Origin of the sequence: Mesorhizobium sp. C120A (assembly GCF_030323105.1) — a bacterium.
Taxonomy (GTDB): Bacteria; Pseudomonadota; Alphaproteobacteria; order Rhizobiales; family Rhizobiaceae; genus Mesorhizobium.
In genome coordinates, this window is sequence record NZ_CP100476.1 from 5,715,056 (window position 1) to 5,771,720 (window position 56,665).

Annotated in this window: 56 protein-coding genes and 3 pseudogenes (2 of these 59 cut by a window edge); 22 read left to right on the forward strand and 37 right to left on the reverse strand. The window is 61.3% G+C overall.

Annotated elements, in window-relative coordinates; translation table 11 throughout:
* Positions 1-139, forward strand: partial view of a class I SAM-dependent methyltransferase gene (locus NL532_RS27980; protein ID WP_023753944.1) — the end only. 494 nt of this gene lie to the left of the window's left edge; only the last 139 of its 633 coding nucleotides appear in the window; the start codon falls outside the window, past its left edge; it ends in the stop codon at positions 137-139.
* Between the two features lie 269 nt (positions 140-408).
* Here NL532_RS27980 and NL532_RS27985 read toward each other — a convergent pair whose 3' ends face one another.
* Both NL532_RS27985 and NL532_RS27990 read right to left on the reverse strand, forming a co-directional pair.
* A complete protein-coding gene (locus tag NL532_RS27985) occupies positions 409-1,002 on the reverse strand; it encodes a DJ-1/PfpI family protein (RefSeq protein ID WP_023686902.1) in 594 nt (197 codons plus the stop codon).
* A gap of 159 nt (positions 1,003-1,161) precedes the next feature.
* On the reverse strand, positions 1,162-1,860 hold the full coding sequence (locus NL532_RS27990; RefSeq protein WP_023753943.1) for a GntR family transcriptional regulator: 699 nt from the start codon (positions 1,858-1,860) through the stop codon (positions 1,162-1,164).
* Between the two features lie 174 nt (positions 1,861-2,034).
* Between NL532_RS27990 and NL532_RS27995 the strand changes: the two genes are divergently transcribed.
* Genes NL532_RS27995 through NL532_RS28005 form a run of 3 tightly spaced genes read left to right on the forward strand, consistent with a single transcriptional unit; the run spans position 2,035 to position 5,592 of the window.
* Positions 2,035-3,261, forward strand: coding sequence for an iron-containing alcohol dehydrogenase (locus tag NL532_RS27995; RefSeq protein ID WP_023745680.1), 1,227 nt, complete (start codon positions 2,035-2,037; stop codon positions 3,259-3,261).
* A gap of 58 nt (positions 3,262-3,319) precedes the next feature.
* Complete coding sequence (locus NL532_RS28000; RefSeq protein ID WP_245270158.1) at positions 3,320-4,768, forward strand: NAD-dependent succinate-semialdehyde dehydrogenase; 1,449 nt, start codon at positions 3,320-3,322, stop codon at positions 4,766-4,768.
* Positions 4,769-4,809: 41 nt separating this feature from the next.
* Entirely contained in the window at positions 4,810-5,592 is a 783-nt protein-coding gene (locus NL532_RS28005) for an alpha/beta hydrolase (RefSeq protein WP_348524257.1), read from the forward strand.
* Positions 5,593-5,925: 333 nt separating this feature from the next.
* Here NL532_RS28005 and NL532_RS28010 read toward each other — a convergent pair whose 3' ends face one another.
* Positions 5,926-6,822, reverse strand: coding sequence for an NAD(P)/FAD-dependent oxidoreductase (locus NL532_RS28010; RefSeq protein WP_023686896.1), 897 nt, complete (start codon positions 6,820-6,822; stop codon positions 5,926-5,928).
* A 129-nt stretch (positions 6,823-6,951) separates the two neighbouring features.
* Here NL532_RS28010 and NL532_RS28015 point away from each other — a divergent pair, with 129 nt between their 5' ends.
* The 3 genes from NL532_RS28015 (at position 6,952) to NL532_RS28025 (ending at position 9,854) form a co-directional block, all read left to right on the forward strand.
* A complete protein-coding gene (locus tag NL532_RS28015) occupies positions 6,952-7,581 on the forward strand; it encodes a TetR/AcrR family transcriptional regulator (protein WP_023827952.1) in 630 nt (209 codons plus the stop codon).
* Between the two features lie 538 nt (positions 7,582-8,119).
* Positions 8,120-9,295 carry a zinc-dependent alcohol dehydrogenase gene (locus NL532_RS28020; RefSeq protein ID WP_023682758.1) on the forward strand — a complete coding sequence of 392 codons (1,176 nt, stop codon included), beginning with the start codon at positions 8,120-8,122 and terminating at the stop codon, positions 9,293-9,295.
* A gap of 10 nt (positions 9,296-9,305) precedes the next feature.
* Positions 9,306-9,854 carry a hypothetical protein gene (locus NL532_RS28025; RefSeq protein WP_023827951.1) on the forward strand — a complete coding sequence of 183 codons (549 nt, stop codon included), beginning with the start codon at positions 9,306-9,308 and terminating at the stop codon, positions 9,852-9,854.
* Between the two features lie 255 nt (positions 9,855-10,109).
* Here NL532_RS28025 and NL532_RS28030 read toward each other — a convergent pair whose 3' ends face one another.
* Positions 10,110-10,334 (reverse strand): hypothetical protein, encoded by a 225-nt coding sequence (locus tag NL532_RS28030; protein WP_155922421.1) that lies wholly within the window; start codon positions 10,332-10,334, stop codon positions 10,110-10,112.
* Between the two features lie 1,139 nt (positions 10,335-11,473).
* Between NL532_RS28030 and NL532_RS28035 the strand changes: the two genes are divergently transcribed.
* The gene (locus NL532_RS28035) at positions 11,474-11,731 is read left to right on the forward strand and encodes a hypothetical protein (protein WP_245260390.1); all 258 of its coding nucleotides are present in this window, start codon (positions 11,474-11,476) and stop codon (positions 11,729-11,731) included.
* A 282-nt stretch (positions 11,732-12,013) separates the two neighbouring features.
* Here NL532_RS28035 and NL532_RS28040 read toward each other — a convergent pair whose 3' ends face one another.
* A complete protein-coding gene (locus NL532_RS28040) occupies positions 12,014-12,481 on the reverse strand; it encodes a hypothetical protein (protein WP_023667769.1) in 468 nt (155 codons plus the stop codon).
* Between the two features lie 412 nt (positions 12,482-12,893).
* Here NL532_RS28040 and NL532_RS28045 point away from each other — a divergent pair, with 412 nt between their 5' ends.
* Entirely contained in the window at positions 12,894-13,493 is a 600-nt protein-coding gene (locus NL532_RS28045; RefSeq protein ID WP_031202542.1) for a calcium-binding protein, read from the forward strand.
* A gap of 198 nt (positions 13,494-13,691) precedes the next feature.
* Here NL532_RS28045 and NL532_RS28050 read toward each other — a convergent pair whose 3' ends face one another.
* Positions 13,692-13,856: a hypothetical protein gene (locus NL532_RS28050; RefSeq protein ID WP_023667766.1), complete on the reverse strand. Its 165-nt coding sequence runs from the start codon at positions 13,854-13,856 to the stop codon at positions 13,692-13,694.
* Between the two features lie 1,009 nt (positions 13,857-14,865).
* Between NL532_RS28050 and NL532_RS28055 the strand changes: the two genes are divergently transcribed.
* Positions 14,866-15,525 carry a L,D-transpeptidase gene (locus NL532_RS28055; RefSeq protein WP_023682764.1) on the forward strand — a complete coding sequence of 220 codons (660 nt, stop codon included), beginning with the start codon at positions 14,866-14,868 and terminating at the stop codon, positions 15,523-15,525.
* A 10-nt stretch (positions 15,526-15,535) separates the two neighbouring features.
* On the forward strand, positions 15,536-16,048 hold the full coding sequence (locus NL532_RS28060; protein ID WP_023667764.1) for an OmpA family protein: 513 nt from the start codon (positions 15,536-15,538) through the stop codon (positions 16,046-16,048).
* A gap of 306 nt (positions 16,049-16,354) precedes the next feature.
* On the opposite strand, the gene NL532_RS28065 is transcribed toward NL532_RS28060, so the two are convergent.
* The 10 genes from NL532_RS28065 to NL532_RS28110 all read right to left on the reverse strand — a co-directional run bounded on the left by NL532_RS28065 (position 16,355) and on the right by NL532_RS28110 (position 24,156).
* Positions 16,355-17,224: an SDR family oxidoreductase gene (locus tag NL532_RS28065; protein WP_023707232.1), complete on the reverse strand. Its 870-nt coding sequence runs from the start codon at positions 17,222-17,224 to the stop codon at positions 16,355-16,357.
* A gap of 1 nt (position 17,225) precedes the next feature.
* On the reverse strand, positions 17,226-17,390 hold the full coding sequence (locus tag NL532_RS28070) for a hypothetical protein (RefSeq protein WP_023710084.1): 165 nt from the start codon (positions 17,388-17,390) through the stop codon (positions 17,226-17,228).
* Between the two features lie 23 nt (positions 17,391-17,413).
* Positions 17,414-19,180, reverse strand: a complete 1,767-nt coding sequence (locus NL532_RS28075) for a thiamine pyrophosphate-dependent enzyme (protein WP_023710085.1) — start codon at positions 19,178-19,180, stop codon at positions 17,414-17,416.
* Between the two features lie 10 nt (positions 19,181-19,190).
* Positions 19,191-19,334: a hypothetical protein gene (locus NL532_RS28080; RefSeq protein WP_023686882.1), complete on the reverse strand. Its 144-nt coding sequence runs from the start codon at positions 19,332-19,334 to the stop codon at positions 19,191-19,193.
* Between the two features lie 132 nt (positions 19,335-19,466).
* Entirely contained in the window at positions 19,467-19,655 is a 189-nt protein-coding gene (locus NL532_RS28085; protein WP_023707234.1) for a hypothetical protein, read from the reverse strand.
* 173 nt (positions 19,656-19,828) lie between these two features.
* Entirely contained in the window at positions 19,829-20,074 is a 246-nt protein-coding gene (locus NL532_RS28090) for a hypothetical protein (protein ID WP_023667758.1), read from the reverse strand.
* A 13-nt stretch (positions 20,075-20,087) separates the two neighbouring features.
* A complete protein-coding gene (locus NL532_RS28095; RefSeq protein ID WP_023827948.1) occupies positions 20,088-20,303 on the reverse strand; it encodes a hypothetical protein in 216 nt (71 codons plus the stop codon).
* A gap of 187 nt (positions 20,304-20,490) precedes the next feature.
* Entirely contained in the window at positions 20,491-21,618 is a 1,128-nt protein-coding gene (locus tag NL532_RS28100; protein WP_023695155.1) for an NAD(P)/FAD-dependent oxidoreductase, read from the reverse strand.
* Positions 21,619-21,668: 50 nt separating this feature from the next.
* Positions 21,669-23,219: an amino acid ABC transporter permease/ATP-binding protein gene (locus NL532_RS28105; protein WP_023827947.1), complete on the reverse strand. Its 1,551-nt coding sequence runs from the start codon at positions 23,217-23,219 to the stop codon at positions 21,669-21,671.
* A 94-nt stretch (positions 23,220-23,313) separates the two neighbouring features.
* A complete protein-coding gene (locus NL532_RS28110; protein WP_023692311.1) occupies positions 23,314-24,156 on the reverse strand; it encodes an ABC transporter substrate-binding protein in 843 nt (280 codons plus the stop codon).
* A 213-nt stretch (positions 24,157-24,369) separates the two neighbouring features.
* Between NL532_RS28110 and NL532_RS28115 the strand changes: the two genes are divergently transcribed.
* Positions 24,370-25,464, forward strand: coding sequence for a LacI family DNA-binding transcriptional regulator (locus tag NL532_RS28115; RefSeq protein WP_023827946.1), 1,095 nt, complete (start codon positions 24,370-24,372; stop codon positions 25,462-25,464).
* 176 nt (positions 25,465-25,640) lie between these two features.
* Here the strand turns inward: NL532_RS28115 and NL532_RS28120 are convergent, their stop codons facing one another.
* From NL532_RS28120 to NL532_RS28160, 9 genes are all read right to left on the reverse strand, one after another.
* Positions 25,641-26,795 (reverse strand): NAD(P)/FAD-dependent oxidoreductase, encoded by a 1,155-nt coding sequence (locus NL532_RS28120; RefSeq protein ID WP_280799620.1) that lies wholly within the window; start codon positions 26,793-26,795, stop codon positions 25,641-25,643.
* Positions 26,702-27,058, reverse strand: coding sequence for an FAD-dependent oxidoreductase (locus tag NL532_RS28125; RefSeq protein WP_353654643.1), 357 nt, complete (start codon positions 27,056-27,058; stop codon positions 26,702-26,704). The genes NL532_RS28120 and NL532_RS28125 overlap by 94 nt, the downstream gene beginning before the upstream one ends.
* Positions 27,055-27,918, reverse strand: a complete 864-nt coding sequence (locus NL532_RS28130) for a PfkB family carbohydrate kinase (RefSeq protein WP_023827945.1) — start codon at positions 27,916-27,918, stop codon at positions 27,055-27,057. Before NL532_RS28130 ends, NL532_RS28125 begins: the two co-directional genes overlap by 4 nt.
* The gene (locus tag NL532_RS28135; RefSeq protein ID WP_023827944.1) at positions 27,915-28,769 is read right to left on the reverse strand and encodes a sugar phosphate isomerase/epimerase family protein; all 855 of its coding nucleotides are present in this window, start codon (positions 28,767-28,769) and stop codon (positions 27,915-27,917) included. The genes NL532_RS28130 and NL532_RS28135 overlap by 4 nt, the downstream gene beginning before the upstream one ends.
* A 21-nt stretch (positions 28,770-28,790) precedes the next feature.
* Positions 28,791-29,651 (reverse strand): carbohydrate ABC transporter permease, encoded by an 861-nt coding sequence (locus NL532_RS28140; RefSeq protein ID WP_023818619.1) that lies wholly within the window; start codon positions 29,649-29,651, stop codon positions 28,791-28,793.
* Positions 29,648-30,610: a carbohydrate ABC transporter permease gene (locus NL532_RS28145; RefSeq protein WP_023827943.1), complete on the reverse strand. Its 963-nt coding sequence runs from the start codon at positions 30,608-30,610 to the stop codon at positions 29,648-29,650. The genes NL532_RS28140 and NL532_RS28145 overlap by 4 nt, the downstream gene beginning before the upstream one ends.
* Before the next feature lie 8 nt (positions 30,611-30,618).
* Positions 30,619-31,941, reverse strand: a complete 1,323-nt coding sequence (locus NL532_RS28150) for an ABC transporter substrate-binding protein (RefSeq protein ID WP_023815126.1) — start codon at positions 31,939-31,941, stop codon at positions 30,619-30,621.
* Positions 31,942-31,969: 28 nt separating this feature from the next.
* The gene (locus NL532_RS28155) at positions 31,970-32,983 is read right to left on the reverse strand and encodes an SIS domain-containing protein (RefSeq protein ID WP_023729125.1); all 1,014 of its coding nucleotides are present in this window, start codon (positions 32,981-32,983) and stop codon (positions 31,970-31,972) included.
* 173 nt (positions 32,984-33,156) lie between these two features.
* Positions 33,157-34,179, reverse strand: a complete 1,023-nt coding sequence (locus tag NL532_RS28160) for a LacI family DNA-binding transcriptional regulator (protein ID WP_023667745.1) — start codon at positions 34,177-34,179, stop codon at positions 33,157-33,159.
* Between the two features lie 1,007 nt (positions 34,180-35,186).
* Here NL532_RS28160 and NL532_RS28165 point away from each other — a divergent pair.
* The 6 genes and pseudogenes from NL532_RS28165 (at position 35,187) to NL532_RS28190 (ending at position 42,090) form a co-directional block, all read left to right on the forward strand.
* Positions 35,187-36,266: a LacI family DNA-binding transcriptional regulator gene (locus tag NL532_RS28165; RefSeq protein ID WP_023827941.1), complete on the forward strand. Its 1,080-nt coding sequence runs from the start codon at positions 35,187-35,189 to the stop codon at positions 36,264-36,266.
* A gap of 365 nt (positions 36,267-36,631) precedes the next feature.
* Positions 36,632-37,624 (forward strand): substrate-binding domain-containing protein, encoded by a 993-nt coding sequence (locus NL532_RS28170; protein ID WP_023735711.1) that lies wholly within the window; start codon positions 36,632-36,634, stop codon positions 37,622-37,624.
* 80 nt (positions 37,625-37,704) lie between these two features.
* Entirely contained in the window at positions 37,705-39,219 is a 1,515-nt protein-coding gene (locus tag NL532_RS28175) for a sugar ABC transporter ATP-binding protein (protein WP_023827940.1), read from the forward strand.
* Positions 39,212-40,219 (forward strand): ABC transporter permease, encoded by a 1,008-nt coding sequence (locus NL532_RS28180; protein WP_023827939.1) that lies wholly within the window; start codon positions 39,212-39,214, stop codon positions 40,217-40,219. The genes NL532_RS28175 and NL532_RS28180 overlap by 8 nt, the downstream gene beginning before the upstream one ends.
* Entirely contained in the window at positions 40,216-41,241 is a 1,026-nt protein-coding gene (locus NL532_RS28185; protein ID WP_023667740.1) for an ABC transporter permease, read from the forward strand. The genes NL532_RS28180 and NL532_RS28185 overlap by 4 nt, the downstream gene beginning before the upstream one ends.
* Positions 41,238-42,090, forward strand: a pseudogene (locus NL532_RS28190) (sugar phosphate isomerase/epimerase family protein). The gene NL532_RS28185 and the pseudogene NL532_RS28190 overlap by 4 nt, the downstream one beginning before the upstream one ends.
* A 204-nt stretch (positions 42,091-42,294) precedes the next feature.
* On the opposite strand, the gene NL532_RS28195 reads toward NL532_RS28190, so the two are convergent.
* Complete coding sequence (locus NL532_RS28195) at positions 42,295-42,975, reverse strand: ABC transporter permease (RefSeq protein WP_155923721.1); 681 nt, start codon at positions 42,973-42,975, stop codon at positions 42,295-42,297.
* On the opposite strand from NL532_RS28195, the gene NL532_RS28200 reads away from it, so the two are divergent.
* Entirely contained in the window at positions 42,949-43,278 is a 330-nt protein-coding gene (locus tag NL532_RS28200; RefSeq protein ID WP_023827938.1) for a GMC oxidoreductase, read from the forward strand. The genes NL532_RS28195 and NL532_RS28200 overlap by 27 nt on opposite strands.
* A 166-nt stretch (positions 43,279-43,444) precedes the next feature.
* Here NL532_RS28200 and NL532_RS28205 read toward each other — a convergent pair.
* Positions 43,445-43,549: pseudogene (locus NL532_RS28205) on the reverse strand (peptide ABC transporter ATP-binding protein); the annotation flags it as partial.
* Between the two features lie 4 nt (positions 43,550-43,553).
* Here NL532_RS28205 and NL532_RS28210 point away from each other — a divergent pair.
* Positions 43,554-43,807: pseudogene (locus tag NL532_RS28210) on the forward strand (MBL fold metallo-hydrolase); the annotation flags it as partial.
* A gap of 23 nt (positions 43,808-43,830) precedes the next feature.
* Here NL532_RS28210 and NL532_RS28215 read toward each other — a convergent pair.
* The 7 genes from NL532_RS28215 to NL532_RS28245 form a co-directional block, all read right to left on the reverse strand.
* Complete coding sequence (locus NL532_RS28215) at positions 43,831-44,574, reverse strand: ATP-binding cassette domain-containing protein (RefSeq protein ID WP_023681808.1); 744 nt, start codon at positions 44,572-44,574, stop codon at positions 43,831-43,833.
* A 9-nt stretch (positions 44,575-44,583) separates the two neighbouring features.
* Positions 44,584-45,783 (reverse strand): alanine racemase, encoded by a 1,200-nt coding sequence (locus NL532_RS28220; protein ID WP_023827937.1) that lies wholly within the window; start codon positions 45,781-45,783, stop codon positions 44,584-44,586.
* 12 nt (positions 45,784-45,795) lie between these two features.
* Positions 45,796-46,764: an ABC transporter permease gene (locus NL532_RS28225; protein WP_023827936.1), complete on the reverse strand. Its 969-nt coding sequence runs from the start codon at positions 46,762-46,764 to the stop codon at positions 45,796-45,798.
* 35 nt (positions 46,765-46,799) lie between these two features.
* Positions 46,800-47,861, reverse strand: a complete 1,062-nt coding sequence (locus tag NL532_RS28230) for a substrate-binding domain-containing protein (protein ID WP_023827935.1) — start codon at positions 47,859-47,861, stop codon at positions 46,800-46,802.
* Positions 47,862-47,931: 70 nt separating this feature from the next.
* Positions 47,932-48,993 carry a substrate-binding domain-containing protein gene (locus tag NL532_RS28235; protein ID WP_031202536.1) on the reverse strand — a complete coding sequence of 354 codons (1,062 nt, stop codon included), beginning with the start codon at positions 48,991-48,993 and terminating at the stop codon, positions 47,932-47,934.
* Positions 48,994-49,024: 31 nt separating this feature from the next.
* Complete coding sequence (locus NL532_RS28240) at positions 49,025-50,278, reverse strand: M20 family metallopeptidase (protein WP_023667730.1); 1,254 nt, start codon at positions 50,276-50,278, stop codon at positions 49,025-49,027.
* On the reverse strand, positions 50,275-51,489 hold the full coding sequence (locus tag NL532_RS28245; protein ID WP_023827933.1) for an ROK family transcriptional regulator: 1,215 nt from the start codon (positions 51,487-51,489) through the stop codon (positions 50,275-50,277). Before NL532_RS28245 ends, NL532_RS28240 begins: the two co-directional genes overlap by 4 nt.
* A gap of 919 nt (positions 51,490-52,408) precedes the next feature.
* Here NL532_RS28245 and NL532_RS28250 point away from each other — a divergent pair.
* Entirely contained in the window at positions 52,409-53,755 is a 1,347-nt protein-coding gene (locus tag NL532_RS28250) for a family 1 glycosylhydrolase (RefSeq protein ID WP_023667728.1), read from the forward strand.
* A 237-nt stretch (positions 53,756-53,992) separates the two neighbouring features.
* Positions 53,993-54,334: an SDR family oxidoreductase gene (locus NL532_RS32455; protein ID WP_502882010.1), complete on the forward strand. Its 342-nt coding sequence runs from the start codon at positions 53,993-53,995 to the stop codon at positions 54,332-54,334.
* 172 nt (positions 54,335-54,506) lie between these two features.
* Here the strand turns inward: NL532_RS32455 and NL532_RS28260 are convergent, their stop codons facing one another.
* The 3 genes from NL532_RS28260 to guaA form a co-directional block, all read right to left on the reverse strand.
* On the reverse strand, positions 54,507-55,055 hold the full coding sequence (locus tag NL532_RS28260) for a hypothetical protein (RefSeq protein ID WP_023827932.1): 549 nt from the start codon (positions 55,053-55,055) through the stop codon (positions 54,507-54,509).
* A gap of 201 nt (positions 55,056-55,256) precedes the next feature.
* Positions 55,257-55,436, reverse strand: a complete 180-nt coding sequence (locus NL532_RS28265) for a hypothetical protein (protein ID WP_502881990.1) — start codon at positions 55,434-55,436, stop codon at positions 55,257-55,259.
* Positions 55,437-55,787: 351 nt separating this feature from the next.
* Positions 55,788-56,665, reverse strand: partial view of a glutamine-hydrolyzing GMP synthase gene (guaA, locus tag NL532_RS28270; RefSeq protein WP_023827931.1) — the 3' portion only. 700 nt of this gene lie beyond the right edge of the window; the window shows 878 of its 1,578 coding nt (coding positions 701-1,578); the start codon falls outside the window, past its right edge; it ends in the stop codon at positions 55,788-55,790.

Here is a 56,665-nt window from a genome sequence, read left to right on the forward strand (position 1 = left end):
GGTGGAGGCGGCCGGCTTCGTACTGGACGCGGAAGGCACCGTGCTCTTGAATAGGGATGACCCGCACTCGATCAAGGTGTTCGATCCATCGATCAAGGGCGAGACCGATCGCTTCGCGTTCCGGTTCGTGAAGCCCTGACAGCTCCCGGGCGCCGACTTCATGTCGACCGCCCCATTGAGTCCACCAACTCGGGTTCGGACCCGTCAAGCTGGGAAAGGTCAACGAGGATGGCGCGCTGTGCACGCACGCGATGCGGCAGCGCCTTGAAGGCGTCCGAGGTGATGATGGCCACAGGTTCTGGAGCACACCTGCCGCAGGTTCCTGATCTGAACCTGATGAAATGACGGAAGTCGCCGCGCCGTTTAGGGAGCCGGCGCATCCCCTCAGGATGCGCCGGGACAAACGGTTCAAGAATGGTGGATTTCCGTTCCCAGCACCTTCAGGCATTCACGGATGAATGCCGCAAGCGCGGTCCAGCCTTTGGCTGAAACCATGGTCCCATCGACATAGGCGTCGGTGGGAGACAAATCGATATAAGTGCCGCCGGCAAGCGTCACCTCCGGCTCGCAAGCGGCGAGCGCCGCCACCTTCTTGCCGCGCACGACGCCGTCCACCGCGATCAGAATCTGGACGCCATGGCAGATCGTGAAGATCGGCTTTTTTGCCTCGTGGAAATGGCGCACCATCGCTTGTATCCGCTTGTCGGTGCGGATGTATTCGGGGCCACGACCGCCGGCGCAATAGACAGCGTCGTACTGGCTCAGCTGCCTCTCGGCGTCGGCGAAGGTCTTGTTGATCAGCGCATTGTGGCCGGGCTTTTCGGTGTAGGTCTGATCGCCCTCGAAATCGTGCAGCGACGTCTTGATCATGTCTCCGGCGCTTTTGTCGGGGCACACGACATGAACGGTGTGTCCCACCGCTTCCATCGCCTGCTGATAGACGAAGATTTCATACTCCTCGGTGAAATCACCGGTCAGCATCAGGATTTTTTTGGCTGGCATGTCTTTTCCTCTCGGCTTGTTTCAGGGGGAGGTGCACTGCGCGCCTCCTTCCCGGTATCGAAATCGGCTCAGAACGGGGAGTAGAATTCGTAGGCGGCAGGCTGGGCGAACAGCGGCGCGCCGCGCTTGAGGGTGCCTCGGGCAAGCAGCATCGCCAGGCTACTCGAACGCAGGCAGGAGCCTGTCCCGCGAATTTTCGATGTGCGCACGCATGCCTTTTTCGGCGGCGTCCGGATCGCCCGCGGCAAAGGCAGCGAGAATAGCCTCGTGCTCGTCGAGCGCCTCTTCGGTCACCCTGGAGTGATACATCAGCCGGAAGATATGGAAGTGGGTATGCTGGTGATTCAGTGTCTCGCGAATGAGTTCGTTTTGGGCGAACTCGACGATCTTGTCGTGGAAGATCGCATCCTGACGGGCGAAGTTCGAATAGCGCAGGCGTTCGTCTTTCCCCACCCGTCGGGCCATGACGCCAGCCGCCTCCTGCAGCGCGGCAAGGCGCTCGCCGTCCATTGTTGCGGTGGCTTTGGCCGCGGCGGCAGGTTCAAGCAATAGACGCAGCTCGTAAAGTTCGTCGAAGCGCCGGCGGGTGATTTGTGGGGCGGCGCGATAGCCGATCAGGTGGGTTTTCAGAACCAGCCCTTCCCCCTCCAGCCTGCCAAGCGCTTCACGAATGGGGGTATGTGAGACGTTGAATTCCTTGACGAGATTGTCGACGGTGATGCGCGATCCCGGAGCAATCCTCAAGGACATGAGCTGCGCGAAGATTGCTTCGTAAACGTCGCCGGCCAGACTGTTGGCGCGCTGGATACGACCCCTGGCACGGGCTTCATTGTCAACCGTCAGGTCCGTGTTCTGCATCGTTTGCCTCTTGACAGAACCACCCACTAACACGATGCTCCGCGAAACTCAATCCTATATCCTATACGATTTTATTAGAGGGCATCGCATGATCATGACCTGCAGCGCCGAGGTCGGCCTCTGGCACGAAGCCAAGCCTGTCGGCTTCCAACCCGTCTTCGCAGGATCTTGTGCATGAGCTTGTTTGCAGCGGCGCGCCTGCCGAGCGAGATTCTGTTCGGCAAAGGCCAGCGCCATGTCCTGCCTGCCATCGCCGCCAAATATGGGCGCCGCGCGTTCGTCTGTACCGATGAGCGCTTCGCGGCGACGTCGCAGTTCGCCGAGATTCTCGCTGGCTTGCACAACGCGGCGATCGAGACGTTGGTCTTCGACCGAACGCTGCCGGATGTGCCGCGCGACAGCGTCGCCGCCTGCATTGCGCAAGCGAAAGATTTCAAGCCGGACATGGTGATCGGCATCGGGGGCGGCAGCTGCCTCGATATGGCCAAATGCGCTGCACTTCTGCTCAGCCATGGCGGCAAGCTCGAGGACTACTATGGCGAGTTCAAGGTACCCGGCCCTACCCTTCCGGTGATCGCAGTGCCGACGACGGCTGGAACAGGCTCCGAGGTGACCCCCGTCGCCGTGATCTCCGACCCGGATCGGACGCTGAAAGTGGGTATCGCCAGTCCGCATCTCATCGCAGCAGTGGCGCTTTGCGATCCGGATCTGACGGTGACCTGTCCACCGTCCTTGACGGCGATCGCCGGCGCCGACGCGCTGACGCACGCAATCGAGGCCTTCACAGCGGCCAAACGCGGCGCGGACCCTCATTTGCCGCAACAGCACGTGTTCATCGGCAAGAGCGCTCTGACCGACCATTTCGCGCTTCTGGCCATCAGGCTGCTCGGCCGCAGTCTCGAAAAGGCATATCGCGACGGATCGGACGAGGATGCGCGAGCCGACGTCATGATGGGAGCGCTGGCCGCCGGTTGCGCCTTCGGTACGGCGGGAACGGCCGCCGCCCATGCGGTGCAGTATCCCGTCGGCGCGCTTACCCACACCCCGCATGGCCTGGGAGTGGCCACCATGCTGCCCTATGTGATGACCTACAATCTGGCCGCAGCAGCCGCGGAGATTGCGGAAGTCGGCACTGCTCTTGGCCTTTCCCTTCAGGGCGGCGGCGCCGATGCCTTGGCGCACGCCACCATCCGTGAGGTGAGCCGGCTGTTTGGCGCCATCGGCATCACACCGACATTGGCCGAACTGGGTCTTCCCGAAGACAAGATCGACTGGACGGCTGAGCAGGCGCTGGGCATCGACCGGTTGATCAAGAACAATCCCCGCCCGTTCGACCTTGCCGCGATGCGACAGCTGGTCAGGGCTGCCTATGACGGCGACATGTCCGCCACCATGATGTGACCGACCAGGAGTTCATCCAATGAACATTGCCGCAGGCATATCCGACGAGGATCAAGATATGTTCGACTACGCCACGGTCTCGCACGGTCTCTACATTGGCGGACGCTGGCGGCCTTCATCGGAGGGTCGCGTGATCGAAGTGGTCGATCCCTCGACCGAAGCCGTGATCGCTGCGGTTCCCGACGCCACGCTCGCCGACGCCACCTCCGCCGTCGACGCGGCCGCGAAGGCGGCGGCCGGCTGGCGCGAGACCCCGCCACGCAGGCGATCGGAAATCCTGCGACGCTGCTTCGAACTGATGACGGAACGGGCGGAGACGTTGGCTGCGCTGATCTCGCTGGAGAACGGCAAGGCGCTGCGCGATGCGCGCGGTGAAGTCGCCTACGCCGCTGAGTTTTTCCGCTGGAACGCCGAGGAGGCGGTCCGCATCAGCGGCGAGTTCGGCCTTGCACCCTCGGGCGCGAACCGGATCATTGTCGACTACCAGCCCATCGGCATTTGCGTGCTCATCACGCCATGGAATTTCCCAGCCGCCATGGCGACACGTAAAATCGCTCCGGCGCTGGCGGCCGGCTGTACGGTGATCCTGAAGCCCGCCAGCGAGACACCGCTGACGGCCTATGCGCTTGCGGCGCTCTACGAGGAAGCCGGCGTGCCGCCCGGCGTCGTCAACGTCCTGACGACCTCGACCCCCGGACCGGTGACGGCGGCCATGCTGGCCGATCCGCGCGTGCGAAAGCTGTCCTTCACCGGCTCGACCGGCGTCGGGCGCGTGCTGCTGGCCGAAGCCGCAAAGCACGTCATTTCCTGTTCCATGGAGCTTGGCGGCAACGCACCCTTCATCGTCTTCGACGACGCCGACCTGGAAGCAACCCTCGACGGTGCGATGGTTGCCAAGATGCGCAACGCCGGCGAAGCCTGCACGGCCGCCAACCGGCTTTACGTCCAGGCCGGCATCCATGATGCTTTCGCGGAAGGCTTGAGCAAACGCATGGCGGCACTCAACCTGGGCCCGGGCACAGACTCAGACACAGAATGCGGGCCGATGATCACCAGGAAGGCTGTGCACAAGATCGACCGGCTTGTGCAGGACGCCGTTGCCCGCGGCGCCAAAATCCTGTGTGGCGGCGGCGTATCTGAAGGCAGAGGCTTTTTCTATCCGCCAACGGTGCTCAAGGACGTGCCGGCCGACGTTGCCATGGCTCACGAGGAGATCTTCGGTCCCGTGGCGCCGATCAGTCGCTTCGACAGCGAGGCGGAGGTCATCGCCAAGGCCAACGACACAGAATACGGTCTCGCGGCCTACATCTACACGCGCGACCTGGCCAGAGGAATGCGCGTGGCATCAAAGATCGAGTCGGGCATGATCGCGCTCAACCGCGGCCTGATGTCGGATCCGGCGGCGCCCTTCGGCGGAGTCAAGCAAAGCGGGTTGGGGCGAGAAGGCGGCCAGAAGCATGGCGTTGCCGAGTTCATGGAGGCCAAGTACATCGCCGTGACCCTGTGAGCGGACATCCCGCCAAAGATCCGTTTCGCATTCGCGATCATGTGGTCGAGTTCGACGACATGGTCGCCGAGATCGTTCGCAGAAGCGAGGAGACCAGGGCGAACGTTCCCATGGTCGCCGATGTCGCCTACGGGGCTGACGCCACCGAAACCATGGATCTGTTCTTTCCCGAGGGCAAACGGGACCGCCTGCCGGTGCACATGTTCATCCACGGGGGCTATTGGCGCATGTTCTCCAAGCGCGACTATTCCTACGTCGCCGAGACCGTTACGAACGCAGGCGCGATCGCGGTCATTGTCGACTACGCGCTGATGCCGACCGTCAGGATGGCCAGGATCGTCGACCAGGTGCGCCGCGCCAAGCGATGGGTATTTGACAATGTCGCACACCATGGCGGCAATCCCGGCCTGCTGACCGTTAGCGGTCATTCCGCCGGTGCGCATCTGGCAACAATGCTTTTCGACGGTGACGAGCGGCCTTCCGGCATCAAAGCTGCGCTGCTGCTTGGCGGCCTTTACGACCTGAAGCCATTGCAGATGTCGTTCCTTGCCGCGGAGATCGCGATCACCGACGAGGAGGCCCGCCGATTCTCGCCGATCGACCACAGTTTCGATCCATCCGTGGGCGTAGATATCTCGGTCGGCGCCGATGAAACGCCGCCGTTCCACAGCCAGGCCGCACTCTTCACGGACCACCTTGACACACAGGGACTGACTGTTTCGTGCACCACCCTTGGTGGGGCCAATCACATGAGCAGCGTCCGTGACCTTGGCTTGGCTGGTACCGAGGCCGCGTCACTGCTGGCCCGCGTCGTGGCCGCCTGAGACTTCCGCCAGAAGCGCTGCTGGGCGCGACCGTTCTTCAAAGTAGCGTCGCAGCATCGAGGTGCCGACAGCGGTGGCAAATCTTCCGCCACCGGTCGCCATACCGTAAGCCCGCCGGCGATGTCGACGTCGACGTGGTTCATGCTTTCCAGCGTGATTGAGCTTGATAACCGATGTCGGCGATCGCCGTCATGCAGGCAGCCCAGTTGAGTTCTCAAGGCTGGCCGGCCAAAGACGCCCTTCAGCGGAGAGCGGGCCGACGTTCCGCAACACCGGCCCGCAACCTTCAGAATATGATAGCCCGCGGCACCCCGGAGAAGGGAATCTGCGCTCTCACACCAGCATCGACTGCTGGGCGAAGATGCCCGCCGTCGCGCCGTGCGATATTGCCAGGGTGACCGATGGCGGCGTGAGGGGGTTGGCGAGGTCGCCCGCGGCGTAGATGCCGGGCATGCTGGTTTCGCGGCGCTCGTCGACCTTGAGGATTACGCCGAGGGGCGTATCGACCGTGGCGAGGCCCAGTGATTCATGCAGGCTTGCGGACGGCTTGTTGCGCGGATGCGCGAACAGGATGTCGACCGCGACCTTGGGGCCGGTATCGAGCTTGACGGTGGCGTTATGCCCCCCGTGATGGGCGATCTCGCTGATCCGGCCGTCGACGACAGGTATGTTGCGGCGCGCCAGACCGGCCCGGATATCGGGCGGAATGTCGTGACCATCAGCGAAGACCGTCAACCTGTCGGTCCAATCGTGGAACAGCCTGACCTGATTCGTCGACTGTGGGCCGGACCAGACGAGGCCCCAATGCTGGCCGGCGACTTCAAAGCCGTCGCAATAGGGGCAGGGCACGATGGACGTGCCCCAACCTTCGGCAAAGCCCGGAACATCAGGCATCTGGTCGGCGACGCCATAGCTCAGGATCAGCCGGCGCGCGCCGAGGCTTCCGCCATCGCCAGTGAGGACGGAGAAATCGTCGATGGCCCCGGAGAGGCTGTCGGCCCGGGCATTGACCAGCTTGATCGTGGGATAGCGCGCCAGCTGCCGCCGCGCCTCGGCCAGGATGTCCAGCGGTGGCTTGTGATCGTGGCCGAGCAGGCCATGCGAGTGGCCGGCGAAGCGGTTGCGCGGCAGGCCGGTATCGAGAACGGTGACCTTACGGCGGGCACGGCCGAGTTGCAGGGCGCCGGCGAGACCGGCAAAGCTGCCGCCGATGATGATGACGTCATCCATGATGGGCTCCGTGTTGTGGATGAGGGGCTGGTTGGACCTGGTTGAAACCTACCCATCGGCTTGCGCATTTCAGAAACTACATGGTATCGTAATCCGAGAATTTGGATACTGTCAAGGACTGGAATTGTCGTGACCGAAAATAGCCAGGGCCGGCGCGGCCGGCCCGCCAACGAGGCGCTTGGCCAAACGATACTCGACGCTGCGTCCGAACTCTTTGTGGAATTGGGTTTTCAAGCGACCACATTGGACAAGGTCGCCCAGCGGGCGAAGATATCCAAGCTCAGCATCTATCGGCATTTCGAGAACAAGGAGGCGCTGTTCAGCGCGGCCATCTCGGCCGGCTGCCATCAGTTGTTTGCGCCACTGGCCCTTCTTGAAGGCGTCGGCGGTTCGGTCGAAGATCAGCTCATGGCGGTGGGATCATCCCTGCTTCGGACGCTGTTGAGATCAGACGTCCGCAGTGTCGAAGCCATGGTCATGGCCGACCAGACGAATCCAAGGTCGTTAAGCAAGCTCCATTTCGAAGCCGGCCCCGCCCATGTCATCGCCCAAATCGAGGTCCTGTTGCGTCAGTTGCACGCGAAGGCGGTTCTGAACGTGCCCGATCCTCTCCGGTCCGCCCGCTTGTTTGCCGCGCTTTTCAAAGGATCCGATCTTTTGATTATCGCACGCTTCGATGAGGCGAGAGCGGCGGACGACAACGAAATCGAATCCTATTGCCGGTCGGCCGTCGCCATGTTCATGGCTGCGCACGGCTAGCAGTCTGCCCTGCCCGCTAATCATTGTATTCTGCGAAATACTCCGCTAGAGCCGCCGTCGCGATGGCGCCCATCCACCTCGTGTCGATCGCGTCGGGGTCGGACTGCGCGCCCGCCGGTGAGCGGCATCTCCTACCTGCTCCGGTCACACAGCGCTGACCCTTGAGCGCCTCCGCCGACCTGTGAGGGCGAGGAAGAGAATGCCGGTTATGGCCGCGAGAATCGAGCAGATGAGGTGTCGATCGCCGCGAAGGGACACCTGCGGACGGAACGTTTTTGGTACACTTGAGTACGTCCATTCGTGGGTCGGGCTCCAGCGGCTCGTGCCCGACGCGCCCCGGGGAAGGCCGCTGGTGCCCGCGACAGATCCTTCCAAGGTGCGGGTCTGGAACGGCCCAAAAATTCTCTCGAGCTCCCGGAACATCGGTCCGCCCCTGTGGTTCGACAAGCAGCGGCACAGTCGATCCAACCAGGCATCGGCCCGCTTAGGACAGGCGCGAGGTCCCTACCCACAGATCTTGCGAAAATAGGAGCAAGCTATGCGAGCGTTGGTCTGGCACGGCAAGGAAGACATACGCTGCGATCAGGTTTCGGACCCGGAAATTGAGGATGAACGTGACGCGATCATCAAGGTGACGAGTTGTGCCATATGCGGCTCCGACCTTCACCTCTACCACAACTATGTGCCAGCCATGCTGCCCGGCGACATCATGGGCCACGAGATGATGGGAGAGGTCGTTGAGGTCGGCAAGGGCGTCAACGGCGCTCTGAAGGAGGGAGACCGCATCGTCGTGCCGTTCACCATAATCTGCGGTGAGTGCGACCAGTGCAAGCGACAGAACTTTTCGGTTTGCGAACGCACAAACCGCAAGAAGAATCTCGGTGACAAGGTGTTCGGGCACACCACCGCGGGTCTGTTCGGCTACACTCATTTGACCGGCGGCTATCCCGGGGGACAGGCGGAATACATGCGTGTGCCGTTCGCCGATGCCACGCACGTAAAGGTGCCTGACAGCCTTACCGACGAGCAGGTTCTCTTCCTCGGCGATATTTTTCCTACCGGATGGCAGGCGGCGGCACAGTGCGACATTGAGCCCACCGATACGGTTGCGGTGTGGGGCTGCGGCCCAGTCGGGCAGATGGCCATACGCAGCGCCCTGCTGCTCGGCGCCAAACAGGTGGTGGCGATCGATTGCCTGCCGGAACGGCTTTCCATGGCCGCGGCCGGCGGCGCCATCGCCATCAATTTCGCCGAGGAAAGTGTCGTCGAACGACTGCGGGAACTCACCGGCGGAAAGGGCCCGGAGAAGTGCATCGATTGCGTCGGCATGGAAAGCCACGTCTCGCTGGCCCAGCCCGATACCGTCTACGATCGCGCAAAGCAGTTGATGCTGATGGAAAATGATCGACCGCACGTTCTGCGTGAGATGATCTATGTCTGCCGGCCGGCCGGCGTGATCTCGATCCCCGGCGTCTACAGCGGGCTGGTCGACAAGATTCCGATGGGACAGGCAATGAACAAGGGGCTCACCTTCCGAATGGGGCAGACCCATGTCAACCGTTGGACCGAGGATCTGTTGCGCCGCATCGAAGATGGCCAGATCGACCCATCCTTCGTCATCACCCATACCGTGGGGCTCGAGCAGGGACCCGAGATGTACAAGGTGTTTCGCGACAAGCAGGACAGTTGCATCAAGGTTGTACTGAAACCGTAGGGAAATCGTCATGAACGTGATTGCCAAACTTACCAACATCACCCGATCGCCTGGCGATCCCAAAGTGCTGAAGACTGGGCAGAGTGCGGTCGCGGCCTCCGATGGCCTTGCCCGCAAGCTCGGCTGGTTCAGCATCGCGCTTGGCGTCGCCGAGCTGGTTGGCGCCGAACGGATTGCCGGCGCGCTCGGCATGCGCGGCAAGGAAGATCTGATCCGCGCTTATGGGGCGCGGGAAATAAGCAGCGGCATACTCTCGCTTTCAGTGGACAAGCAGGCCGGGCTTTGGAGCCGGGTGGCCGGCGACGGCCTGGATATCGCGACATTGCTGACAGCATATCGGCATGGCAACCCAAAGCGCGATAATGTAGCCCTTGCGCTTGCCATGGTCGCCGGCATCACATTGCTCGACATCATCGGTGCGAAAAGCGTGACCGCGCGCCACTCTCGGAGCAGGACCAAGCCACGCGACTACAGCGATCGAAGCGGCTTTCCCGGAGGCACTGCCGCAGCCCGCGACCGCGCCCGCTCGCAGCGCAGCCAGGAGGCCGGCGCAGCCTGATAGAGATTTCCGAACCCTGGCGCCATGCGACCTGGACAGGTGGCATCTCGTCGGGCCCTAACGCCAGAGGTGGTTGCTCTCGGCGAGCCGACTTTGCTGGAACAGAGTGGACCGTCGAGTGGCCGTTCTCGCCGTCCCCTGGATCACCGCCGCGCATGGTTGTGTGGCCGGTGCGTTAAAGGCAGGAAGCAAGCAGCGATGCGACCAGGCGTCTAGCCTTCCATGTCTCTTACCTTGGCCAGGTTCCGGCGATCCTCAGGCCGAGCCGCGTTCGGGAAGCTCGGTCTCTTCCGCCACCCCTTTCCGCAGGTCTCGGCGCAAGCGTTCCGCTTCGTCGGAATTATTATCGTCGTCTGTCCGCTCGAGTTCGCGATCGATTGTCTCGCGCGACCCCTCTGCCGGATCCTGTTGCGGAGATGTGTTCGGGCCGGTTTCGATCTTGCCGTCGCCGGGAACGGTGCGGTCGCGAGACTTCGTCATCTTCAGCTTCCCTTCCATCTGTCATCTGCCTCGGCATCTCCGATGGCATGAATTTTGGCCGCTTCCCTGCCGAACCGGATCGTCGACGCTTTGTTCCGGGAAAGCCCCCGCAGGTTCGTGCTGGTCGGCCCCGGGGCATTGGTCGATGCCCTTGCCGGGAAGCATCCTATGCCAACGAGGTCGGCGGCAGCCTCATCAATGTCGTTATCAACATATGGGCTGTGAAGGCGTTTTCGGCCCGGACACGCGAGCACGCCAGGCTCGCGGCGAGTTTTCGAACCGAAGCAGATGCGCAGCGTAACAACTGGATGTATACGGAAAAGGCTGGCTCATCCACGACATCGCGCTTTCGGTGATGGCCGGCGGCATGCTCGCCTGGGCGGTCCGGCAGCTGGTAGCGAACTGGTCATAGGCCTTTGCAAAGCCGCGTCGATGAAGCGGGTGCGGTAGCGCTGGTCGGTGTAGCGTCGAGGCATCTGTCAATCGGAGACAAGCGCGACCACTTTTGGGACCTCACTGTTTTTTCCACCGGGACTCGACATCTCACTATCATAGTTGATTGTGGCTGCCGGTGACCCTGCGTAATGGATAGCCATTCCAACTCTCCAACAGGAAAACGGTATGTTGTATCCGGGTCGGTTTTTGGGGCCAAGCGAGATTGAGATGCTCGCCCAGGTTTGTCACACGGTCTGCAAAGAGCGCGCCCTACCTCTTGCTTCGCAGAACGGAGAGCGCATAGCTGCCCATATACTCAGGCTGTTTATGAATGGCTTGATTGAGCAGAATGAACTGCTCGATGCTGAGAGGAACTGGGCTCTTCGGCTTGACCGTTCGGTCCAGCAGACGATGTCAACTACGCGCACATGAGAGGCCGCGGGACCCAGTTTGGTTCTTACAGCCGAACACCCGCCGCTATCTGAGATATGTTGCGGGGTTTTCTTCGCCGCGGAGTGATCCGATACAGTGCGCGGAAATCATGGCAATCCTGTTCGCAGTGATTCTATTGAGCGTAGTCGCAGTCCCATTCTTGGTCGTCGGAAAGCCGCCAAGGCCAGTTGGGAACAAACCTGACGTTTAAGCGTTTGTAGAGCCCTTCCACCGGGCAACTCACCGAAATGCTTCTTGCCGTGCATGATGCGATGTCGACGGCCGTTTTGGCGGGCAGGAGCGCCAATGCGGAAATAGTAGGCGTGGTCGACCTCACCAACAAAGCTGAGGTCGACATCGGCATCACCAGCTTGGGAAGAGCCATCCAGTTCGTGGCCAACGCCTCGGTGCTTGGATACGACATTCGCGGCGCCATGGTCTTCTATGGCGCGCCCGGCACCCCGAGCCTAAGGGCGAGAGAGTGCGAGCGCTTGTGGGCGCAGTTTGGCGGCGCGCTTCTACAGCCGTAGCTCCATCAGGACGTTCGCCCCGCCCGTTCTTGGTATGAACGCGTACGGAACTGAGGCGCTACCCAGCCGCAGCGGGAATGGCTCAGTGGTAGCTCTAGCTGGCGACCGCACTAAGCAGCTTTTCGGTGATGGGCTTTGAGCGGCTGAGCCAGCGTGAGAACGTTCGGCCGCATATCTGCCGGTGCCTGCTTTCATGTGACTGGGCGGGGCTATTGGGGAGCCGTGTTGACCGCTGGCCCTTAGCCGAGGGAAGCACAGTACGGCAACCTCGCTCTTTGCTGGCTAACATCCTTCCGCTCTCAGGGACCGGACCATGCGCACAACAACAGGGTCATACGGTTTCTTTTCGGATTTCCGATAATTCATTGTGAAAAGCGCAGCACGCTGGTTGCAGACCATAATTGCACGGACGTAGCGAATCTCGCCATTCTTGACCCCGGAGTAGCTGGCCCATTTCGGGGCTAGGCGCCGATAGGTCAGTCGCCAACCGGCCTTTTCGTCCTCGATCATGCGATGTTCAATCTCGGCGCGAAAACTTGCTTTGCCCAGTCGCGCGCCCCAAACGACCAGAAACGCGTCTCTTGGGCCCTGAAAAGCCGCGCCCTGCTCCGAATTCTGGGTCAGGACGAAATTCGGAGGAATATCGAAACTAAAGCCAAGCTGTCGGACGCCGAAGGGCTGCCACGCCTCGGCCTGAAGCAACGTGGTCCAAAAGAGAAAAACTGTAAGTCCCAGCAGTAGGCGTCGCATTGCTCTGATTTAGCGCTGGCTAACATCGTGTCCAGACGGACAGAGGTCCGTGACATAAAAAATATGCTTCATGGCCGCGCAGCATATGGACGCGGGATTCGCGATTGACGGCGTGCGGTCGAAACGGCTTCCGTCCCACGAAAGGAGAGGACGCAGAGGGAATTGGTGCGTCGGTATGATCGATTGGCAGAAAATTGGCGAGGCCGAATGTCCAACGTTCATTGCCCGCAAAAATGGGCGCCGGCTTCCTCTTGTGCCTAGGGAAGAAGAGCCGAATTATTCCCTGGCGGAGACCCTGATCTACCTCAGACGGGGCATGCCTCAGTAACTTCGCCGTGACCTGATCCCTTCGGGGAACAATCACATCGAGCTCCAGTTTGGCCTTCAAGCGAAAGCACTGATGGAGCATGCCATGAGATTTCCACACAGCAAGACGGCCGCGGCCGCCGTTTTCATTGCCCTGACCTCCCCCGCACTCGCCCAGACAAGCGGAACACCATCACCCTCGACACCTGCACCCGCTCCGGCAACCGAACCGCCGACCGCCGGACAGTTGCCGGATGCGACCGGACAAGCGGATGCACCAACACGCGAAATGATCCGCCAGATGGTTGAGCAAGCTGTCCGGGAGAGACTGCAGCAGGATCGCGGTTCCGAAGAAGGTTTCCGCGAGGAAGATAGTCGCAACTATCAAGGCGATCGCAACGAGGGTGCTGACCGCCACGATGAAGATGGCGGCCGTTGGCAGAACCACGGTGGCCGCGATCGTGGACACAGAATGGCTGGACGCTGGCATCATCAGCTGATGCGCAGTGCCGGCATGCGACTGATGTTCGGGCTGTTGGACACCGATGGCGACGGATCGGTTTCCGAGGACGAGGTTCAACGCGCGGTGGGCAGGATGTTCAGTAGCATTGACGAGAATGGTGACGGCAAGATCGATGCGGACGAGATCCAGTCCTTCATGCATGGCTCCAGCATGCATGGCACTGATAGCGAGGACACGCCGTAGCTGCCTTCAAAGTGAATGCCCTCCCTCGGACAAAGCGGGCGCGTGGCGGCCGATCCCGAAGAGGTGTCTCTTGGCTGTTAGGCGGCCGGCCAGCACCCTTTAGGCTTGAGCTATTCCCGCAGTCCCGCGAGACGCCAGCCGTGAAAAAAAGGCTTCGCATTGCTGATCGAGGAACGATCGAAGCCGACCAACGCAAGGTCACTCGGGCGCTCGGTCTTCCAGCAGAACGAAGGATGCGGCGATCAAGTCGTCGCCATTGATACGTCCTTGGCTGTCCTCCAACATAGTTGCAACCTTGTGGAAGGCCATCATTTCACCCGCGTCAATCTGCGCTTCACGCATCTTGGCTGTGAGATCAGCCACGCGATTTCCTAACGAATGTGATTTTGCAGTCTCGCAATTCGACATGATTAGTCATCCTTTGCCTTGGGGTTTCACGCTGCCGAACGCAATGCTTCAGCGGATGTTCCGAATTTGGCCATCAGTCTTATGGGATAGGACTTGCGTCTGATTGCGGTTGGAAGAAGCCCGAACGGCGGAACACGCAGCCGGACGCCGAATTGGAAACCCACCGTCGATCGAAGTCCCTTGTCGCCGGTTGAGATCCCGCATCTTCACTGTCGAGAGGGTGGCGGGATCACCTTCCGAGGAGCGAGCGCATATGAGGTAATAGATATTTGGCAGATGTACTCACGGCCATCCTGCTCGCTTCTTTTGTCTGCGCATGTTCATTCTTTTCGGGAAACCCCATCTCTCCAACAACACGCAACAACCGCGTTGCTACCCACGATTGATGCGATGACAACTGCATCAACAAAGCAAAGCCTCTTCGCCTAAGGTGCGATTGCCGCGGGCTTTTTCGACTTGAAGGTCGTCCAACGCGCCCGGTGGTCAGGCCATGGCGTTCAGCGGGAGCCAGGTAGACTCATCGCGAAAATCCCGCAGCGAGGCATGTCGCAAGTCCTCCTCGCCGCGTGCGGATACTGGAATCCGCCTGGCTCGTTGTGACAGGCATGCGAAGATGAGTGTCGGCGCATGGACGCGGAAAAACCCGCCAGCGTGAGCCAGCGGGCCTTGTGATGGGATGGCCCGCGCGTGCGGTCAAGGCTGCGCGGGCCGACCATGATGAATGAGGGGACATCTTGGTCACCGGCACGACCGATGAAGAACGAGCCGGGTGTGACAAAACACCCTTGGAGCGAGAATGTTCCCGTCCGCACAAAAAAGCCCGCCGGCGTGAGCCGGCGGGCAGCCGCTATTTTGCCGTCAAGCGGACAGACCGCTTGCGGCCCACCCACTGCAGCATTTTCCACTTTGAGCCGGAATCATTCTCAACTATGGTTCGCCAGGCTTAAGGCATGGGGGATTGCCGATGGTTTTATCACGCAGGGGTGTCGTGCTCGGCGGTCTGGCGCTGGTCGCGGTCGGTGGAACCAGCAATATTGTTCAAGCCGCGGGGGCAAAATCCTTTTTCGCCGGTACCGCCAGCGATAACGATTTCGTCTATCGCAAGACCAACTTCGCCAAGATCGACAAGAGATGGCATCGCCAGATCGTCAAGTATTTCAGCAGCGAGCCGGTCGGCACCGTCGTGGTCGATACCCGCCACCACTTCCTCTACCTCATCATGGAAAACAAGACTGCCATCCGCTACGGCGTCGGCGTCGGCAAGGAAGGCTTCAAATGGTACGGCCGCGCGACGATCGATCGCCGCGCGCTGTGGCCGCAATGGGTCCCGCCCCCCGAAATGCGTGAGCGCAAACCGGACCTGCCGCCCATGATCGCAGGCGGCGCGTCCAACAATCCGCTCGGGCCGCGCGCGCTCTATCTGTACCGCGACGGCGCCGACATCGGCTACCGCCTGCATGGCACGCTGGAGCCATGGAGCATCGGCACCGACGCTTCCAGCGGCTGCATCCGCATGTTCCCCGAAGACATCATCGACCTCTACCAGCGGTGCCCGATCGGCACCGCGGTGGAGGTCCTGCCGCACATCGCCGACCAGGCGCCCGCTTCCACCACTGTCGAATGATTGGCGCATCATGAACCGCATGATTGAAAACACGCGCCGGCTGCTCGCCGCCGGCCTGCTGGTTGTGGCCACATCCTGCTCGACCAGCAACACGCTGGCCCCGTCGACGCCCGACGTCACCAACGCCGAGATTGCCGGCTTCCAGAACGTGCAGCCGGGCAGCGAGGAGGATTTTATCCTCAATGTCGGCCGCCGCACCTACTTCACGAAAGGTTCGGCCGCGCTCGATTCTGTCGCCAAGGCCACCCTCGACACCCAGATCGCCTGGTTGACAAAGCATCCGCGCTGGCTGCTCAAGCTGCAGGGTTTCGCCGACGATCCCGGCGCAAGCGAAACGGCGCTGTCACAGCAGCGCGCCGATGCGGTGATGGACTACCTCGCCGCCGGCGGCATAGACCGGAACCGCATGTGGGCCAAGGGCTACGGCAAGGACAGGCTGGTCCGCGACTGCCCCGACTCCGCCTGCAGGTCGCAGAACCGCCGCGTTGTGTCTAATTTGCGCGATGAGAGGGACGAGTCGTAGAGGCTGCTGTTTTGCTGGTCGCCAAATCAGTCTCACAACGCGACGGCGGCATGGCTGCAATGCGCCTATCGGGGACATTCACCCAGCGTTTGCCCCTCCCCGAAAGCTGACGCTCCGGTTGAACCCGGAGTGAAGTCAGCTTCCCGTCTACCAACCTCCGGTTCAGGGTCTGGTGGGAGGCTTCGGCATCCGCCTCGACCAGTTTGCGGACGTGGCGGTTGTCCGCGATCCTGATCGCGCATGAGCCTCGCCACATGTCGGTGTGCTACCGGGAGTGGGCGCCGTGGAGCTGGCAGGTACGCTCGCTCAAAGCATCGGCCGTCCACCGGTGACCTCGTAGAGTGCGCCGGTGGTGTAGCTCGATCCTTCCGAGGCAAGCAGCACATAGGTCGCTGCAAGCTCTGCCGGTTGCCCGGGACGCTTGAGCGGTGTGTTCTTCCCGAACTCCTTGACCTTCTCAGAGGGCATTGTCGACGGGATCAGCGGCGTCCAAATCGGCCCGGGAGCGACCGCGTTTACCCGAATGCCGCGTTCAGCTACCAGTCCTGCAAGTCCGGCGGTGAAGTTGGCGATCGCTCCTTTGGTAGTGGCGTAGGCAAGCAGTGCCGGCGATGGACTGGTCGCGTTGATCGAGGATGTGTTGATGATGGTCGAGCCGGGTTCCATGTGCTTCACTGCTTCCTGGGACAGATAGAACATCGCATAGACATTGGTGCGAAAGGTGAGATCCCATTCCTCCGCGCTGATGTCCTCAAGCTTCTCGAACGACGCCTGGTGGGCTGCATTGTTGACGAGGATGTCCAGGCGCCCGCATTCATCGATAGCTCGCTGCACAAGCGACCGCGCGAAGATTTCGTCCGAGATGTCGCCGCGTGCGAGCACCGCCTTGCGCCCCGCTTCCTCGACCAAGCGCGCCGTCTCCTGCGCGTCTTCGTCCTCTTCAAGGTAGGAGATGATGACGTCGGCGCCTTCGCGTGCAAATGCGATAGCCACCGCCCGGCCGATGCCCGAGTCCGCGCCGGTGATCAGCGCGACGCGGTCCGTCAGCTTACCGCTGCCGCGATAGCTCTCCTCCCCGTGGTCAGGCCGTGGATCCATCTCGTCGGTGTAGCCGGGCATGTCCTGCTGCTGTTCGGGAAGCGGCGGCTGAGGATATTTCTGCTGGGCATCCTGCATGTCAGGTCCTTTTTTGGTTGGAGTTGCGGTTGTGTCGATCCGGTTCCGTGATCGGTCCCTTGGCGGCTTTCGAGCCACCGCCCCATTCCTCGGCCTTGCACGCTTGGTCGCCGCCCATGAGGTCCGGCGAACCGCGATTTGCGGTGCCGCTGTCGGTCTTGTTCAACTCGTGCTCCTTCTTGCGTGTGGTCAGTCTTTCTCGCCGGCGGTAATCATCGACCTCAGCGGCTCTTGCGCCACATTCGCCTCGATTTCCGCGCGTCCGGGGGTATCCGGTAGCGCCTTGCGGAAATTTCTCGCATAATCCGGTGGCATCTTCGGTGGCATCATCGGTTCGTACGGGTCGACCACGGCCTCGATGACCACCGGACCCTCAGCAGCCAGGGCAGCGTCGAGAACACCTTCCACCTCCTCGGCGCGAGAGACGCTGTAGCCGATGCCGCCCATGGCTTCGGCGGCCATGGCGAAGTCGATGGGCTGGAGTTCGCAGGCGAATTGCGGGTTACCGAGGAACATCATCTGCTCCCAGGCGATCTGATTGAGCATGCCGTTCTTGAGCACGAGCACCTTGAGTGGGACCCGGTACCGAACTGCCGTCGAGAACTCGCCGAGTTGCATCGCGAGACCGCCGTCGCCGACGACCGCGAAGACCGGCCGGCCGGGAAAGGCCAGGCCCGCGGCGATCGCATAGGGCAGTCCGCATGCCATCGAGGCCAGCGCGCCCGAGACGCCGAAGGCCTGCCCGTCACGCAGCTCGATATGGCGGGCCGCCATCTCGGTGTTCTGGCCGGAATCGGCAACCAGGATCGCATCATCGGGCAATCGTTTCCCAAATGCGCGTGTAACCACCTGGGGCTTGAGCGAAGTGGCGGCCTTTTGCTCCGACTGCGCCATCATCTCGCGCCAGCGTCGCATGCCCGCCTGCGCCTTCTCGAGGAAGCTGCGATCATCCTTGCGCTTCAGGCGCCTGTTCAGCAATCGCAGCGTCACGGCGGCATCGCCGGCAAGGCCGGCCTCAACGGGATAGCGCAGGCCGATGCGCTGCGGGTCGCGCTCGATCTGCACCCCGCGCGCCTGTCCCGGCTTCGGGTAGTATTCGATGTAGGGAAAGGTCGAGCCGACGACGAGCAGCGCGTCACATTCCTCCATGATTTCCTGCGACGGCAGCGTGCCGAGAATTCCGATGCCGCCAGTCGTCAGCGGGTGATCGTCGGGCAAGGCAGCCTTACCGAGCAAGGCCTTTGCGACGGGGGCACCAAGCAGCTCCGCCGTCTCTTCCAACTCGTGCCTGGCACCAAGCGCGCCCCGACCGGCGAGGATCGCGACCTTCGTCGCCCCGTTCAGGATCTCGGCGGCTTTCGCAAGTTGTTCTTCGTCGGGAAGCCTGCTTCCTTCGAACCAACGATCCGGCGTATGCGACGGTTTGTTGCGCTTCGAGCGCTTGGCTTGGTAGAGCGTGTGCTCCTGCACATCGCTGGCGATCGACAGATGCGCAACGCCGCGACGTGCCAGCGCCGACCTGCAGGCGAGACCGGCCAGGCTTTCCATATGCGCCGCGTCGGAGACCTGCGCGTTGAAGACGGCGACATCGCTGAAGACGCGCGTCAAGTCGACATCCTGCTGGGTGAAGGTCTCGATGAGGTCGTGGAACTGCATGCCGGTAATGGCGAGCACCGGCGCTTGGTCGAGCTTGGCATCGTAGAGGCCAGTCAGGAGGTGTGTGCCGCCAGGGCCGGAAGTTGCGAGGCAGACACCGAGCTTGCCTGTCCATTTTGAGTAGGCGCACGCCATGAACGCCGCGGATTCCTCGTGCCGCACCTGAATGAAGCGGATGCGGTCCTGCCGCTTGCGCAGCGCCTCCATGATGCCATTGATGCCGTCGCCCGGCAGGCCAAAGATGATATCGACGTTCCAGTCGATCAGCGTCTCGATGAGGATGTCCGCGGCGGTCGGCATGTCTCAGTCCTTACCGCGATGCGGATCCCGCCGCCTGGCTGCTCTTGTTCGCGGTCTTGTCAGTCTTACGCTGGTCTTTGTTGCCGCCGCGATTGCCGCCATGCAACTCGTCGGAAGATTGAGCGGTCTTGCCGTCTTCCAAATTAGTGGCCATGCGCAAAGCTCCCTACATCCGGCCTGCCTAACCAGAAAGTCGGTGAGATGTTCCGTGCCCGAAGGCAAGGCCGCCTAGTCAGGTGCCGAAGGCAAACGTGTCAGTACCACCCGATGAGGCGCTGTTCGGCAGTCAGCGGCTGAACAGGCGAGGTGCGATCGAACAGACGAAGGCATCGAACTGCTGCGAGGCCGAGGATTGCATGTAGTGGCCGAGGCTGTCTGATCGCCAAAAGCTCTCGCGGCAGAGCTGGCCGATGTTCAGGTCGCGTCTTCGCAGGTCCCTATAGCCAGAGCGCAACGCCGCCCGGACCGTCCCCATAGGCGAACTCCTCGCACCCCTCGTCGACGATTTCTCGCGCGGGATTTCCGCCTCAGTGGCGAAAGGACTCGTTCGTCGCGCACACCGCGCCGGGCGATGTGCGCCTCGACCATGCGGTGCCTGGCGTGCCGGTAGTCTGGCATGGCTCCTCGATAGCCTTAAAGACGACAGGCTTAGTCGTCCTGCCTGCGCTTGTGGTGCTCGCTCTCCTGGTTTTCGCCGCGGATCATCTGGCGATCGTCCTTGTCGGTCAATTCCACGCCCTCGTCGCGCAGATTGGCGCCGTCTTGCCGCGCCTCGCGCTCCTGCTTGGTTCTCTTCAGCTCATCCTCGGCATTGAAATCGTCGCCGGCATTGCTGGTGTTCTCGCGCTTTTCGATGATGCGCAGCTGCTGCTCGTGGGTCTTCCGGCCGGCCATGGCAAGGCGCCTCCTACTTGTTCGTGCGTCCGGTCTGGTCAGGATTGATGCCGCCCTGAGGCGCGACGTCGTTCTCGACATCGCCTTCGAACGTATTGTCCCCATCGAGAGCATCGTTCTCGTCGAGCATATCGCCGCCCTTGACCGCGCCCTTCGAGGTGCCGATTCCCGGGTTGTCTCGCAGATCCTTGTCCGTGGGCTGTTTAGTCTTGGGGTGTTGGTTGGTCATGGAATTTCTCAGCGCTGGTTGAGCTTGGACGAACGACGGTCCTGGCGCTGTCCAACTTCAACGTGGAGAAAATGTTCCGGAACATATTCGCTTGTCAGGTGCGCGTAAGCGGCCATGCGGCCGCCGTCTCGGCTAGCGAAACTCCAAGCATGCCACATTACATCCCATTCCGAGGCGAATTGGCAGGCTAAAGTGAAAATCGAGACGGTCGAAAGCTTGCAAGGAGTGGGTGCTCTGTTCCGGTGGCGATCTCGGTTGCAAGCAGTTCGCCGGCAATCAAGCCAAGTGTTGCGCCGCTGTGGCTGAAGGCGACGTAATACCCCTCGATCTCCCGCAACTGGCCGAAGACCGGCTCGCCGTCTCCGGGGATCGGCTTGGGCCCGACACCGTAGCTCTCCAATTCCAATTTCGGATGACCGTCGAGAACATTCGACGCTTCGTCGAGAAGCCCTTGGATGGTCGATGCTTTTACGCGATAAGTCCCGTCCGGATTGACTACCACCTCTTCTTCCGACCAGGCAGAATCGAGCGCGAGGGCGCCATCAGGCGTCGGCCGGATGGCGACGCGCGGCGTGTTGAGCACGGCGCGTAGAGGCAAGTCGACTGGCTTGGTCCTGACCAGCAGCGCGATTGGTGTCCCATCGGCAATACGCTGACCGGCCACGGCGACCATTCGCGGCACATCCGCACCGGTCGCCAGAAGCACCGCGTTGGCGGCGAAGCTGATCCCGCTGGTGGTGGTGACGCCGGTGGCGCGGCCGTTGGCGACGGTGACGGTAGCGCTTCCGGCCTCGGTGACCACCTGGCCGCCCCGCTCCACGAATTCCGCGATCAATATTTCGATCAGCGACGGCAGGTCGACCCAGCCCTCGCCCGCGTTGAAGATCGCGCCTTGAGGCGTGACAGCGCTTGCGCAGACACCCGGCGTGACCAACCTTATGGCGTCCGCGGACAGATGCTGCGCATCATAGCCGAGACGTTTTTCGTGAGCGAAGACATCGGCGATCTCGTTTGAGGCATCGTCCGCATCCCACGTCAGGCCACCGTCGAAACGCAGCCAGGCGGCATCCGGGCATCGCGCCGACAAACTGCGGTAGCGGTCGATACCGATCATGCGCAGGCGATGATATTCAGCCGAGCGCCTGCGCGCCGAATTGATCCAGGCGAGCGAGCGGCCGGAAGCTCCCTTGGCGAGCGGTCCATCATTGACCAGCACGGTCTCGATGCCGAGCCTTGCAAGATGAACGGCCGAGGAGACGCCAAAAATGCCGCCGCCGACAACAACGACCTTGGAAACCTGATGTGATGCAGCCATGAGATATCTTTCACTGGTGGAGGTTGGTTTGGGCGGCCGTCTTGAAGGGCTCATGCGTGATCAAAGCACTCGGCAAGGAAGTGCTTCAGACGCGGGCTTTTCGGCGTGTCGAAAATCGCGGCAGGCGTGCCGGCCTCGATGATGCGGCCTTCATCCATGAAGACGACCTGATCGGCGACCTTGCGGGCGAAGCCCATTTCATGCGTCACCACGACCATTGTCATGCCGCGCCGGCCGAGATCCGCCATGAGGTTGAGCACACCCTTCACCAGTTCTGGATCGAGTGCGCTCGTTACCTCATCGAACAAGATGACCTCCGGGTCCATCGCCAATGCACGAGCGATTGCCACACGCTGCTGCTGGCCACCGGAAAGGCTCCCTGGACGATGGTGTTTGCGGGTCGCAAGCCCGACGTCGGCAAGGCGCGCCTCGGCGATGCGCTCAGCTTCCTGTACAGGGAGCCCCTTTACCTTGGTCAGCGACAGCATGACGTTTTCGAGCGCGGTGTGGTCGGGAAACAGATTGAACTGCTGGAAAACCATGCCGACACGCCGGCGCAGTTTTTCAGGCTTCATCGCCAGGATGCTCGCACCATCGAGCAACACCTCACCGCCCTTGGGCTCGACCAGGCGGTTGAGGCAGCGCAGCAGGGTCGACTTGCCCGAACCTGATGGGCCGATCACGCATGTGACCGTGCCAGGCTTGACTGCCAGGCTGACGCCTTTGAGAACATCGAGGTCGCCATAGGCCATGTCGAGATCGGTAATGGCGAGACTGCCGCCCTTGAAGCGGGGCAGCGCTGAGCGGGCATCAGAGCCGGCCTCCGAAAGTGCACTGCCGGTGGCGCCCTCCAGTTCGCTCACTTCGGCCAGGCCGCTGATAACGAGGCCTGCCTTTTGCTTTCCGACCCGCAGCGAGTTGTCGATGTAGTTGACCACATGGGTCAACGGCACGGTGATGACGAGATAGAACACGCCGGCCAGAAGCAATGGCGAGAGATTTCCGGTGACCACTGCCTGGTCCTGACCGACACGGAAGATCTCGCGCTCTGAGGCGAGCAGACCGAGGAAGTAGACAAGGCTTGAATCCTTGACGTTGCCGATGAACTGGTTGACGAGGGCCGGCAAGACGCGGCGGATGCCTTGCGGGATCACGATCAGGCGCATGCCTTGGCCGTAACTCATGCTGAGCGCCCTGCAGGCCTCCATCTGCCCGCGCTCGACGCTCTGGATGCCCGAGCGGAAGATTTCGCCGATATAGGCGCCGGCGATCAGGCTCAGCGCAAGAATGCCGAGCGGAAAGGGCGAAGGGCCGAAGATTTCACGGCCGATGCGGGCAAAGCCCTGGCCTATCAGCAGGATGGTGACGATCGCCGGCAGCCCACGGAATATATCCGTGTAGACCCGCGCCGGAATGCGCAGCCAGCGCGATTGCGAGATGCCCATGACCGCCAGGATCATGCCGAGGATGACACCCAGCACCGTCGACGCGGCGGCGAGGATCAACGTGTTCTTCAATCCGATGGTGATCATGCTGGGCAGCACGTCCGCCATGGCCTGCCAGTCGAGGAAACTGCGCCGCAGGTTTTCGAGCCAGTTCATTCGCCCCCCTTTCGGTTGCGCTATTCACATCGTCCGCATCAAGGACGGCGGCGTAATCCGGCCGCCGGCATGAGAGCCAGCGGCCGGGTACGGTCTACTTCTTGGGAAGATACTGGTCGGGCATCGGCGAGCCGGGGAACCACTTTTCATAAAGCGTTTTCCAGGTGCCGTCCTGCATGGCCGCGTGAAGGGCGGTGTTCAGCGCATTGCGGAGCTTGTCGTTGCCCTTGCGCAGGACGAAGCCGGCCGGCGCGTCAAAGGAAGGAATATTGACCGCGATCTTCAGGTTCGGATAGCGAACGCCATAGTCCTTGGCAGCCTCGTAATCGAGGAAGTGGGCATCCACGGTTCCGTTGTTAAGCGCCGAAACGGCGGAGTTGTTGTCGGGGAATTTGACGAGATCGGTTCCGACAAAATTCTTCGCCGCGTAGATTTCCTGGAGCGTGCCTTGCACGACGCCGAGACGTTTGCCCTTGAGCCCGTCCGCCGACGTGATCGCCTTGTCGGCAGTAAGCACGGACAGATAGCCTGCGATATACCCGTCGGAAAAGTCGACGGTCTTCTTGCGTGCTTCCGTCGTGCCGATTGCCGCGACCGCGACATCGAAACGCTCGTTTGCAACCGAAGGCATCAGCGCCGAGAATTCCTGGCCGGTGAAGATCACCTGGTCGGGCTTGAAGCCAAGGCGGCTCGCGACGTTGCGGAACAATTCGATGTCGAAGCCGGTGAACGACCCATCGGCCTGGGTGAAAGCGTAGGGTTTGGCATCGCCCATGGTTCCGACGCTGATGACCTTCGCATCAATGAGGCCATAGGGATTGTCATCCGCGGCGGCCGCTCCTGAAACCAGCCCGGCGCCGACGCACATCGCCATAAGAGCCATTGCGCCGGTTCTGACCGGGCACATCAACGACTTGAGAATTTCTTTCCTGCTCATGTCTTTCTCCACTCTGAAGGTCTGTTCTTCTTGGTATTTCCGTCGAGCCGCCATCTGGCGCGCCGACATGCCCTTGCCGAAATCACGGTCCGTCACGCCTCTCGGCTCCACTCCTTTTAAAGAGACCGGTCTCATATTGCGTGAGACCGGTCTCTTTGTTAATCGTTATCGCCACGTTGACCTCCCGTCAACAACTCTTGTAGTCGTCATCCGATGAAAAGAACCGCCCCCAAGACCCCGTCGATAACGGTCAGCGACGTCGCCCGCGCGGCCAACGTTTCGAAAGCGACAGCCGCGCGCGTGCTCGGCGGATACGGCGTCGTCAGCGACATGATCCGCGCGGAAGTCATGGCCGCGGCCAAGGCCTTGGACTATCGTGCGAACGAGCTCGCCCGCAGCATGACGACCGGCCGCTCCGGCATCATCGGCGTGGTTGTCGGCGACATCGAGAACCCGTTCTTCAGCCTCGCGGTACGCGGCATCAGCGACGCGGCAAAGGCAGCCGGGTTCAACGTCATCCTGGCCAATTCCGGCGAGAAGATCGAGGCGGAAAAGGCGGCCGTGAAACTGCTCATCGGCAAGCGCGTCGACGGGCTGATCGTCACGCCGTCGGAATCGCGCGACATCGCGCACCTGCGCGATATCCACCGCTCGGGCCGACCGCTTGCCCTGCTGGATAGGGCGCTGGCAGATCTGGATGTCGATACGGTCACGACCGACGATCGCGGCATCGCCATGCTGGCGACCCGCTTTCTAGCCGATGCCGGCCACCGCAACATCGCCTATGTGACCGCGGTCGACGCCGAAGGGCACGAGTACCGCGATCTCGGGCAGATCTACACCTCGTCGGTCCGTGAGCGCATCGACGGTTTCCTCACCGTGTGCCGAGAGGCCGGACTTGATCGGCCAGAACGCTTTGTTCGCCTTGGCGCGACAAGCCCCACCGAAACGCGCAGGGTTGCCGGCGAGATGCTGTCGGCGCCGGATCGGCCGACGGCGATCCTCGCCTCCGACAGCGTCATTGCGCTGGAGATCTTCAAGGTGACCCGCGAGCGCGGCCTGCGGGTTCCCGACGACATTTCGCTCATCACTTTCCATGATGCGGACTGGACGAGCGTCACCACGCCGCCCATCACCGTTATCGACCAGCCCGTCTACGCGCTTGGCAAGAGCGTCGCGGAATTGCTCATCCGGCGATTGAAGGGAGATTCCCGCCCGGCGGAAAGGCTCGTTTTGCCGACCGCCATCATTGCACGCGGATCCGTTGGCCCGCCCTCAAATGGAAAGCCGCAAGTGCGCCAAGCATAGGCCTGGCGGCGGTACGGCCCACATGAATACGTTAGAACAAGGTCGACGCACTCCGCTTTAAGAATGTACGTCGATCACCCAGCAAACACCCTGATCGCAATGCCGCGTCCACCGTCATCGGGACGGCACGTGCCGGCTCATGGTTTGAAGAGCGTGACGATGAGCCAGATGCCCGGCTACTTCTTGCGCCTGCCTGGCTTCAGGGCCGCCACAAGACTGCTGATCCTGCCGGCCTTGCGGTTGCGGATCTCGGCCTCGTTCTTGCGGCGCACCGCGGCGCGGACAAGTCTGGCGCCGAGATAACGCAAAGGCTCGGGCGGCAGCGACATGCGCCGCTCGATGCCGACCAGACCGCTTTCGCTCCAGCGATCCTTTCGCTCGAGCACCAGGCTCGCCAGAATGCGTCCGGCTATCGGCGTCTGCGCGATGCCGGTGCCGTTGAATCCCATGCCGTAGAAGATATTGGGATGATCGCGCAGGTGGTCGAAGACAGGAACGTGTTCAGGCACGCAGTCGATCGGCCCCGACCAGTCATATTCGATCGCCACACCGCGCAGCGACGGGTAGACCCGATGCAGCTCTCGCATATTGTCGCGGCCGTGCTCCGGGCTGCGGTTGAAGCTGGCGCCGAAATTTCCACTGAAGGCGACGTTGCCGCTGCCACGACCGAAGACCACCCTGCCCCCGATGGTGCGCTGGTAGTAGAGCACCTGGGCCTGGGAATCGCAGATCGAGGCACCGTCGCGCCAGCCGATGCTGTCGAGCAGTTCGGGAACGGCGGCAGTGGCAATCACCTCGCTGCCGACCACATAAAGATGCCGCCGCAGTTCCGGCAGCGCGGAAAGCCAGGCGTTGGCGGCAAGCACGATTTTGTCAGCCCGTACCGCGCCATGCGCCGTGCGCACCGTGCATGTCATGCCGGGTTCGATGGCGAGGACCGGGCTGCGCTCATGGATGATGACGCCGCGTGCCAGTGCCAACTTGCGCAATCCGATGGCAAGTTTGGCGGGATGGACCGTGCCGGCAGTGGTCTCGACCACGCCGACATAGGAGGCCGATGAACCGGTGCGGCGTTGAATGTCCTCGGCTGTCAGCGGGCTGAAACGGTTTTCTCCAACAGCCGCCGTCAAGGCCACGGCGGTCTCCCAAGCGCCTTCCTGCGCAATGGAGCTTGCTGTCCACAACCATCCGTCCAGCCTCAGGTCCATGTCTATGGTGCCGTTTTGCTGCAGCGTCTTCAGCTCCGCGATCGATGCCATCGTGTCGGCGCACAGCAGGCGCGCTTCCTCGAGACCGACGACCGCACTGATCTGGTCGATTCGGCGAACCATGAATGGACCTGACCGCCGTTGCGCCCCGAGGCCCCCGATCCGCATAGATCGGCTTCAAGGATCACCACCCGCGTTTGCGGCGCCAGTTCAAGGATCCGCAGCGCCGTCCACAGACCGGTATAGCCGCCACCGACGATCACCACGTCGGCGCGCTCGTCGCCTCGCAATGGCTCGGTCGCAGGGGCGGCGGCAATGTCCTGCAGCCAAAACGACCGGTCAGATGCAAGCGCGACCGCAGGCTGCCGCAAACGAATTGTACTCACGCTTGGGCTCCCTGCGCATCGACAATGAAGCTGGCATATTTGGCTGGCAGCCAATCGGGTATCGGACGCGGTCTCTGGGGAAACCCGCCAAGATGGGTGCAGGTCTGCGCCGCCGCGATCGACGCCCTGTGCAATGCCTCCAGGGCGCCGAGGCCGCCGAAATGGAAGCCGGCGAGGAAGGTGGCAATGAAACTGTCGCCGGCGCCACACGTATCCACGACATCGACAAGCGTCGCCGGCGCATGCACGACATTCGTGCCATCGTCGAAGTAGGAGCCGCGTCGACCACAGGTCAAAACTACCTGCCTTGCGCCGGCCGCCCTGAGCCCGCCCAGCGATGGCTCGATGGGAACATCGACATCGTCCGGTCCGGACGCAAACACTAGCGGGACACCGTCGAGCGGCAGCGCCATATGGGCGGTCGATAGATCGATGCTGAACGGCACATGGTCCGCCACCAATCGTTGAACAAGGTGCTTGTTGGCGTTGGTGCCGAGATGCACCCAGTCGGCCGCGGCGATGACCGCATAATGCGCGGGCGCCGGCATGAAGTTTTCGCCCACACCGAAGGATTCGTGCAGGAACTTCCGGTCGCCGGATTCATCGCGCAGCAAGGTGACGGCCGTATCGCCGCGACGCCGTTCGACGTCGTCCGGGGATAGGCCGGCACCTTGCAGTTCAGCAAGCACCACGTCGCCTTCGGGATCGTTCCCGACGGCGCCGAAATAGCGCGCGGACCAGCCGTTGCGCCGCCATTGCGCCGCGACATTCAAGGCGTTGCCGCCCACCGTCATCAAGTTGTTGGTCAAATAGGCATCAAGGCAATTGTCCCCGACCGCGATAAGCTTCTTCGACGTCATGCCGGCACCGTTGCGCAATTGAGGTATGGCGCGATGGCGCCAAGGCAGCGTGTCCAGGCTTTTACCGGATCGAGCGCGTAGGAGCCGTTGCCGAACGGCTCGAAGGTGAACTTTCCGGCATAGCCCAGGCGCGCGAGTTCGCTGACGTAGTGGCCGAGCGGCAGCGTGCCCTCCCCCCACACCAGATGCCCGCCTGGTGTGCCGTCGACCAGATGGACATGCGCCAGACGCGAGCCGAACAGGTCGACATAGCCGGCCACGGTGTCGCCGGCCGTGGCCATGGCGACAGTGTCCAGCACGACGTCGATGTTTTCAGCGCCCACCTCGTGCAGCATTTGGCGCAGGCCTGCCGCATCATTGACGAGGTTGCTCTCGAACCGCTGCAACGGCTCGAGCAGGCAGCGCACCCCGTTTGCGGCGGCGCGCCGGGCGATCTCGCCGATCGAACCGACCGCGCGGTCCCATGCCGGTTGCCGGGGTTCGCTCTCGTAGCCCCGGCCGGGCGTCAGGAAGAGATAGCGGGCGCCAAGCGCCGCGCAGATGTCGGCTGCACGCCAAAACCGCTCGATGCTGTCCTGGCGCAGTGCGGCGTCGCCGGAGGCAATGTTGATTGGATACAACACCTGCTCAGGCGTAAAGCACCAGGCCGACAGCTCGTTGCCGGCGAGTACCCGGCGAACGGATTCGACACGTGCGTCCGTGGCGTGGAACAGGTCCAGATGCTGGGCAATCCCCCACAGCTCGATCTCGCGCAGGCCAAAGCCTCGGATCGTCCTGGCGACCTCATCGAAGGGGAAGTGCTGGAAGCTGAAATTGGCTCCGATCAGCTGATGAGCAGCGAGCTGCGCCATGAAGGCTCCTTTCGGGAATTGTTATTTGCCGATGCCTTCGGCCAAGCCACGGATGAAGTAGCGTTGCGCGGCAAAGAACACGATCACGATAGGCAGCGCCGAGATCGTCATGGCCGCGAACACCACGGCATAGTTGGTCCCGTGCGTTGCCATGATCGACGTCAGTCCGACCGGCAGCGTCTGCACATCCGAGCCGCTCGTGAAGATCATGGCGAAGAGATATTCGTTCCAGGCGAACAGGACGTGCAGGATGACGCAGGAGATGATTATCGGCCGGCACAGCGGCAAGGTGATGCGCCAGAAGATCTGACCCTCGCTGGCGCCATCCATCGTCGCCGCCTCGTCGATGTCTTCAGGCAGATCCAGCATGTAGGCGCGGATGAGGAAGGTGGTGAACGGCACCCGGAACGCCGTGTAGAGAATGATCAGCGCCCAGTAGGTGTTGTAGAGACCGAGCGCCTGCAACATCTTCACCAGTGGAATGATCGCCACCGTGGGGCTCAGCATCAAGCCGCCCAGAACGATGGCGATAACCAGCGGCTTTGCCGGCATCTTCGTGCGGGTCAGGCCGAAGGCCGTCCAGGCGCTGATCAGCACGGTGCATATGGCCGAAGCGATGGTCACCAGCACCGAGACTGTCACGTAGCCACGCACGCCCTGGTTCCATGCCTGAACGTAGTTGTTCCACGACCAATGGGTGGGCAGGGCGAAGGGATCGCCGAAGATCTGCGCATTGTCCTTGAAGCCGCTCAGCGCCATCCAGATCAGCGGGTAGATGACGACGACAGCGAGGCAGACCAGGAACGAATAGAGCAATGTCCTGGCGATGACCGACCACACATTGACGTGCCGGCTGCGACCGGCTGCAATCGTTGCGCTCATTGCTGCACCCGGCGGCGCTTGGTGTACCAGAGCTGTGCCGCACCGGTGAGCATGGTCAACATGAAGATGACGGCGGCGATCGCCGCGCCATAGCCGAAATTGTCCTCGATGAAGGCCTTCTGGTAGAGCCACGTGCCCAGCACCTGGCTGCTGTTGTTGGGGCCGCCCGCGGTCATCACCATGACCTCGTTGAACACCTGGAACGCGCCGGTGATGGTGACGATGATCATCAATCCCGTCATTTCCCGGGTCAGCGGAAAGGTGATGCTCCACAGGCGGCGAAGCGGGCCTGCGCCGTCGATCGTTGCGGCATCGTAGAGGTCGCGCGGGATCTTCTGAATGGCAATGGCAAACAGCAGCGTCGAATAGCCAAAACCCTGCCATTGGCTCATGGCGATGATGGCATAGATGGCGGTGTGCTCATTGCCAAGCCAGGGCATGACGAGCTGGCTCAGGCCAACACGGCTGAGGGCTGCATCCAGCAAGCCGATCTGCGGCTGGTAGATGAAATAAAACAGCAGGCCCGTCACCGTGATCGAGATGGCCGACGGGACGAAATAGACGGCGCGCCACAGGCGGCGCCAGCGTTCGCTCTTCAGGTCCTCGATGATGGCCGCCAGCAGGAACGCGCCGAAGACCTGGAAGATGACGGAGATGAGAGCGTAGAGGCAGTTGTTCCACAGCGCCAGCAGCACGACCGGGTCATGCAGCAGCCGGTCGTAATTGGCGAGGCCGACATTGGTGACCTCGCCGGTGTAGATGTCCTGGTCAGTGGTGCTGACGATGAAATTGTCGACGATCGGATAATAGACGAACCAGCCGATGAGGATGAGCGCGATCGCCGCCCATCGCAACGACAACAGGTTGGCGAAACAGGCCCGCCGGCTCTTTGGCCGTTGCGGCCTGGCGACGCCGCGAATATCGGCGCCGCTGTCCACTGTGTCCGAGGCCCTTGCCATGGTCTGTTTTATTTGGCCGCGGATGCGGCTTTGCGCACCTCGTCCATCACTTGCTCGGGCGTCATCGAGCCGCCCGCCAGCGCCTGCAAGCTGGACAGCCAGACGGCGGCGACGCGCGGTGGGTTGGCCGTATCCAGCCAGGGCATGAGGTATGAGGCGGCGTTGATATCCTTGAGGCCATCGACCACAGCCGCGCTCATGTTCGATTCCGAGGCGCCGCCGATGGTGGCGCTCGGCTGGCCATAGGGTGGCGCAGACAGCACCTGCGCATTTTCCTTGGAAGTCACGAACTTCATGAAATCGATCGCCAGCGGGATGTTCTTCGATGCCGCATTGATCATGTAGCCCTCCGGCGCGCCCTCGATCGACTTGGCGTCACCCTTTGCGCCAGCGGGCACCGGCAGCCGGAAGAATCCGAAATCGGCGGGCTTTAACGCCGACTCCGGCGTGGCGGCCTGATCGAACTCGATGATTTCCTGGTAGTACATAGCCGACTGGGCGTTGGTGAAGGCCTGGAGAGCCGAAGCATAGGATGTGCCGTTGACGCCGGCGCCATCGGTGCAGCGCTCGACAAGCTGGCTGAACTGCTTGAGTGCTGCGACGTAGCCTGGATCGCTGTATTGGGCGGTGGCCGGATCGAAGTCGCGTTCCAGCGTTGCCTGCGGCACGTTGTAGGCGAGCAGCTGGCCTGCAAAGTGGATTGCCGGCCAGGCCTCCTTGTTGCCGAAGGAGATCGGTGTCACGCCGGATTTGCGGATGGCGTCGCAGCTGGTCAGCAATTCCTCGAAAGTGCCGGGTGCCTTGAGGCTGAGCTTGGCGAAGATCTGCTTGTTGTAGCCCATGAACTTGGCATCCTGGTAAAGCGGAATGCCATAGAACTTGCCGTTGTATTGGAACGCCTTGACGGCGGCTGGAGACAGCGACTTGCCCCACTCGGTATCGGCAGCAATGACGGGCGTGAGATCAACGGCGCGATTGCCGCGCACGAAATTGCCACCCCAGCTGCCTGTCCAGGAGAAATAGATATCGGGCAGCGAGTTGGAAGCGACCAGCGTCTTGGTCTTGCCCTTCACGCTGTCGTCGCTCTCCTGGATAAGTTCGACCTTCACATCCGGATGGAGCTTCTCATAGGCCTGTGCCAGGTTGACGAAATACGGCGACAGCTGTTGCAGCCCGAACTTCGTCAGGACCGAAAGCGTGCCGGTGTATTCCACCTTGGCGTTTGGGTCGGCCGTGACAGCCGGCGAAGCGGCGGAACTGCCGCTTATCGACAACCCCAATGATGATACCGCGGCCACCGTGACCGCCACGATTTGCAGCGAACGTTTCATGGATAGCTCCTTCAGAGGTGAGAGGGGATCAATATTCCACGCGTTTGTAGTAGCGACGGGTGGTCAGCGGGTGGTTGCGCAGCACCTCGAGATGGGCGCTCAGCCGCTCGAGCAAGGTGGCGAGCAGAACCGGCGAGATCATGCCGCGGACCTTTGCGGAGATGCCCGGCAACTTGACCGAGGCCGCGTCCAGCGTGCGAACGCGGTCCGTGTAGCGCTTGGCGAAGTTCTCGACCCGGTCGGCCAGGGGCCGAAGGGCATCTTCGCCCTTGAACACGAAAACGCTGACGCCCGGCTCGACCAACTCGAGCGTACCGTGGAAGAAGTCGGCGGCGTGCACCGGGCGGGTGCGAATCCACTGCATCTCTTCGAGGATGCACATGCCGTAATAGTGTGCCTCCGGCCACACCGAGCCGGCGCCGGTGAAGATGTGATAGGTATCGTCCTTGATTGTCTGGGCCAGTTCGGCCGCCCTGTCCTCAAAGGCAGCCTTGGCGTCGGCAAGCAGATCCGGCAGCAGTTTGAGTTCGGCGACAGTGCCATCAAAATCATCATATTCGCCGCGCTCTTCCAGCAGGGCCAGGACGATCAGCAGCGTCTGCAGGTAGAAGGATTCCGACGAGGTGTCGTCTTCGGCGAAGTTCGTGAAATTGTGGTCAGCCTCCCGTGCAATTGGCGTATCCGAATGGCCGGTGAGCGAAATCGTGCGCACACCACGTTTTTTCAGAAAGGCCATGAGCTCGACGCCTTCCTTGGTCGTGCCCGACAAGGACGGGATGACCACCACGGCCTTGCTGTCGAGACCGGCGGGCGGATCGATCACGACCTGCGCCGGATAGGCACCGCTCACCGGGAAGGTGGAACAGCGCTGCGCCAACTCGATCGCGGGCAAGGTTAGAAGCTGCACGCCGCCGGTGCCCATGAAAAACAGCCGCTCGACGCCATCTGCCAGCAGTGTGCGCATCAGTGAGCGAACCTCACCTGCGACGGCGACGGCCCCGCTTTGGATCTTCACGAAGCGGTCCCTATCGAAGTTCAGCATGACGTTTTCCTTGTATTTCGCATGTTACAGGCCTCTAGCCCGCCTTAGGCGTCGGTGGGCCGTCTAGCTCGTTTCCCGATGTGAGATCGATCTCACAAGCAATAATGGGCACGCAATTTCGCCAATGGCAAGTCCTTTAGACGAAATTCTCCGAAATCGAGGGGTTTGCTCTTTTAGCGCACAGCGCGCCGGGCAACCGATCCGCGTACGATCAAGCGGGTCTGAAATCGGGTACGGCGCGGTGCAACCTTTTTGCCGGCAAGCCGCTCCAGCAGATATCTAGCGGCGAGCGGTCCGATCTCGGAGATGGGTTGCGCCACGACCGTTATCTGCGGATCGGTGAACGTGGCGAGGTTGAAGTCATCGAAGCCAACCACCGACACGTCATGCGGAATCGAGAGCCCCATTGAACGCAGGCCAAGAAGCGCGCCTTGCGTCATGAGGCTGTCCACCGTGAACAGTGCGGTGGGGCGATTGCGCCGGCTGAACAGGCGGATCGTGGCTTCGATGGCGTGCTCGACGGTCGAGCGCGATACGCCGATGAGCGCTTCATCGATTGCGATCCCATGCGAGTGGAGCGAGTTTTCGTAGCCAGCCAAGCGTTCCTGTGCCGTAAAGATGCGTGACTCGTCGCGCAAAAGACCGATCCGGTGGTGACCGTTGCCAACCAGATAGTCCACTGCCTCGCGTGCCCCGCCCTCGTTGTCGACGACGACGCTGTCGCATTGCAGGTCCTTTACCACGCGGTCGATGAGCACGATCGGTGCGCCTTCGCGGGCCAGTTGCACAATATGCTGGCTGTCGGTTGCAGACGTTGGGGCAAGGATGAAGCCGCGAATGCTGAGCGAGCGAAGGCTCTCAAGCAGTTCTTTCTCCTGTTCTACATTCTCCTCGCTGCTGGCAATCAGAAGATTGTGGCGGTGCTTGCGCAGTTCCACCTCTATGTCGTGCGCGATTCGGGCGAAGAACGGATTCTGGATATCGCCGGGCACGAAGCCTATGATCGGCAATTGTCCGCTGCGCAGCGCCTGCGCGACGAGGTTGGCCCGATAGCCCAGCCTTTCGGCTGCCTCAACCACGCGGAGCGCCGTCTCGTCGCCAACGTAACCATAGCTGTTGAGCGCCCGGGCGGCCGTGGCGCGCGACACCTTAGCCGCTGCGGCAACGTCCTTTAGTGTGATTCCTTTCTGGGCCACAGGTAACCGTCCTTCTTGGATCTGAACATTGCGTCAGATCATTCTCGGCTCGTCTTGCCGGCATCGTTGTGCGGCATATCGGACGATTCTCAAACTGCGAACATAGCTTTCGCAACTCCTTGCCACCTAATCGAGATACGCGCGCTGTTTGGCTATCTGGAAATTTGATCCACGAATGCACCTACATGTTGTGCAGTCAGTTCATTGCCTTGCACTACCAGCATACGGCAATGAGTTCACGCCATGGTCCAGGCGGCCTCCCTGGCATCGATCATAACACCGATGGAGACGACTAGGCTTGCCGCCAAACTCGTCCAGCGATTGGAGGCGAGCTTTCAAAAAAGCCAGACGCTCAAGGCCCGCTGCACGGAGAGCCACAGGCCGGGGGACTCTGTGCAAATCGGGAATCTGAGTCGCTTGCTCTGAACCGTCGGCATCATGCTGCTAACCGGTTTTGATCCTCCGGGGCTCCGCATTGGCAATAGCGACGAAAATGCTGTCGAGCAGACCCTTGTCGCGGAAGGAACTTGCCAAGCAAGGGCACCTCGGCCAAGTACGCACAACGCCCGGAGACGAAGGCGCATCCGGCAGCACCCTTTTGGGGCCAGATAGAGACTCAGAAACCCAAAGCTTTCATCTTCCCGCTATTGAAACGGAGGACTCGATCGTGACGCGTGCGCCCGACCATCGCCAACGGTAGGCTCCAAACTGATCGAAACTTCTCGTCGACCTTTGCAAGGTGATTGATCATCGGGGAGACCAAAGCCGAAACGCTGGGGTTGGTGTCTCCAGCGACGCTGAACGAAGCTTCAGGGAAAATCCCAAATCTGCCGATTTCCCTGGCGCTGTCATTGCAACGATCGAGACAATCAGGGAGACCGGACCGGAGGCACGAGAGGCCGCGTCCTTTCCGTGGGATCGCTCCTCCAAACCGTTTGTCGCAATTTAGAGATGTTGCCTTGACCCCGCACTAGCGTCTACTGCATCTGCTAGTGGGAGCGTCACGAATGGCGAGAAAGTCTGTCCGACGCAAGTCAACGATTTATGATATCGCGGTGGCGGCAAAGTTGTCCCCGACAGCGGTCAGTCTCGTCCTCAATGGCTCGTGGCAACAGCACCGGATCAAGGCGGAAACCGCAGCGACCATCCTCGATTGGGCTGAGCGGCTTGGCTATGCTGTCAACCTCAAGGCACGAGGATTGCGGCTTTCCCGATCCGGACTCGCTGGAATGATCTTGCCACATTACCGCAATCGCTTCTTCGCCGGATTGGCCGAAGCCTTTGAAGCGGAATCCCGCGTCCACCGCTTGTGCCCGATCGTCGTCAGCACCCATCGTAATCCTGATATCGAGTTGAGTGTGACGGAAACCCTGCTGGCTCAGCAGGTGGAATTTCTCTTCCTTGCAGGCGTTCGTGACCCCGATCCGCTGAATGATCTGTGCCGGGCAGCGGGCGTCCGGTGCATCAACATCGATCTGCCAGGCCGCCGGGCTCCCTCAGTTGTTTCTGACAACTACGGGGGCGCCAAGGCGCTCACAGAGATCATTGTTCAGAAATTGAAAGAACGAGGGGGCTCCACCGAAGATCTCTTCTTCTTTGGCGGGGTCAGCGATGATGACGCAACACGTAGCCGTTTGCTGGGTTTTCACGATGCGCTGGCAGCGCATGGGATTGTTACGGGCCCGGGCACGATTGACTGCTGCGGATACGCACCGACCAACGCTGCTCGGTCTCTCGCTGCACGATACGCTCAGCTTGGGCATCTGCCCTCAGGTATGTTCGTCAACGGCGTGACCGCTCTTGAAGGAACATTGCGGTTCACTTCGACACTAGCCTCAAGTGAGCTTGGACGGGTTGTTGTCGGAAGCTTCGACTGGGATCCATTCGCGGCGCATTTGCCCTTCGATGTGACCATGGTCCGACAGAATGTCGAGGTGATGATTGCTGAAGGATTTTCGCTTCTCGAGAATTATTCGATAGACCACTTTCCGCTGGTGACCGTACCGACCAGCTTTGGGCGAACCGGAGAGCATGACGGCGCCCAAGAAGATTGGGATTCGGCATCCAAATCGAGCATCGACCACTAGCAATTCTTTGTCACGAGACATCGTTGCAGAAGTTCAACTCCGTTCATCAGCACCTCGGATCTGGGTAGCACCGCCTCCACCCAAGGCTCGCGGGGGATCGCATGTCGTTTCTACGGGTGCAGCCTGAGTGCGAAAGGGCGGATCGTTTACATCAATCGAGAAATGTTTTTAGACGCTGGTGGCGTGACCGCCTTGCTAAATCTATTTAGCACCTTGACCGGCCGGCATTCAAAGTCTTTTATGGCGCGTTCTGGGAGGAATGCGGCGCCGAGTGCGTCAATGCCGTAGGGCCCAAAGGGGTGGGCCAAACAAAGCCGACATGGGCAATAGGCAACCCAAAAACTCGTCAATCAGGGAGGAACTAAATGTTAGCAAAAACTATACTCGCGGCAGCGTTCGGCGCAGCCCTTTCGGTCGCCACAATGGATGCTGCACTGGCGAAGGACATCAAGGTTGGAGTCGTCGTGAAGATCGGCGGCATTCCCTGGTTCAATGCCATGGAAACGGGAATAAAGGAAAAGTCGAAAGAGCTTGGCGACGACGGCTTCATGGTCGGGCCGACCAGCGCCGACCCGGCACTTCAGGTCCGCGCGATCGAAGACCTGATAGCTCAGGGCGTCAGCGTAATTGGCGTCGTGCCGAATGATGCAAACGTTCTCGAGCCGGTTCTAAAAAAGGCGCGCGACACGGGCATCAAGGTCATAACCCATGAATCGCCGGACCAGGTGAACGCTGATTGGGACTTCGAAATGGTCTCGGCCGTTGGTTTCGGTGAGGCCCATGCCAAACTATTTGCCGAGAAAATGGGCGGCAAAGGCAAGTACGTCGTGTACGTGGGTTCTCTTACCGTGCCCGCACACAATGCCTGGGCCGATGCTGCAATCGCCTACCTGAAGAAGAACTTTCCCGACATGCAGATGGTTGGCGACAGATATGGCGTCGCCGAGAGCGCCGATGACAGCCGAAAGACGGCTCTGGATGTGCTTGCCGCCAATCCTGACCTCGGCGGCTTCCTGACGTTCGGCAGTCAGGGACCGATCGGCGCCGGACGCGCGATCGAGGAGCAGAAGCTTGGTGACAAGGTGGTTCTTGTCGGTTCATTCTCGCCTAGCCAAGGCAGCGCAATGCTCAAGTCCGGCATTATTGACGGCGGCTACATGTGGAATCCTCTGGAAGCGGGCAAAGTATTCGTAACAATGGCTGATTTTCTGGCGGGCGGCGGTGAAATCACAGACGGCATGACGATCGAAGGTCTGGGTGTCGTTCACCCTGACTTCAAAACCGGCACCATCATCGTGGACGCTGTGCAGCCTATCACGGTCGAAACGGTCGATGGTCTTGCAGCCCTAGGGCTTTAGATGGCGGACCATGGCTGGCGTGCCGGGGTGGCAGATCAATCCCGGCACGCCCCATCCTTGTCATTTCAGAAGGGCCCGCCGTGAACCTCGTCGCGTCTACGACGCAGGACCTCCCACCGGTTCTGTCGTTTAGCAACATAAGCGTCACATTTGGTGGCGTTAGAGCCCTCCAGGATGTCGCCTTCGAGGTTCTCCCGGGCGAAGTGCAATGCATCGCCGGTGAGAACGGCAGCGGCAAGAGCACCCTGATCAAGGTAATCACCGGCGTTTGTCAGCCGCTAGCCGGCGCAAACATGTCGATCGCCGGAAAGTCTGTCGACATCATGTCGCCGGCTGCGGCGCGCAGCGCCGGGGTGGAAGTCATCTGGCAGGACCTCGCACTGTTTCCTGAAATGACAGTCGCGGAAAATATCGGGATCAGAACTGTCCTCGGCAACATGCCTCGGCTCGTCGATCATTCGCGCATTCGCGAGGTGGCGCGAGGGCTGTTGGCGCGGCTTGGCGCCGACCTCGATGTCGACGCGCCTCTGCGTAGCTTTGCAATCGCCCAACGTCAGATCGTCGCCATCGCCCGGGCGCTCGCCGGCGATGCGAAGGTTATTTTCATGGACGAGCCCACATCGTCGCTTACTCAATCGGAAACAGACCGGTTGCTCGCGATCGTTCGAACACTCTCGAATGAAGGCATGGCCATCGTCTTCGTCAGCCATCGCCTTGCAGAAGTTCTGGAGATCTCAAGTCGCGTCACCGTTCTGCGCGACGGCAAGGTCGTTGGGGTGTTCCCGACCGCCGGAATGACCCAATCACGCCTCACCGAACTAATGACCGGCAAGACTTTCGACCAAACCGTGAGCACGAGAAACCTTAGTGGATCACCCGTCGTGTTGAAGATCGATCGATTGACCCGCGCAGGCGACTATGACGACGTTTCGCTGACAATACGGCGAGGTGAAACGCTTGGCCTGACCGGGCTACTCGGCGCCGGTCGCACAGAACTCGCGCTTTCTATTTTCGGCATGCTGCGCCCAGACGGCGGCAGCATCGCACTTAACGGGACGGTTCTTCATCTGAACTCCAACCGCGACGCAATCCGCGCGGGTATTGGATATCTCTCCGAAGACCGCTTGTCCCTTGGTCTCATACAAGCTCAGTCCATCGCCGACAACGCCGTTATCCCGGTGCTCGACAAGATCCTTGATCGAGGGCTGATCTCCTCGGAGAAGAAGGACGCGCTCGTCAATCATTGGATCGAGGAATTGGCGATAAAAGTCGGGCGGCAGACCGATGCGATTTCCACGCTCTCGGGCGGCAACCAGCAAAGGGTGGCCATCGCCAAATGGCTGGCGGTCGGCCTGAAACTGATCATTCTTGATTCGCCAACCGTGGGGGTGGACGTTGGCGCGCGGGCCGGCATCTTCGAGATTGTCGCCAAGCTCGCTGCCGAAGGCCTGGCGATTCTGCTGATATCCGATGAAGTGCCGGAGGTCTATTTCAACGCCGATCGTATCCTTCATATGGCTGCGGGCAAGATAGTCGCCGAATACGATCCGCACGCCATCCCGCTCGGTGACCTGGAAGCTGCCGTCTATGCGTAACCGCGGCAAGCTCTTCCGGGCTCATCCCACCGAGACATGGCTCGTTGTGGTTCTTCTCATCATGAGCGCAGGTCTCTCGGTTGCGAGCGACAAATTCTTCACCATTGCCAATCTCTTCAACCTGCTCAACACAAGCTCGACAAATCTGATCTTCGCGGTTGGGCTGCTGGTGGTGTTGATCGCGGGAGGCATCGACATCTCCTTCGCTGTGGCCGCGTCAGTGGTTCAATACGTCGTGGCGCTGGCTCTAGCCCAAATGGGAGGTGGTGATTGGTTCATCGGCCTCACCTTGGCGGCAATTGTCGGGATCACCCTGGGTGCGGTGAACGCCGGCCTCATCTACTATTTCCAGATCATTTCAATCGTTGTCACCATCGCCACCTTCAATATTTTTTTCGGCCTTCTGATGTTCTTCACGCACGGTGTATCGATCTACAATCTGCCTGCATGGTGGACGCATCGCACTGTGCTTTTCGAGTTCCAACAGGCGAATGGCAATTGGGCCGAGCTAACACTGCCGGTTGCGATCATGGCGGTCTGCGTCGCCGCCACCTGGGGGCTTATCCGGTATACCACCACGGGACGGCAGCTATACGCTTTTGGCGATAACCCGGAGGGCGCCCGTCGCCTCGGTATCAACATCGCGGCGATGCACTTCATTGCCTTCGGCTGGCTTGGTTTGATGGCCGGGATCGCGGGACTTGTGCAGGTGCACTATTCCCAGGAAATCGTGCCCAACGCATTGGTGGGGCGCGAGCTGGACGTGCTGGCAGCTGTTGTCCTTGGCGGTGCCAGGCTGGGTGGCGGGCGCGGCACCGTGCTCGGTTGCATCCTTGGCGTGTTTCTTGTGTCGGTGACGCAAAACGGGCTGAACCTCCTCGGCATCTCTCCCTATGCTTTCAAGATGATCGTCGGGGCGATCATCTTGATTGCCATCACGCTGTCCAACGCGCCGCTCGGGCATATCCTCGCGGGCTTGCGGCAGAGGATGGGTACATGACGCAGCGCGTGCTCGAAACTGGAGCGCTACGGCACGGATTCTTGCGCCGTCTTGCCGGCACGTTGGGCGCCGAGAATATCGGACTTTTGCTGGCATTGATTTTGGTGATTGCATTCTTCGGATCTCTCTCGCCGCGATTCCTGTCCAAAGCTACCTTTGAATCGGTGGCCTTCCAGTTGCCTGAACTTGGACTGCTTACGCTCGCGATGTTGATGCCGATCATCTCGGGCGGCATCAATCTCGCCGTGACGTTCACGGCCAATCTCTGTGGCCTCACGCTCGCCTGGGTTCTTCAGGCCAACGGAGGACCGGACGCAAGCATCTATGCCTTTCTACTCGGTTCCGTTCTTGCGGTCGGCGTTGGCACGGCAAGCGGCTTGGTCATGGGCCCGGTGATAGCCTATACCGGCGCGCACCCCATCCTCGTTTCGCTCTCGGTGATGATTTTCCTGCGCGGCCTTGGCGAGTTTCTGACCCGCGGCGCCGATATTTCGGGCTTTCCCGAATTCATCCAGCCCCTGGGCCACGGCAGCATCGTCGGCATTCCTGTCCCGCTGCTGATACTGCTCGGCGCAGTCATCGTCTGGCATGTTTTGATGACCCGAACCAGGCTTGGCTTTTCAAACTATATGGTCGGCTCCAACATCGAGGCGACGCGCTATTCCGGCATCTCGACGCGACGCGTGATCATTCTGATCTACGCGCTGTCTGGCGCCATGTGTGCGTTGGCCGGCATTATCATGATGGCACGATTCAATTCCGTCCGTGTCGGCCATGGCGAGTCCTATGTGCTGATTACGGTGCTTGCCTGCTTTTTGGGCGGGGTGAATCCGTTTGGCGGCTTCGGCAAGGTCGTTTCGGTCTTCCTAGCCCTCATCGTTTTGCAGTTGCTTTCTTCGGGACTGAATCTCTTGGGCGCCAGCCAGCACCTGGCCACAGCCATTTGGGGCATCATGCTGATCGGCGTCATGATCTTGCGGTGGGCTGCCGGGCAGCTCAATTTCATGAGGATAACACGATGAAGGGTTTTGGCGTTCATACGAGCATGTGGACGAGTGGTTGGTCCGTAGAGGGCGCCGAGCACACTGTAGCGGCGGTGAAAAAATACGATCTCGATTTCATTGAAATTTCGCTGGCCGATCCATTTTCTTGCGATGCCGATCACACCCGCAAGCTGCTGGCGGCAAATGGCATGCAGGCGGTGTGCTCGCTAGGGTTGCCCGAATATGCGTGGGCATCGCGCCACCCACAGGAGGCGATTGACTTTCTCAAGGTGGCTATCGACAAGACGGCCGACATCGGAGCCCAGGCGCTATGCGGCGTAATCTATGGCGGCATCGGCGAGCGTACTGGCGTGCCACCTACGCAGGACGAACTTGATAACATTGCAAAAGTGATGACGTCCGCCGCCGCGCAAGCCAAGTCTCGCGGCATCGAACTCGGTGTTGAAGCCGTGAACCGCTACGAGAACCACATCATCAACACCGCGGCTCAGGCGGTGGCACTAATCGAGAGAGTCGGCGCCGACAATATGTTCGTGCACCTTGATACCTATCACATGAACATAGAGGAGAAAGGTATGGGCAAACGGTATTATCGTCGCCCGCGATTACCTCAAATATATCCACCTCTCCGAGTCTGATCGCGGCACCCCAGGCGAGGGCAATTGCAATTGGGATGAGACGTTCGCAACGCTGGCCGCGATCGGCTTCAAGGGCGGGCTCGCGATGGAGAGCTTCATCAACATGGATCCGCGTCTGGCCTTTGGCCTCAGCGTGTGGCGTCCGGTGGCCGAGAGTGAAGCGGTTGTAATGGGCAACGGTCTGCCGTTCTTGCGCAACAAGGCACGGCAGTACGGGCTGATCGCATAAGTTACATCGCCATGCGAGATCGAAACTCGGCACATCATGAGCCGACTGCATCGACATTGCGGCGACTGCCTTCGAAGCAGGAGCCGCTCGAGAGGCAATATTGCGGCGTTTTAGATCCCGGCCTTCGGCTGCCCCCCGGGCGCAAGCAGCCAACCGGTCGGCGATCGCAACTGCCGTGAACAACCTATTTCACCGGCTCGGGCATCACAGCCTACCTTCGGCGGTTGCGAGCCGGCCCCGCATCAATTCGCGGCGCTTTCGAAACTCTGTGTATTCCTGGTCGGCCAGTACCCCGATCTGGATCACCGATCCACTCACGGCAAAGTTGAGTGAGGAGGGAATGCCTAGAAGATTGACAAGGTTCTGAAGCACCTGCAGCAAGATCGTTCCAAGCACCACACCAATGATTGAGCCTTCCCCGCCCCGCAACGAGAACCCTCCAAGGACGGCGGCGGCGATCGCGTAGAGCTCGTAGAAATTGCCGTGCGAGCTTGGCAGGATCGAGCGTGTGTACATTGCGAGAAAGATGGATGACAGCGCCGTCAGCCCGGCGCAGATCACATAGGCGCAGATGATAACCCGGCCGGTACGGATTCCCGAAAACCGCGCGGCCTCTTCATTTTTGCCGACGGCGTAGAGGTATAGTCCGAAGGCGGTACGGTGCAGAACGACCAACATCACCGCCGCCAGGACAAGCAGGAAGACAAAAGAATGAGGAATGGGAATGGAGGTAGGCATTGTTGGTAAGAACCGAAACCAGATCGGTGCGACCGGTGGTGAGATATTCCAGATCCTCGAAGCGGGTTTCGTAGGGAAAGCCTGCCGTCGCATCTTGGTGTTGCCCTGCTGCTCGCCGGCATGAAGATCGCCCGCACCATCCTGCATCAACCGGCCCTGCAGGCGGTGATCGCCGAGGAGCTGTCGCCGGGCGGGGCCGCCGACCTTTCCGATCAGTCCATAACAGACCACATCCTCGAACACGCCAAGACGGTTTATCACCCCTGCGGCACCTGCCGGATGGGCACCGATGACCAGGCGGTGGTCGACCCGCAATTGCGCGTGCGCGGCGTGCCGCGCCTACGCATCTGCGACGCCTCGATCATGCCGCGTCTCATCAGCGGCAACACCAACGCGCCGGTGATCATGATCGCCGATCGGTGCGCCGATTTCATCCTCGGCAGCGCTTAGCGAGAAACAGGCAGCCCAGAGAAATCCAGGCTGTTTTGAGACGGTGTATCTGTCCAGCGCATGCAGCGACTTGTCGCGACCGAAACCGGACAGCTTGACGCCGCCGGGCGGCACGGTGATGTCGGCGCCGCCATACATTGCATAGGTCCTATCAAATCGAGACTGGGATAGCGATGCCAACGCGCTGCTGTTGGCCGCCAGAAAGCTGGTGCGGATACGCCTGGAGAAATTCAGGCGATGCAGGCAGCTTCACCAGACGCAGCAGTTCCAGCAGCATCCATGACGGCGCCGAAGTCGCGCCCGGCTTCCAGATCATCGCTGAGCCGGCCACACGCCCGGCCACTCGGTCTACCTCGCAAACTACGGCAAGGAACAGCGCATGATTTCGGCCGACACGATGTATGTGCCAGCGCTGCTGGCGCCGCATCCGGAGTGGCAAGGCAGCTACGACCAGGACGGGCCGATGGCGATCACCACGCGGCACAAGCTGATCGATCGCGTGATCGCCGACAACATCCGGATCTCGGGCGGGGGCTCTCAGAGAGGTTCCTGCTATTGCTGCTGCAGGCCGGTGATCATGGCAATGATCTCGTTCTTATCGGTCTTCGCGGTCTCGCGAATTCCAATCTGCTTGCCACGCCTGAGAACACAGATGCGGTCGGAGAGCTTGAAGACCTGGTCGAGGCTGTGGCTGATGATCAGGATGCCGACATTGCGCTGCTTCAGAGACTGGACGATAGACTCCACCCGGGCGGTTTCGGCAACGCCCAGCGCCGCCGTCGGCTCATCCAGCAGGATCAGCTTGCTTGCCCAATGCGTGGCGCGCGCGATCGCAACGCCCTGGCGCTGGCCGCCGGAGAGATCGCGGATAGTGGCGTGGGCGGAGGGGATGCGCACGTCCAGTTCCTTCACCAGTTTCTCGGTCTCGTCGATCATGCGGCGGCGGTCGAGCAAACCGAGGCGGTTCAGCGGCTCGCGGCCGAGGAACATGTTCATGTAGACCGTCTGCTGGTCGGCCAGCGCCAGGTCCTGGTAGACGACCTCGATGCCGTGCGCGCGCCCCATGGTGGCATTCGACATCGTCACCGGTTTTCCTTCGATGACGATGGTGCCGGACGAGGGCGGGTGGACGCCCGAGACGATCTTGACCAGCGTCGACTTTCCGGCGCCGTTGTCGCCGACGAGTGCAACGATCTCGCCCGGGAAAACCTCGAGCGAAAAACTCTCGATCGCGGTGATGCCGCCGAAATTCTTGCGAATGTCGTGCAGCTGAAGGATGGGCGCGCTCACCGTCATGTGTTTCTCCTAGACTGGCCAGGCATAGGGTTCACCGAAGCCGTTCTCGATGGTTTCCACTCTCGGATTGTCCGTCGAAATGCCCGACACGCCGACAATATGGGCGCGGGTGACGAAGGCCTGGCCACGGAAGCCGAACACGGCGCTGTCGCCAGGCTTCGGCGCGTTCGCGCCGGCGGCATCGATCATGGCGTAATAGTCGATCGCCGAGGGCGGCGGCACCTCGACGCTGCGCAGTGCCGAGCCTGCCGTCGTCGGTTCAGCCGAGACGATCGCCTTGACGTCGTAGTCGGGGAAGATCGGATCGATGTAGAAGCCGCCGCCAAGGCAATAGGCCTTGCCGCCGGAGAGATGCGAGACCTCGGTGAGATAGAGCACCGCCGGCAGCTCCGGCAAATCTTCCATGACATGCAGCGCGGTGGTGCCATGCAGTCCATTGCCGGGCTCGCACTGCGTCGCGCCGGCCTCGGCGAGTGCCGCCAGCATGACGCTGGAGGTGGTGCCCGGCGCGTTGATCTCAATGTCCTTGCGGCCTGCCTTGGCCAGCGCTTCCGCAGCTTTCGCGAGCGTCGCCAGATTGGGGGTCGGCAGCACTTTTCGCGAAGCATGGTCGAACAGCAGAGCAGGGAAAGTGGTGATGCCGGCGAAACGGCCGCCTTCGACGGCATCCAGCCGGTCGGCGACATCGATAATGTCGGCGGCATTGAAACCGCCTTCATGGCCGCGATAGAAGGTATCGCCTTCGGCGGCGATGCGGGCCAGCAGATGCTGCACATAGCCGGCCGCCTTGGCGCCTGTTGCCGCTTCCCCAGCCTTGGTATCATTGAACACGGTCCAGTAGTCCGGCTTGAAGGTTTTCGCCGCAGCCGCCGCTTCGAATTTTGCGACCTGCTGGAGATGGCCGAGATGGCCAAGCTTCATGCCTGCCTTGTGGGTGGCGCGGGCGCAAGCCATGTCGACGGCGACCGCGCGGTCAATGCCGCCGCGCATCACAGCCCGGCAGAACGACGAGGAGCGGCCGACCTGCTTGGTCATGGCGAAGATCTTCAGGCCGTTGCGGTTGGCCTCGCTCTTGAGAACCCGCGCATTGGCCTCAACCGTGTCGAGATCGAGCACATAAGCATTGGCCGGCAGCTTACCTTGCTGGTGCAACCGGATAGCTGATTCGATGAAGGCGGGGTTGCGGCGGCGCAAAATGTCGAGAAACATGGATGGCTTCCTTCAGCGGTTCTTTTCGCGCAGCGACACGGCGACTGCGGTCAGGATGATGAGGCCACGCACGATCATCTGGTCGGAGACCGACAGGCCCATCAGGATCAGGCCGTTGTTGAGCATGCCCATCATCAACGAGCCGACCAGCGCGCCGACCACGGAGCCCTTGCCGCCATTGAGCAGCGTGCCGCCGACGATGACGGCGGCGATGACCGTCATCAAGTCGGTTTCGCCGAGAGTATATTTTGCCGCCTGCAGGCGACCGGCATAGAGCAAGCCGGCAAGACCGGCGAGCCCGCCGCTGATGGTCAGCACGGCGAGCCTGATCCTGGGCACGCTGATGCCCGATACGCTTGCGGCGCGGGCATTGTCGCCGGTCGCCAGCACATGCGCGCCGAAACGGGTCTCGCGGAACACCAGGTGGCCGATGGCCACGGCAATCACCGACCACCAGACGAGTGAGGGGACACCGAGCAGCGAGCCGGAACCGAAGAAGCCGGTGAACGCTTCGTTGGTCAGCGAGATCGAGCGAAGGTCTGTCATCGAACGCGAAACGCCGGCGAACAGGCCGAGCGTCGCCAGCGTCACCAGGAAAGAGGGCAGCCTGACATACGCCACCAGCACGCCGTTGATGGCGCCGATCAGCAGGCCGGCGCCGAGGCCGGCGACTATCCCTGCCGGCATGCCGTACGCGTTGATGGTGACGGCGGCTGCAAGGGCCGCCACCGCCACGATCGAGCCGATCGACAAATCTATTTCGCCGGCCGACATGACGAAGACCAGGCCGATGGCCATGATCGTCACCGGCGTCGTCTGCAACACGATGTTCGATAAATTCCGGACGGTGAGGAAGCCGCTGTCCCGCAGCACAATTGCGAAGAACAGAAAGATCGCCAGGAAACCGAGGTAGACGACATATTGCTGCAGATTGAAGCGGCTGGCGAAGCTGCCACCGGCACTGGTGTTGGCACTGGACATTTTATCCCTCCGGTGGTGAGCGCTTCGCCTCGAGCCTATTTCACCGCGTCCGCGATGGCCGCCGGTACGTCCCTGTTGAGGGACTTCTTCCAACCGTCCTTCACCGTGTCCTTGGTGACGGCGATGGAATCTACGGCATAGAATGGTTCGGCCTTCTTGCCGACCAGCGAACCTGCCGAGGCGCGCGCCAGCGTCACGCCAATGCTGTAGGCCTCGTCGGCGACGAGGGCCGCGATGTTGCCGCCCTTGACCATGTCGAGCGCGGCAGGCTCGTTGAGGTCGAGCGTGACAATCTTGGTGTGTGTGTTGCCGGCACCGCGCAAGGCCGAAAGCACGCTCAGCGCCGGTTCGGCCCAGGTGACATAGATGCCGTCCAGGTCCGGATGCTGGGTGATCATCGCCTGGGCGATGTCTTCGCTGCGCGCCGGGTCGGCCATGCCGGCCTCGGCCTCGATCTTCATATCGGGATAGTCCTGCTCGATGGTCTTCTTGAAGGCCTGGTCGCGCTGGTTGGTGACGTAGAAGTCGGCATCGTGGAAGATGTAGCCGACCTTGCCTTTCTTGCCGAGCGCCTCGGCCATGGCGATGCCGGCCTTGTTGCCCATCTGAAAGAGATCGTCGGAGACGATGGCGACATAGTCCCTGCCCTGCTTGTAGCCGGCCGGGGAATTGTCGACGAAGCCGAGCTTGACGCCGGCCTGGCGTGCCGGATCGTAGACCGAAGCTGCGGTCGCCGGATCGACGGGAAGCGACAGGATGATCGACGGCTTTTTGGCCATCACCGTCTCGATATCGGCCTTCTGTCGCGCGGCGTCGAAACCGGCATCGGTCTGCGCCACCACCTCGATGCCGAGGCGCTTGAATTCGTCATGGGCGCCGGCGTTGACGGCGTTGGTGTATTCGCTCATCTCGTGCCAGACGAGGGCGGCGGTGAACTTGCCGTCCTTGATCTGCTGCTCTTCGGCTGGCGTCAGCGTAAGACTGCTCGCCGGCACCGGCTTTTCACCATTCGGTCCTGTGGTGACGCCTTCAGCGGCGAAGGCGTGCATGGCTAGCAGGCTCGCCACTGTCGTTATGATTACAGATGCTTTGCGCATGTCCCGGGTTCCCTTTTTGTTTGTGTCGAAGAAAAGCTCCGGTGCGGCGGGCCGCGCCGGAGCGAGAGCCTTACTTGGCCGCGTCGAGCACCGGCTGCGGCGCGTCGCGGTTGAGCGAGTCCTTCCAGCCCTGCGCGACATTCTCCTTGGTGACGGTCAGGGCCGGGGCGACGACGAAGGCCGGTGTCGGCTGGCCAAGCAGCGACTTCATGCCGGAAGCAGCCATGGCGCGGCCGAGTTCATAGGCCTTGTCGGCGACGAGGGCTGCGACATTGCCGCCTTTGACCATGTCAAGCGCGACCGGCTCGGCGAGGTCGAGCGTGACGATCTTGGTCCTGGCGTTGCCGGCGCCGCGTAGCGCCGACAGCACGCCGTCGGCCGGCTCGGCCCAGGTCACGTAGATGCCGTCGAGATCGGGATGCTGCAAAAGCATCGCGTTGGCCAGTTCCTCGGCGCGGGCCGGGTCGGATATGCCCTGTTCGGCGACGATCTTGATGTCGGGATACACCTTCTCGATGGTGGTCTTGAAGGCTTGGTCGCGCTGGTTGGTGACGTAGTAGGCAGCGTCGTGGAAAATGTAGCCGACCTTGCCCTTGCCGCCGATCGCCTTGGCCATCGCGTCCGCAGCCTGCTTGCCCATCTGGAATAGATCGTCAGTCACGATCGAAGCGTAATCGGTGCCCTGCTTGTAGCCCTTGGGCAAGTTGGACAGGAACACCAGCTTGGTGCCGTCCTTGACCGCCTGGCGGAAGGCTTCTGCCGAGGTGACCGGGTCGAGCGGCAGCGCCAAGATGACGTTGGGCTTGGCGGCCAACGCCGTCTCGATGTCGCTGCGCTGGCGGGCGGAGTCGAACTGGGCATCCGTTTTGACCGCAATGGTGACGCCGGCGCGGGCGAATTCGTCGGTGGCGCCGGCGGTTACCGCATTGGTGAAATCGGACGAGGTGTGCCAGAGCAAGGCAGCCTTGTAGCCCTTGTCCTTGAGCGCGGCGATGTCGGCATCGCTTAGGATCACGTCTGCGCTCGGCGTGGCGCTCTCGCCCTGCGGGCCGACCGTCTGTGCGAAAGCTGGGTTGGCGGCAAGCATCAATCCGCCGGCAAAGGCGGCGGCGATCAGTGTCTTCATCGGCATGTCAGTTCTCCCATTTTGCTTCGTTGGTGGTTCAGTCGGCCACGCCGCAGTAGCGGGCCATGAAGGCGGCGAAGCCGACTATGCCGGCGAAATATTCCTCGACATCCACGTGCTCCTCGAATGTGTGGCAATTCCTGATGTCGCCGGGCGCGCAATAGACGGCAGGAATACCGAGCTGATTGATGATGAAGGGGGACTCCGACCAGAACGGTGCGCCCTCGATGACGCCGCGTCCGCTCATTGCGCCAGCCATCGCGTCGGACAGCATGGCGACTTCCGCCCGCGTTTCGCCGATCTCGGCAGCGGTGCCGCCCAGCCTGTGGTCGCGGCCGGCGGGGTAGGCGAACTCTACCGAAATATCCGGATCGGTGATCGCGCCGCGCACGGCAGCCTCGATCTCGGCGGCGGCGGTGTCGAGGTCTTCGCCAGGCAACAGCTTACGGATCAGCGAGAGCGTGCAGCGCTCGGGAACGGCAATGTAGCCGCCGCCGGCAAGCCCGGTGATAAGCAGGAAGCCGCGCCCGACCAGTTTGTGCTCGGCGCGCGCGGCGACCTCATCCGAATGCTTCCAAAGCGCCGTCATCGCGGCATGGCTTGCACGGAGCGCATCCTTGCCGAGTTCTGGCACACCGAAATAGGCGGATTTGCCGGTAATCGAGATATCGGTGATGAAGAAGCCGATCTGCGCCGCATAAACGGCCAGGCGGGTCGGCTCGACATAGACGCTGAAATCGGGTGCTGTGACCTCGCCGGTCTCGATGCGTCCGACGAAGTGCTTGATCCCGGCGGAAATGCCGGTGCCGGGCTGGCCGCTCTCCTCGTCGCCGATGAAAGCGAAGGCGACGTCGCCCTTGAGGCGAACGCCTGCCTTGTCGAGTAGCGCGAGTGCCGCCAGCGAAGCAGTGATGCCGGCCTTGAGGTCGCCTGAGCCGCGGCCCCAGACAGCACCATCAATGATCGGGGCGGCGAACGGATCCTCACGCTCGGTGCCTGCCCAATGCTCGCGCCAGCCGTCGACATGGACGGTGTCGGTATGGCCCATGAACAGCAGGCGCTTTCCCTGGTCGGCCCCCTTGCGCTCGCCCCAGATGTTGGGCCGCCCGGGAAGAAATTCCGTCCTGGTCAGGCCGCTGAGGTCAAGGTCGCGCATCCTGGCTTCTAGGAAGTCGACGAAGTTGGCTTCGTTGCCGGTGATGCTCTCTCGGCCGATGGCGCGGCGAAACAGCGTTAGTGCGTCGTCGCGGTCGAGCGCTGCCTGCAGGCGGGCGGTAATATCGTGAGTCATATCGCGGCCTCCTTCAGGGCGGCGGCCTGGGCAGGCGGCAGCGAAATCCGGCCATCAGGCGCGTCGACGCCGAACAGCGTGTTGTGCAACTGGCCAAGGCCGATTGCCGCCGCGCCGATGAGGGCTGCGCGTGCGCCGAGTTCGCTCGCCTCGACCCTGACCGGATAGGGGAAGCATAGCGGCAGAAGCGCCTGCACCCTGGACAGGATTTCGGGCCGCAACCCAATCGAGCCGCCGAGGATAAACTTTTCTGGATTGGCGATCGCCGCGATTGCCGCAACGCCTTGCGCCAGATGGCGGGCAGTTTCGTCGAGCACGGTGAGCGCGTCCTTGTCGCCAAGCGCGGCATTCTCGAATATTGCCGGCACCGAGACCTGCCTGCCGGTGAGGGCGTGGTAGCGATCGGTCATGGCGTGGGTGGCCACCGCGCGTTCGAATGCGCCGGTGCGCAGTGATTCCTCGGTGAAGGGATCGGCCCCGATCGGCATGAAACCGATCTCGCCGGCGGCGTGCCCAGCACCCCGCACCAGATGGCCGCCCAGCATCAGCCCGCTGCCGATGCCGGTGCCGAGCGCGATGTAGGCGAGATTGTCGATGCCCTGGCCTTGGCCGAGCCAGTTCTCGCCAAGCACCGCGAGATTGACGTCGTTCTCGATCATCACCGCGACGCCGAGCGCTTCTTCGAAGGCATCCAGCACATTCATTGTGTCGAAGCCGGTAATGTTCGGCGCCATTAGAATGCGGCCGGTGGCCGGGTCAGGAGCGCCAGGCGCGCCGATGACGGCCAGGCGTATCTTCTTGCGCGCGACGTGCTGTCTGGCCGCGGCATCGAAGGCCAGCGCTGCAATCTGATCGACGACGAACTGGCCGCCGCGCGGGTCGGTCGGTGTGGCGGCTTCGGCAAAGATCTGGCAGGCAAGGTCGGTCAGCGCGACCCGCACCTTGGTGCCGCCAAGGTCGACGGCGATGATATAGGCTGCGTCGTGGACCAGTTCGTAGGTGACGGCGGTGCGCCCGACATGGCCGCTGGTGCGGCCGGTTTCCTGGACCCAGCCCTCCTGCTCGAGCCCGCGCATGATTTCGGAGATGGTCTGCTTCGACAGGCCCGTCAGCTTGGCGATCGAGGCGCGGGAGATCGGCCCGCCCTGGACGATCGCTTCCATCACGGAGCGCTGTGAGAACTGACGGGATATGCGCGGCAGGTCAGTCACATTGAACTCCGGTTAATTCGTTCTATGACCGAACTTATTATTCGGAACTGGACCTGTCAATGTATGTTCGCGAGCGGCCGTTTTTGCGCACGCGAACATTGATCCGGAGGCAGGATTCAGGCGCGTTGCTGCCGTTCGGCAGAAGATAAAATGCGGTCAGCGAGTGGCTGGATCAGCTTCTTGAATCAATTGGGCGAACAGCTTCGTAACGCATTGACAAATAACGATCATGCTAGTCTCTGAGGGTCACTGTTTTCTACAGGAGATCAATACAGCGGATGGTTCGCCGGTCCATATCTCTCGTATCTCTCGTATGGGTCTGTCGAACCAAAGGACGATGAACGAGACTAACTATTGGCTTCGAGAATACCGGTGATGTACCGCGGGTCTGCCTCCCAGTGAATGGCTCAAATGGGGCCGGCAGCGGAACGTCCGTTTGCAGTTTGCAAACGTGGATAACTACCATACCGCCTTAACTCGCAAAGACCCGTTTGACGCCAACTGGGCTGCCCCGAAGCCGACCTCTCCGTCCAGCATAGTCCGATCATATTCGGCGCAAGCTGCTCGCTTGAACCGTGGGATAGAATTCCGCCAATCTCGACCCGCCTATGCCTGGGTGGCCCCTGCTCACAATCAAGAGCGTAGCGCCATCTTTCCGAATGGCCGGGTGAGGCTGGAGAAATCGCCGCTGAACCTTCTCGACCAGCCATTCTCCGGCTTTGGCAAAAAGCCGGTTCGAAGGCTTTTCCGCCATGTGCCGTTGCCTTTCGCAACGAACGGTCAACCGACTGTGAATAGCACTTGCAGGCACGTGGTTGTCAGGCGCCCACCGAACTTGACAAGCAGTCTTGCAGGAACTGCGTCGAGCACTGAACGTTTGACCAAGCGCGGGCATCTCCGCCTTGGCTAAGGACCATCAATGTTCACGTTCATGTTTGCCACCGGCATCGAGAACAGCACCCCCACCATTCGACAAGGCCGGGAGCGCGTCGACGAAATGGAAAAATGCCGCTTCTACGAACGATGGCGCACCGACTTCGAACTGGTCCAGGATCTCGGGGTGCATTTCCTCCGCTACGGACCTCCCATCCACAAAACATGGCTGGGTGACGGACGTTATGATTGGGCATTCGCCGATGAGACCTTCGCGGACCTGAAGGCGAAAGACATTCTTCCGATCGTCGACCTTTGCCATTTTGGCGTGCCGGACTGGATTGGCAACTTCCAGAACCCGGACTTTCCGACACTATTCGAGCACTACGCCAGGGATTTCGCGATGCGCTATCCGTGGATCCAGCTCTTCACCCCAATAAATGAGATGTTCATCTGCGCCACCTTTTCGGCCCGCTGGGGATGGTGGAACGAACAACTGAGCAGCGACACTGCTTTCGTCACCGCCCTCAAGCACATCGTGAAGGCGAACGTGCTTGCCATGCGGGCGATTCTCGAGGTGCGGCCGGACGCCATCTTCATTCAGAGCGAATCCTCGGAATACTTCCACGCCGATTCTCCCGAGGCGGTCGGCAGAGCGGAACGGTTCAACAGCGAGCGTTTCCTGTCGCTTGACCTCAACTACGGTCATGACGTCGACGCGCACACCTATCGCTATCTTCTCGAAAACGGGATGACGGCCGAAGAATACAGTTTCTTCCTGGAAAGCCATCTGCGCAGGCATTGCGTGATGGGCACCGACTATTACCAGACCAACGAACATCGGGTTTGGGCAGACGGAACGACGTCCGGGTCCGGCGAGGTGTTTGGCTATGACGAGATCACGCGGCAGTACTTCAACCGCTACCGGCTTCCCGTAATGCATACGGAGACCAACATCAGCGAAGGCCCCAATGGAGACGAGGCCGTCTATTGGCTGTGGAAAGAGTGGGCCAACGTGCTGCGGATCCGCAACGATGGCATCCCCATCGTAGGCTTCACCTGGTACTCGCTGACGGATCAGGTGGACTGGGACAGTGCGCTTCGGGAGAACAACGGACGGATCAATCCGCTCGGCCTCTATGACCTCGACCGAAATCCGAGGGCGGTGGGGCGCGCTTTCAAGGCGCTGATCGCGAACTGGAACAAGCTGTTGGCCACACAAAGTGTCTGCCTTGCTTTGCCGGTCTTTCTTCCCTCACAGCAAGACGATGCCATTGTTCGCGCGCAACAGGATTATGCGCGCAGCCTGCTGAGCGTGGATCGGGTCGCTGAAGGCTGGACTGAACCACTTGCTGCTCCCCAGAAAGAGGTCGAACCCGATGCGCCTGGATAACAAGACTGCATTGTAACCGGTGCTGCAAGCGGCATTGGACTGGCCATCGCCATGCGGATGGGCACCGAAGGTGCACGGGTGAGCCGACGTGGGTTGAGGCAAGGTCGAGAAGGCGCGCATCGGTTCGACAAGGGGCGCGCCGGGGAGGCCGCTATCACGGTGCTGTCGACTTGCGCTCACGCGTTCGGCAGGTTGGTAATAATCGTCAACAACGCGCCGGCCTGATAATCTTTAACCATTGAGGCATTCACTAGAGCGGGCTGGCTGAAGGTGCTGAGCGTCGACCTGCTGGGAGCAATTTATTTCGCCGGAAAGGCATGCGCTCATATGACATCTGGGGGCGTCATCGTAAAATATATTGAGTGTGCGCGGTCGAGACGAGCTCCGCATGTCGAGCTATACGCCGCGGCAAAGGCCACCCTCCTGTCTCTAACCGAGACCCGACGCAGTTCGCACCTTGGCCGACTGGGCATGAATCCGGACGATTACCGAACCAAATGGAACCTGCCTCGCAATTACCCGATGGTGGCACCCAACTATTCGGGAAGCGTTCCGCATATCGCCTCTAACACCCAGTAGCGGACAGCTCTCGCCTGAGGCGTCAGTCGTCGTTGAAGCGCTCCGGCATCGCATTCGAGGCCAAGGCTGGTGCACAAGGATCATGACATCGAATTCCACTCTTTACAGGAACAAGTGCCTTTCCTCGGGATTAGGATTCGACGCCGCAACGGCGTCGAACCCCAAAGGAGACTCACATGAAACGTAAGATTTTGACAGCTACAGCGATCTCTCTCTGTCTCGCCACCGCGGCCTTGGCGCAGTCGTCGGGAACATCCAGCGGCACGAACGGAACTTCCGGCTCATCGGCCGGGTCGGGTATGAGCTCTACGTCCGGCTCCGGCGAAAGCGGTATCCCGAGCGGCTGGGACAGCAAGCTCTCCGGCTCATTCTTCAGCGACGCCAATTCGGGAAGACTTCTGTCGCAGGATGAGATCCGCAAGAACTGGTCGTCCCTGAGCTCTGAACAGCAGGCACAGGTTCGCTCCGACTGCTCGAGAATGACGGCCAGTAACGGCACTGGCTCTGGCACAATGACCGGCACGTCAGGTAGCTCGGCTTCGACCGGCAGTGATACAACGGCGAGTATCGGCACCGGCTCTGGCACAGCCACCGGCACTTCAGGCAGCTCTGGTTCGACCGGCAGTAACACCACGGCCAGCAACAGCACTGGTTCGGGTACAACCACCGGCACCTCGGGATCCTCGAATACAGCTGGCGATACGACCGCCAGCACCAGCACGGGTTCGGGCGCGAACTCGGCTGCTCAAATGGCTTCGATGCGGCAACTCTGCACTCAGGTTCAAGGGATGTGAGTGAATGCGGCGCTCCGGGCCGGCTTGGCCGGAATAAGAAGAGGCCTTGAAGGCCCGGGCATCGCTTTGGTTTGGTAGCCATTTCGGCGCTGAAGTCGGCCGGAGATCGGGGTCACAACTCGGCGCTTCTATCGCCGTCGACCGTCCCTCGCCAATAGCGCGCTTCGCGTCGAGACACTTCTCACGGCTGAGGCAAGCGAGATTCCGTCCCGTCCATACCTGCCAAGATAGACCGTCTCGCGGGCTCCGTTGAGCCTGTAATCCAGCCGAAAGGAGATCGCGTCACTGGGCATGACGCGAACATACATGCCGTCGCGGTCCGCAATCTTGTAGATTTTTCTCTTTTGTTCAGGCTTTAAGGGCGACGTCCGTCAGCATTCCCCGCTACCTCCTGAAAAGTACCGTCAGTACAATTTCGAGGCTCTTCGGTAGAAATTTTGTTTTATCTTTAATTTCTTAAGGCATAAAAAAATACCGTCAGAGCCTCATTGGATCTGACGGTACTTCGAAAAATCTGAGCTACCAATATGCGGAAGGTCCGTCAGCCGGTCCGTCAATCCAATCTCTGCGCACCGATTGTCGCCGAATGGGTTTATATGTGTTGTCAGATAGTTATGGCGTACAATGGCATATTTCGGCGGCGTTTGAGTGGGCCTGAATCACTCCCACTCGATGGTGCCTGGCGGCTTTGACGTCACGTCGTAGACGACGCGGTTGATGCCGCGGACTTCGTTGATGATGCGGGTGGCCGCCGCGCCGAGGAAAGCCATGTCGTAGTGGTAGAAGTCGGCGGTCATGCCGTCGACGGACGTCACGGCGCGCAGGGCGCAGACGAATTCGTAGGTGCGGCCGTCGCCCATCACACCGACGGTCTGCACCGGAAGCAGCACGGCGAAAGCCTGCCAGATGGCGTCGTAGAGGCCGGCCTTGCGGATCTCGTCGAGATAGATGGCGTCGGCCTCGCGCAGGATTTCGAGCTTTTCGCGGGTGATACCGCCGGGGCAGCGGATGGCAAGGCCTGGTCCGGGGAACGGATGGCGGCCAATAAAACTTTCGGGCAGGCCGAGTTCCTTGCCCAGTGCCCTCACCTCGTCCTTGAACAGTTCGCGCAGCGGCTCGACCAGCTGCATGTTCATGCGCGCCGGCAGGCCGCCGACATTGTGGTGCGACTTGATGGTCACCGACGGGCCGCCGGTGAAGGAGACGCTCTCGATGACGTCGGGATAGAGCGTGCCTTGCGCCAGGAAATCGGCGCCGCCGAGTTTCTTGGCCTCTTCCTCGAACACTTCGATGAACAGCCGGCCGATGGTCTTGCGCTTCTTCTCGGGGTCGGACTCGCCTTCCAGCGCCGAGATGAATTTTTCCGACGCGTCGACCAGGATCAGCGGCAGATTGTAGTGCTGGCGGAACATCGCCACGACGCCGGCCGCCTCGTCCTTGCGCATAAGGCCATGGTCGACAAGAATGCAGGTCAGCTGGTCGCCTACCGCTTCGTGGATCAGCAAGGCAGCGACCGATGAATCCACGCCGCCCGACA

Bases quoted from the DNA above. Each gene is read 5' to 3' on its own strand.
- NL532_RS28240 (WP_023667730.1), bottom strand. From the start codon at position 50,278: ATGACTCACGATATTACCGCCCGCCTGCAGGCAGCGCTCGACCGCGAC.
- NL532_RS28105 (WP_023827947.1), bottom strand. From the start codon at position 23,219: ATGAACTGGCTCGAAAACCTGCGGCGCAGTTTCCTCGACTGGCAGGCC.
- NL532_RS28220 (WP_023827937.1), bottom strand. From the start codon at position 45,783: ATGTTTCTCGACATTTTGCGCCGCCGCAACCCCGCCTTCATCGAATCA.
- NL532_RS28170 (WP_023735711.1), top strand. From the start codon at position 36,632: ATGTTAGCAAAAACTATACTCGCGGCAGCGTTCGGCGCAGCCCTTTCG.
- NL532_RS28055 (WP_023682764.1), top strand. From the start codon at position 14,866: ATGGTTTTATCACGCAGGGGTGTCGTGCTCGGCGGTCTGGCGCTGGTC.
- NL532_RS28250 (WP_023667728.1), top strand. From the start codon at position 52,409: ATGTTCACGTTCATGTTTGCCACCGGCATCGAGAACAGCACCCCCACC.
- NL532_RS28150 (WP_023815126.1), bottom strand. From the start codon at position 31,941: ATGAAACGTTCGCTGCAAATCGTGGCGGTCACGGTGGCCGCGGTATCA.
- NL532_RS28265 (WP_502881990.1), bottom strand. From the start codon at position 55,436: ATGTATGTTCGCGTCATGCCCAGTGACGCGATCTCCTTTCGGCTGGAT.
- NL532_RS28225 (WP_023827936.1), bottom strand. From the start codon at position 46,764: ATGTCCAGTGCCAACACCAGTGCCGGTGGCAGCTTCGCCAGCCGCTTC.
- NL532_RS28140 (WP_023818619.1), bottom strand. From the start codon at position 29,651: ATGAGCGCAACGATTGCAGCCGGTCGCAGCCGGCACGTCAATGTGTGG.
- NL532_RS28110 (WP_023692311.1), bottom strand. From the start codon at position 24,156: ATGAGCAGGAAAGAAATTCTCAAGTCGTTGATGTGCCCGGTCAGAACC.
- NL532_RS28185 (WP_023667740.1), top strand. From the start codon at position 40,216: ATGACGCAGCGCGTGCTCGAAACTGGAGCGCTACGGCACGGATTCTTG.
- NL532_RS28145 (WP_023827943.1), bottom strand. From the start codon at position 30,610: ATGGCAAGGGCCTCGGACACAGTGGACAGCGGCGCCGATATTCGCGGC.
- NL532_RS27985 (WP_023686902.1), bottom strand. From the start codon at position 1,002: ATGCCAGCCAAAAAAATCCTGATGCTGACCGGTGATTTCACCGAGGAG.
- NL532_RS28075 (WP_023710085.1), bottom strand. From the start codon at position 19,180: ATGCCGACCGCCGCGGACATCCTCATCGAGACGCTGATCGACTGGAAC.
- NL532_RS28095 (WP_023827948.1), bottom strand. From the start codon at position 20,303: ATGACCAACCAACACCCCAAGACTAAACAGCCCACGGACAAGGATCTG.
- NL532_RS28115 (WP_023827946.1), top strand. From the start codon at position 24,370: ATGAAAAGAACCGCCCCCAAGACCCCGTCGATAACGGTCAGCGACGTC.
- NL532_RS28035 (WP_245260390.1), top strand. From the start codon at position 11,474: ATGTCGACGGCCGTTTTGGCGGGCAGGAGCGCCAATGCGGAAATAGTA.
- NL532_RS28080 (WP_023686882.1), bottom strand. From the start codon at position 19,334: ATGGCCACTAATTTGGAAGACGGCAAGACCGCTCAATCTTCCGACGAG.
- NL532_RS28135 (WP_023827944.1), bottom strand. From the start codon at position 28,769: ATGGCGCAGCTCGCTGCTCATCAGCTGATCGGAGCCAATTTCAGCTTC.
- NL532_RS28200 (WP_023827938.1), top strand. From the start codon at position 42,949: ATGAAGATCGCCCGCACCATCCTGCATCAACCGGCCCTGCAGGCGGTG.
- NL532_RS28000 (WP_245270158.1), top strand. From the start codon at position 3,320: ATGTTCGACTACGCCACGGTCTCGCACGGTCTCTACATTGGCGGACGC.
- NL532_RS27995 (WP_023745680.1), top strand. From the start codon at position 2,035: ATGAGCTTGTTTGCAGCGGCGCGCCTGCCGAGCGAGATTCTGTTCGGC.
- NL532_RS28020 (WP_023682758.1), top strand. From the start codon at position 8,120: ATGCGAGCGTTGGTCTGGCACGGCAAGGAAGACATACGCTGCGATCAG.
- NL532_RS28065 (WP_023707232.1), bottom strand. From the start codon at position 17,224: ATGCAGGATGCCCAGCAGAAATATCCTCAGCCGCCGCTTCCCGAACAG.
- NL532_RS28180 (WP_023827939.1), top strand. From the start codon at position 39,212: ATGCGTAACCGCGGCAAGCTCTTCCGGGCTCATCCCACCGAGACATGG.
- NL532_RS28025 (WP_023827951.1), top strand. From the start codon at position 9,306: ATGAACGTGATTGCCAAACTTACCAACATCACCCGATCGCCTGGCGAT.
- NL532_RS28130 (WP_023827945.1), bottom strand. From the start codon at position 27,918: ATGACGTCGAAGAAGCTTATCGCGGTCGGGGACAATTGCCTTGATGCC.
- NL532_RS28155 (WP_023729125.1), bottom strand. From the start codon at position 32,983: ATGCTGAACTTCGATAGGGACCGCTTCGTGAAGATCCAAAGCGGGGCC.
- NL532_RS28040 (WP_023667769.1), bottom strand. From the start codon at position 12,481: ATGCGACGCCTACTGCTGGGACTTACAGTTTTTCTCTTTTGGACCACG.
- NL532_RS28030 (WP_155922421.1), bottom strand. From the start codon at position 10,334: ATGACGAAGTCTCGCGACCGCACCGTTCCCGGCGACGGCAAGATCGAA.
- NL532_RS28230 (WP_023827935.1), bottom strand. From the start codon at position 47,861: ATGCGCAAAGCATCTGTAATCATAACGACAGTGGCGAGCCTGCTAGCC.
- NL532_RS28235 (WP_031202536.1), bottom strand. From the start codon at position 48,993: ATGCCGATGAAGACACTGATCGCCGCCGCCTTTGCCGGCGGATTGATG.
- NL532_RS28120 (WP_280799620.1), bottom strand. From the start codon at position 26,795: ATGGTTCGCCGAATCGACCAGATCAGTGCGGTCGTCGGTCTCGAGGAA.
- NL532_RS28010 (WP_023686896.1), bottom strand. From the start codon at position 6,822: ATGGATGACGTCATCATCATCGGCGGCAGCTTTGCCGGTCTCGCCGGC.
- NL532_RS28045 (WP_031202542.1), top strand. From the start codon at position 12,894: ATGAGATTTCCACACAGCAAGACGGCCGCGGCCGCCGTTTTCATTGCC.
- NL532_RS28215 (WP_023681808.1), bottom strand. From the start codon at position 44,574: ATGACGGTGAGCGCGCCCATCCTTCAGCTGCACGACATTCGCAAGAAT.
- NL532_RS28090 (WP_023667758.1), bottom strand. From the start codon at position 20,074: ATGGCCGGCCGGAAGACCCACGAGCAGCAGCTGCGCATCATCGAAAAG.
- NL532_RS28165 (WP_023827941.1), top strand. From the start codon at position 35,187: ATGGCGAGAAAGTCTGTCCGACGCAAGTCAACGATTTATGATATCGCG.
- NL532_RS28085 (WP_023707234.1), bottom strand. From the start codon at position 19,655: ATGGGGACGGTCCGGGCGGCGTTGCGCTCTGGCTATAGGGACCTGCGA.
- NL532_RS28060 (WP_023667764.1), top strand. From the start codon at position 15,536: ATGAACCGCATGATTGAAAACACGCGCCGGCTGCTCGCCGCCGGCCTG.
- NL532_RS27990 (WP_023753943.1), bottom strand. From the start codon at position 1,860: ATGCAGAACACGGACCTGACGGTTGACAATGAAGCCCGTGCCAGGGGT.
- NL532_RS28195 (WP_155923721.1), bottom strand. From the start codon at position 42,975: ATGCAGGATGGTGCGGGCGATCTTCATGCCGGCGAGCAGCAGGGCAAC.
- NL532_RS28100 (WP_023695155.1), bottom strand. From the start codon at position 21,618: ATGGCTGCATCACATCAGGTTTCCAAGGTCGTTGTTGTCGGCGGCGGC.